The sequence below is a fragment of the Hamadaea sp. NPDC051192 genome, from assembly GCF_040682475.1.
Classification (GTDB): domain Bacteria; phylum Actinomycetota; class Actinomycetes; order Mycobacteriales; family Micromonosporaceae; genus Hamadaea; species Hamadaea flava.
The window spans coordinates 1-55,257 of record NZ_JBFBAZ010000035.1; the positions used below are offsets into that span (position 1 = coordinate 1).

Below are 55,257 nucleotides of genomic sequence, written 5' to 3' on the forward strand. Positions count from 1 at the left end.
GTCGACGGCGTCGCCGAACGCCTCGGGTCGTTCGGTGACGATGCCCGGAAAGCAGCTGGTCGTCAAGCTGTCGAATCTTGGCCCAAGATCCGACCTAGAACCCTGATCCAGCGCGAAAGCGTCCAGCGCGAAAGCGTCCAGCGCGAAAGCGTCCAGCGCGAAAGCGTCCAGCACGAAAGCGTCCGGCGCGAATGAAGCAGGCCGGCTAGGTCCGGCGGCGTACTTTTTTGGGGCCGATCATCAGGGCCACGATCAGGATGACCAGGCCGAGCAGCACCATGCCGACCCCGAGCAACAGGTAGGGCCGCAGCACGAACCCGGTCGCGGCGAGCGCCAGGTCCAGGTCGTGCTGGTCGACGTCACCGTCGTCGTCGAGGTCCTTCGGCCCGTCGCTGTTCGCCGGCCAAGTGTCCGGGTCGATCTCGACCTTCGGCTTCGACACCGCGGTCACCGCGCGCGCGGCGGTGGTGCGTACCAGGGTGACTTCGTGGTCCTCGACTTCGCCGCCGTCGACCCAGCCGCCCGGCGTCGGCCCGGCCTCGGTGCGACCGGCGCTGGTACGCCCGGCGGCCTCGGTCCGGCCTGCCTCGTAGATACGCAGCCGCAGGAACGACTTCGCCGACGCGCTCGGCAGCGAGAACGCCTTCCAGGTGAGCGTCGCGCTCGTCGCCGAGGCGCTGAGCGGGACCATGGCCCGTTCGGCGTCGTCGAACTTGCCGTTCCGATTGCTGTCCAGCCAGCCGGCGAGCACGGCCGCGAGCCCGGTCGTGTTCGTGATCTTCACCGTCAGCTTCGGCTTGGTCGAGGTGAACTTCGTCCCGGCCGGTACGCCGTCCTCGTCGTTCATGCCGGGGACGTTGTCGTCGTCGACCTTGGCGTCCGCGTCGCTGAACCCGTCCAGGTCGGCGTCGATGTTCGCCCCGATCCGCAGCTTCTTGCCGTGGTGCAGGTACGACGACAGCACGTGCGCCGGACCGCCGGAGTCGTCGAGCGTGCCGTACGAGTCGGGCGCGTCGCCGAAGTCCGTCGCGAGCAGGCAGTCCGCGCCGTCGTTGACGCGCAGCGCCGCGCCCTTCCCGTACGCCGTGGTCAGCGCCGGCGTGAGCCCGGTACGCAGCATGAAGGTCTGGCTCTGGCCGGTCGGCGTACCGCCGGAGATCACGTTGTTGGCGCCGACGTAGAAGTTGCCGCTGCCGTCCTCCATGAAGGCCGCGCCGTAGTTGGCGCTGTCGGGCAGGTCGGCGGTCACGGTCGCCGCGTCGGTCACCTGACCCGTCGCCGGGTCGATCTTGACCAGCTTGCGGAAGTCGCTGTCCAGCTCGACGGCGTACAGGAGGCTGTCCTGGTCGTAGACGTCCCAGTCGCCGACGTTGAGATAGCTCCGCCCCGGCGACGTACGCGACAGCGCCACATCCGTCTTCACCTGGCCGAACGTCGAGCTGGCCGGGTCGATGTCGATCGTCATCAGGTGGTTCGCCGGCGTACGCGTATGCGCGATGTAGGTGTTCCCGTCGACCGTGCCGGCCAGCGCCTCGAACTCCGTCAGCGGAGTGCCGGACGAGTCCTCCGGTACGCCCACCTCGACGAGGTCGCCCTGCGAGCCGAACCGGACGAGGGTGTCGGGCTCGTTGTCGACCGAGTGCACGCCCCACACCAGGTTCTGCGTCTTGGAGTAGCCGATCGCGTTCACCACGAAATCGAACTGCTTGATCGGGACCAGTGACGCCGTACCGATGTCGTAGCGGTTGAAGGTCGACCGTCCGCTGCCCTCCGGCAACGTCACCATGTACGCGTAGTTCGGGCAGGTCGCCCACGCGTCCGTCGCGGCCGGCGGAACGGGCAGCGCCCGCGGTCCGGCGACTGGTGCGGCGTGCGCCGCCGCGGAGGATCCGGCCGCCAGAAGAGCGGATGATCCGCCCGCCATAAGAAGAGCGGCGACGGGCACACCCCATCGCCGCGTTTTTAGCAAAACGCCCATATTGGACGTAACGACCACCCTGACCTGCTGTAACGACCTACAGCTCGCAGTTGATCAGCACCGGTTCCGGGCGCAGGGTCACGCCGAATCGCGCGTGCACGCCGTCGCGTACCTCGCGCGCCAGCTCCAGCAGATCCTCGGTCCGGCCGCCTCGGTTGGTCAGCGCCAGCGTGTGCTTGCCCGAGATCGCCGCGCCGCCGCGCGCGTACCCCTTGCGGAATCCGGCGTTCTCGATCAGCCAGGCCGCGCTCACCTTCACCTTGCCGTCGGCCTCCGGCCACGTCGAAGGCGCATTTCCGTCCGCCTTCGCCATGAACATCTGGTACGCCGAAGCCGAGAGCACCGGATTCATGAAGAAGGAGCCCACCGAGCGGGTATCGGGATCCTCCGGATCCAGCACCATGCCCTTGCCCCGGCGAAGGGCGAGCACCGCCTCGCGAACCTGCCCCAGATTCACGTGGTCGCCGGGTTCCACGCCGAGGCGTCGCGCCAGTTCCGCGTACCGGATGGGCGTGGAGAGCGGCGATCGGACCAGGCGCATGGCCACGGACAGGACCACCCACCGGTCGTTGTGTTTGAACCGGCTGCCGCGGTACGCGAACTCGCACTCGGCCGCGGACAGTTCCACGACCTCGTCGGCGAGCCGGTCGAGGACCGTCACCGCGGTGATCACCTCGGACACGTCCTGGCCGTAGGCGCCGACGTTCTGGATCGGCGTGGCGCCCGTCGACCCCGGTACGCCGGACAGGCACTCGACTCCGGCCAGCCCTTCGGCGACCGTGTACGCGACGAAGCCGTCCCAGTCCTGACCGGCCTGAACCACCAGGTCAACGGTGCCGCCGTCGTCGGCGGTCACCGTCCAGCCGGCCGACCGCACGAGCACGACGACACCGGGGAAGCCGTCGTCGCCGACGACGACATTGCTCCCGCCCGCCAGGATCAACGCGGGGCGGTCGGCGGCGGACCGTACACTTTGCACGATCTCATCGACGCTGTTCGCGACGATCATCCGCTGGGCGGGACCGCCCAGGCCAAGGGTGGTCCAGCGAGCGAGCGACACATCAGGGCTGACCTCAGGCACGCACTCACCCTAAGCTGTGCTCGGGACGACGGTACGCGGGAGGACCGGATGAGCAGGACGCACGGCAGCAAGGAGTTCTGGCTGGCCGCTCTGCGGCCCGAGATCTCGGCCTTCCGATCGGCGGCGGCCGAGGCGCTCGAGGCCGACCCGGACATCGAGGTTCCCTCATGCCCGGGGTGGACCATCCTCGATCTGGTTCAGCACCTCGCCTATGTCTATGAACGGCACCTGTCGCACCTCAGTCGCGGGCTGAGCACCGACCCGCAGCTGCCCCCGATCAACGACGGCACCCCCGCCGACCAGCGTCCCCCGGCCGCCGAGGCCATCGGGGTCTTCGACGAACGGGCCGCGCGGCTGCTCGCCACGCTGGACGCGCTCGACCCCGACATGCCCGCCTGGAACTGGGCGCCGCAGGCGAAGAAGGTCGCGTTCTGGGATCGCCGCCTCGCGTTGGAGACCGCGGTGCACCGCTGGGACGCCCAGATGGCGATCGCCCGTGCCGAACCGATCGAGGACAAGCTGGCCGCCGACGGCGTCAGCGAGGTGCTCGACACCTGGCTCCCGGCGGGCGGGACGCGCCGCAAGGGGCCGGTCGACAAGATCGGGGTGGTGCACCTGCTCGCCGCCGACACCGACGAGGAGTGGTTCCTGCGGCTGCGCGGCCCGGGGGTCGCCCTGCTGGACACCGACACCATCCTCGACAGCGAGGAGCCCGACCCGCGCGTCTCCGCGTCCGGGACCGCCTCCGACCTGCTCCTGGCGATGTACGGCCGCGTCGGCTTCGACGTGCTGGAGCTGGCCGGGGACGAGTCCCTCCTCGATGCGCTCCGAGTCGGCTGACCCCACCCCCACCCCGTTGATCATGGAGTTAACTGTGGTCTCGACGGTGTGTCGGGGGTGAAAAGTCCATGATCAACGCGGCGATGCGGGGTGAGAAGATGACCGGCCGACCAACGTTGGAGCAGGTGGCCGAGCGTGCAGGGGTGTCCCGGGCGACCGTCTCCCGCGTCGTCAACGGCTCCCCCACCGTCACCCCGGCGATCCGCGAGACGGTCCAGCGGGCCATCGCCGAACTCGGCTACGTGCCGAACCAGGCCGCCCGCAGCCTGGTCACGCAGCGTACGGACTCGATCGCGCTGATCCTCCCGGAAAGCGAGTTCCGAGTCTTCTCCGAGGACCAGGCCATCCCCGGCTTCATCCGGGGCGTGTCGCAGGAACTCGAAGCGGCCGACAAACAGCTCGTCCTCATGGTCGGCGGCTCGCCGTCGGCCCACGACCGCATCGAGCGGTACGCGCTGGCCCGCCACGTCGACGGGGTCATCATCGCCTCGATGCACGGAGCGGATCCGCTGCCCAACTCGCTGCACCGGATGGGCATCCCCGTGGTCTGCGGCGGCCGCCCGCTCGGGCGCAGCACCGTGCCGTATGTCGAGGTCGACAGCGTCGGCGGGGCCCGGCTGGCCGTACGCCACCTGCTGGAGCGCGGCCGGACCCGGATCGCGACCGTCGCCGGCCCGCAGGACATGGTCGCGGGCATCGACCGGCTCGCCGGCTACCGGCGCGAACTCCAGGACTCCGATCGGCGCTCGATCGTCGCCGTCGGCGACTTCACCCGCGAATCCGGTGCGGTCGCGATGCGCCAGCTGCTCGCGGACGACCCCCATCTCGACGCGGTCTTCGTGGCGTCGGACCTGATGGCGTTCGGCGCGTTGACGGCGCTCCGCGAGGCCGGTCGGCGAGTGCCGGACGATGTGGCCCTGGTCGGCTTCGACGACGTCGAACAAGCCCGGTACGCCGAACCTCCACTCACGACGGTGCGGCAGCCGATCATCGGCCAGGGCCGGGAGATGGCCCGGCAGCTGCTCCGGCTCGTCGCCGGGGAGGACATCCCCGCGTCGGTGGTGCTGCCGACTGAACTCGTCGTCCGCTCCTCCGCCTGACCCACTCCGCTCTCCGTTAGGCGCTGGCCTGCTCTCCGTCAGGCGCTGGCCTGCTCTCCGTCAGGCGCTGGCCTGCTCTCCGTCAGGCGCTGGATCAGGGTTCTAGGTCGAATCTTGGTCCAAGATTCGACCTAGAACCCTGATCCGCCGCGAACGTGCGGCCGCCGCGAACGGGGGCCGCCGCGAACGGGGGCCGCCGCGAACGGGGGGCCGCCGCTATCGCGGGGGCAGCGGCGAACGGTCAGGTGGTGAGGTCGAGGACGAACTGCGGCATGAAGCCGACCACGACCGCGGCCAGCGTCACGACGGCGAGCACGATCGCGACAGCGATCGAGGCGCGCGGCGCGGGCGTACCCTCCCCGTCGCGGTAGAGCGGCAGAACCGCACGCAGGTAGACGGCGAGCCCGACGACGGCGGCGATCGCGGCGGCGGCCACCACGAACCACGCCTTGGCGTCGACCAGCGCCCGGATCACGAAGACCTTCGCGAACAGGCCGGCGAGCGCGGGCGGCAGCCCGGCGAGCCCCACCACCGCGAACGCGTACACCGCCGAACGCACCGGCGCGGTCCGGCCCAGTCCGGCGTACTCGTCGAGGGTGCCGCCGTCGGCTCCGGCCGGACGCAACGAGATCACTCCGGCGAACGCGCCCAGTTCGACGGTCACATAGATCACGGCGTACGCCAAGGTGGCGGTGACCAGCGGGCCGGCCTCGACGACGTGCAGAGCGGCCAACGGGGCGAGCATGAAGCCGGCCTGCGCCACCGACGACCACGCGAGCAGGCGCACCATCCGCTGCTGGCGCAGGGCGACGAGCGTACCCACGAGCAGCGTGGCGACGGCGATGATGCCGAGCACCGGGCCGGTGACCCGGGTCCACGCCGGTCCGACTAGGACGGCGGCGTAGACGATGGCGACCAGGCCGCCGAGTTTCGAAGCGGTCGACAGGTACGCCGCGATCGGCAGCGGACCACCGTCGTAGGTGGTCGGCGCCCAGGCGTGCGCGGGGACCGCGGCGACCTTGAAGGCCAGCCCGACCAGCAGCAGGACCAGGCCCGCCCCGGCCAGCGGCCGCCCGGGTCCGGTCACGTCCAGCGCGGTGGACAGCGCCCGGAAGTGCACCTGACCGGTGGCGGCGTACATGAGCGCCGCGCCGAGCAGGGTCACCGCGGTCGCGGCGACGCTGGTCAGCAGGAACGTGACCGCCGCCTGCGCGGACTCGGCGGACTTGCGGCGCAACCCGACCAGCGCGTAGAGCGGCAGGGTCAGCGTTTCGAGCGCCACGATGAGCGTGATCAGATCCTGGGCCCCGCCCAGCGCCACACCGCCCGTCATGGAGGCGGCCAGCAGGAAGGCGTACTCGCCGGTGGGCAGGTCGCCACGCATGAGCGTGGGTGCGGAGAGCAGCAGGACCAGCGCGGCGATCGCCGCCACCGCGACCGCGAGGAGGGCGGCCGTGTCGCCGAAGACCCACGAGCAGCCACTGTCCACACAGAACGAAGTGCGGTCGTGACCCGAGCCGACGATCGCCGAGCCGACCGCGGTGGCGAGCGCGCCGAGCACGCCCGCGCCGAGCGTGACCGCGACCCGGCCGACCAGCAGGTCCGCGACGAGGACGAGGACCGCGGTGCCGGCCGCGAGGTAGAGCGGCAATAGTCCGATGTGGTCGATCATCGCGCCACCGCCTCGACCAGACCCGGCATCGACTCCAGCACGTACCCGTTGACCAGCGCGGGCACCAGGCCGATGAGCAGCGCGAGCAGCACCAGCGGCGCCCAGGCCAGGCCCTCGGCCATGGTCACCGCGGGAATCCCGGTCACCGCGGGCGCCGCCGGGCCGTGGGTCACCCGCCTCAACAATCTCAACAGGTACGCCGCTGTCAGCGCTCCGCCGACGGCGGCGATGACGGCCAGCCAGAGCCAGCCGCCACCCTGTTGAACGGCGGCGACGACGGCGAACGCCTCGCCCCAGAAGCCGGCCAGGCCGGGCAGTCCGAGGCTGGCGAGGGCGGCGAAGCCGAGGATCCCGGCGAGGGCGGGTGAGGTCTCCCGCAACCCGCCGAGATCGTGCAGGTCACCGGTGTGCGTGCGGTCCTTGATCGCGCCCGCGAGGAAGAACAGCAGGCCGGTGATGATGCCGTGGGCGATGTTGCCGAGCAGCGCCGCCTGAACCCCGGTGGACTGGGCCAGCCCGCCGCTCGCCGCCCCGGCGGCGATGCCAAGCAGGACGAAGCCCATGTGCCCGACGCTGGAGTACGCGATCAGCCGCTTGAGTTCGCGCTGGGCCAGACACACCAGCGAGCCGATGATGACGGCGGCGACGGCCAGCACGCCGAGCACGCCGGCGACCGCCTTCGCGCCCTCCGGCAGGACGCCCAGCCCGACCCGGATCAGCCCGTACGTGCCCATCTTCAGCAGCACGCCGGCGAGGATCACGCTGCCGACCGTCGGCGCCTCGGTGTGCGCGTCGGGCAGCCAGGTGTGCAGCGGCCACAACGGCGCCTTCACCGCGAACGCGATCGCGAGCACCACGAACAGGCCGATCTGCGTATTGCGGGAGAGGGTGGGGTCGGCGGTCAGGGCGGCGATGTCGAAGGTGCCCGCCGAGGTTCCGATGCCCAGGACGCCCACCAGGAGCAGCACCGAGCCGAACAGCGTGTACAGCGCGAACTTCCGGGCGGCGCGGCGGCGGTCCGGCCCGCCCCAGCCGGCGATCACGGCGTACATCGGGAGCAGCACGACCTCGAACGAGATGAAGAACAGCACCAGGTCGAGCGAGGTGAAGACGCCGATCAAGCCGACTTCGATGGCGAGCAGCAACGCGGCGAGCTTGCCGCCGGACGGCCGGTCCGCCGGAGCCCGCCACACCGTGTACGCGCAGCAGAGCAGCGTCAACAGGGTCGTCAGCACGATCAGCGGGTAGGAGATCCCGTCGACGCCGAGGGCGAAGCGGATCCCCAAGCCTTTCACCCAGTCGTAGCCGACCTGATGCCAGAGCCCGTCGCCCCGATCGGCGGCCAACGGCAGGGACGCGACGAAGGTGAGCGCCGCGGCGGCCGTGGCCACGATCCGCCCGGCCCGATCCGGCAGCAGCCCGGCGGCGATCGCACCGGCCAGCGGCACGGCGAGCAGCAGAATCAGCAGCGCGCTCATCTCAGCAGTCCATTCAGGGCGAAGACCACGACGGAGGCCGCGGCGATCATCAGCACGCCGGCCAGCGCCCGGGGGATGCCCGACCGATGCCAGCGGCTGAGCGAGCCGCCGAGGGCGAGCGTGCCCACCCCGACGCCGGTCACCACGCCGTCCACGCCGGACTCGTCGGCCGTACGCGTGAGCCGGGCCAGCCCGCGTACCGGGGCGACGACCAGCGCGTTCTGGACGGCGTCGAGACCGAAGGCCGACGCCACGAAGCCGCGCGCCCCGCCGAGCACGCTCGCCGGATCCCCGGTACGCCGCCAGCCCCACCAGGCGGCGACGATCCCGGCGACCACCAGCACGATCGGCAGCAGCGCCAGCGCGTCCAGTTCGGTCAGCTCCTGATCGACGGCGTACGCCCCCAGCCCCAGTCCGGCCGACGGAACCGCCAGGACCAGCACCGGAGCCTGCATCACCCAGCTCGGCACGTGCACGTGGTCGTTGTAGCCCGGTCCGAAGAACACGCGCAGCCACAGGCGGGTCGCGTACCAGGCGGTGACGAAGGTGCCGAGCAGACCCGCGAGGTAGACGGCCAGCGCCGTCCCGCCCGCTCCGTGCTCGGCGGCGGCGAGGATCGCCTCCTTGCTCCAGAACCCGGCCATCGGCGGGATGCCCGCGAGCGCGGCGAGCCCGATCGTCATCGACCAGAAGGTCACCGGCAGCACCTTGCGCAGGCCGCCCATCCGGGACATCAGGTTCGTCCCGACGGCGTGGATCACGCAGCCCGCCGCTAGGAACAGCAGCGACTTGAAGGCGGCGTGGGTGAGCAGGTGGAAGATCGCCGCATCGGGCGCTCCGACGGCGAGCGCGCCGGTCATGTAACCGAGCTGGCTGACCGTCGACCACGCCAGTACGCGTTTGATGTCGTCCTGCGCGGTCGCGGCGAACGCACCCAGCAACAGCGTGATGGCGGCCATCACGCCGAGGACGGTCAACGCGCCGGGAGCCTGTTCGAAGACCGGGTAGAGCCGCGCCACGAAGTAGACCCCGGCGGCGACCATCGTGGCGGCGTGGATCAACGCCGAGATCGGCGTCGGACCGGCCATCGCGTCGGGCAACCAGGTGTGCAGCGGGAACTGCGCGCTCTTGCCCGCCACCCCGGCGAGCAACAGGATCGCGGCGGCGGTGAGCGTACCGGGGCTCATCTGGGGCAGCGCCGGGATGACCTCGGCGATCCGGAAGCTGTGCGCGTTCACCCCGAGCAGGGCGATGCCCAGCAGGAAGCCGACGTCGCCGAACCGGGTCACGAGGAACGCCTTCATCGCCGCGGCCGGCGCCTCGGGCAGGCTCCGATCGTGCGCGATCAGCAGGTACGAGCAGGCGCCCATCACTTCCCAGCCGACGAGCACCAGGATCAGGTCGCCGCCGACGACCACCGCCAGCATCGCCGCGGTGAAGATACTGATCTGCGCCGCGTACGGGCCATAGCGGTCGTCACCAGCTAGATAGCCGATGGAGTAGACCTGCACCGCCAGGGCCACGATCGCGACGGCGAGCGCGACCAACAGGGCTCGCAGGTCGATGGCGACGCCGAGGGTGACCCGGAAGCTCCCCAAGGTCACCCAGTCCCGGGTGGTCTCGAACCCGGCGCGCGCGGTGCTGTTCGCCAGCAGCGCGATCACGATCAACAGCGACACGGCCGCGCCGGTGACGCCGAGCGCCGCCCCGATCCTCCGGCTGCCCCGCGGAGTCAGCAGGCCGGCCAGGCCGAGCGCGGCGGGAACGGCGGGCAGCAGCGGGCCGAGGGTGTCAGGCGACATCCGTCACCCCCGTCTTCTCAGCGGAAACAGCGGTGTCGGCCGTCGCACCGGCCGCACCGGCACCATCGGCGTCGTCGTCGCCCGCCACCGCCAGCGGGATCTCGTCGACGTTGATCGTCGCCTTCAGCCGGAACAGCTGCAGCACGACGGCCAGGCCCACGCCGATCTCGGCGGCGGCGAGGACGATCACGAACAAGGTGAAGATCTGGCCGGTCGGCGCCGCCTTGGGCAGCGTGGCGTCGGCGGTGACGAAGATCAGGTTCACCGCGTTCAGCATCAGCTCGACCGACATGAGCAGCAGAATCGCGTTCCGCCGCCGCAGCACGCCGAGGACGCCGAGGCCGAAGAGTGCGCTGGCGACGGCGTACGGGATGAAGGGGTGCATTATTTGGCCCCCCGGCTCACCACGACGGCCCCGATCAGGGCACCCAGCAGCAGAACGGAGACGACCTCGAAGGGCAGTGCCCAGGTGGTGAAGATCGGCCCGCCGACCGTCTCGGCGTTGCCGTGCTGGGCGGGCAGCTCATACCGCGTCCACCCGTACGCCACCGCGAACAGCGTGCCGAGGCTCAGCCCGACGCCGACACCGATGACGCTCGCCGGGCCGATCCGGCGGTCCAAGTCCTGGCTCGGCCCGATCGGGGCCCGCGTCAGCATCACCGCGAACAGCAGCAGCACGACGACGGCGCCGAGGTAGATCAGCACCTGCGTCCAGGCCACCAACTCGGCCCCGAGCAGCAGGAACTCCACCGCCAGAGCACCCAGGCAGACCACCAGCCAGAGCCCCGCGCGTACCACCTGGTTGGTGGCGACCACCGCCCAACCGGCGCCGACCGCGAGTAGACCGACCCCCGCGAGCAGCAGGTCGAGACCCGTCATGACGAAGCCTGTTGCTTCTTCGTGGCGGCCTGTTCCTCCTTGGCCGGCTCGCCCATCGGATCGTGCGCCGGCGGCGGCGGAACCGTGGGCATCCACGCGCCCAGGTGCTCCTTCTCGTGGAGGAGATCGCGGATGTCGTACTCGGCGTACTCGAACTCGGGCGTCCAGTAGAGCGCGTCGAACGGGCACGCCTCGATGCAGATCCCGCAGTACATGCAGAGCGAGAAGTCGATCGCGAACCGGTCCAGCATGTTGCGCTGCCGGGGCCGGGCCGCGCCCGGCACCAGGACTTCTTCCTTGTGCGAGTCGATGTAGATGCACCAGTCGGGACACTCGCGCGAGCAGAGCATGCACACGGTGCAGTTCTCCTCCAGCAGCGCGATCACCCCCCGGGACCGCGGCGGAAGATCCGGCGCGACATCCGGATACTGCTGGGTGTGCGACCGGCGGGTCATCGTCTTGAGCGTGACCGCCAGCCCCTTCGCCAGGCCCGCTCCCGGGAAACCGCCCTCACTCATGCGCACATCATTCCCTGTACAGCCGACACGCGCGAGCACCGGGTCATACCAGAGGTGGAACTCGGCCGATCCACCGATTGATCATCAGATCGGACGAGCGGTAGCTTCCTAGGGCTTTTCAGCAATCGCTTAGCTCACGGGGAGGTACGGCGAATGCGCCGGACTGCTGCGATCGCAACATTCACTTTGCTGGCCGGGCTCCTGACCGGGCCATCCGTGGCCGCCGCGGCGGCCCCTGCCAAGCCGGTCACGACCGCGAAGACCACGAACGCCGCCGCGACCGCGACGCAGACGGCCACGACGCAGTCCAGCGGTGTCCTCCAGGGAACCGTCAGGGACGCGACGACCGGGCAGCCGCTGCCCGGCGCGTGCGTCGACGTCGTGACAGCCGAGTGGCTGTTCTTCGAACACGAATGTGCCGATCAGGCCGGGCACTACCGCATCGAGAATTACCAGGCGGGAAGTTTCCACCTGCAGGCCAGCGCGGCAGGGTACGCCCCCGTCTGGTGGACGAAGAGCGCGACCTGGCTCGATTCGCCGATCATCAGCTTCGATTCCGGCACCAAGATTGCCGACTTCGTGCTCACGCCGGTTGCCTCGACGGGAACGGTCAGCGGCCGGATCACCCGCCAAGACGGTTCGGCTGCGGGCCTGGCGACCGTTCGCCTCTCCGGCTCGACCGGCACCACTGCCTCGGTGACGACGCGGCTCGACGGGGGCTACGCGGTCGCGGGCCTTCCCACCGGCGAATACTCGGTCAGCATCGGCGGCTCTGGTTACCCCGAGCAGTGGGTGCCCGGTACGCGGACTCCGGCCGACGCCGTGCGGGTGAAGGTCGACGCCGGTGTCGTCACGACAGTCGACGAGCAGTTCCTGACGTTGTCACCGGCACCGGCCCTGACGCTCGGAACGCTTGCCGGCACGGTGCGGGATCGATCGGGATCACCGATCGCCGGCGCCACGGTCACCGGCCGCGTCAGGGGCGGCGTCATCGCCGAGACCGCGACTGACGCCGAGGGCAAGTACGAGATCCGCGACGTGCCCGTCTCGATGCCGATCTACCTGCGCGCCTCCGCAGCCGACCGCGCCACGGCGTGGTTTCCCGGGGCGAGCCCGGTGCCGACGGCCGCAGTCTCGGCCGGAACGAGCACTGTCATCACCGACGTGATCCTCCGTTCCGGTTCAGGGGCGATCCAGGGGAACCGTCCAGGACTACGACGGATCGGTCCCGGAGTTCGTCAGCCGGGTGACCATCTCCAGCCTGGACTTCTCCTGGTCGTACAGCCGGACGCTCTGGTTCGACGGGCATTACGAGATCCCGAGCCTTCCCGCAGGTCGCTACCGCTTGATGGTGACTCCCGTCGGTCGTCTGGTGCAGTGGGTGCCCCAGTCGCTGACCGAGGGTCAAGGTGCAGTCATCACCATCACGGACGGCGTCACGACCAGGGTCGACGAAACTCTGATCACGCCCGGATTCATCAAGGTCGCACTGCTGGACGACGTGACAGGCCAGCCAGTGACCGGAGCCTGCGTATACAGCAGCTCTGGGGCGTGCACCACGGAGACCGCCGACGGCGTTTACACCTTCGGCCCGTTCATCGCGGTCACGACCCTTGAACTCTGGGCGAGCCACTATCCGAACCATTTCCCGGTCACGATCGGGAGTGCCGGCGTCTCGTTCGGCCAGATCCAGTCGCTGACGGTCCGGATGACCCCCGGTGCGGTGGTCGAGGTGCCCCTCACCGCTCCGAGCGGAGTGGCCCTGCCTGACCAGATCTGCGTGGCAGCTGTCCGAAACGGATCGCTGTCGCGGCTCGCGTACGAGTCCCAGTGCGCCAAGCCGGTCGACGGCCGTCTGCTGGCCGGTCCCTTCAATGCCGGTCCGGCGCAGTTCTTCCTCAGGGAGCCGAGCTTCGGATACCTCGGCTCGCAATGGGCGACGGCGACTGGCGGAAGCGGTGACGACCGCGAGGCGCCCGCGTACGCCTTGTCGGTGGGCACCGTGACGACGATCCCGACCCAGCATCTTGGCCAGGCCGGCACGATCTGGGGCCAGGTGACAGGCGCGGACGGCATGACGCTCAAGCAGTTCTGCGCTGTTGCGTCACTCTTGGTGACGACCTGCTCCGAGGGCGCAGGTAGTTACATCCTCTCGGGCCTCGGGCCGTACAAGTGGCGAGTCCGCGTGGACAGCCGCGGAACCCGGGATGTCCTCGGATGGTCCGGCGGAGCGGAGAACAGTCGCGACGCAACGCTCGTCCAGGTGGTCGGCGGGCGAGGCGTTAGGGCGGACATCGACCTGCCCACGCTCAAGACGGTTGTCGTCTCCGTCGCCGGAGCCCCGCAGCAGACGCTCCAGGTGGACGCCTTCGACGCCACGACCGGCGACTGGGAATCGGGCGACGGCGGGGGCTACGCCTTGGACACCGGCCTGACGCTCAACGGGCCCGTCCTCATCCGGGTCCAGTCGCCGGTGCTCGCTCAACCTTGCTGGTACGACCCGCGGCGGTTCACCACTCAGCCGTACTACACGGGCAAAGCCCAGCTCAACTGGTTGACCCTCACACCCGGGGTCAACTGCACGGCCGACCGGCCGCCGTTGATCTCAGACCGTCCCGCACTGCCTCGCCGGTGATGCGATAGAGGCCCGCTCAGCTGCTGAGCGGGCCTCTACGCGGACAAGATGTGCCTAGCGGCGTGGCATTTGAACGAACGGCGACGCCGCGCAGTTGACGCGAGTGTCGAGGTTGAGCGTCGTGACCGCGCCTGCCGTCACCGCTACTGCGGCGGCCGTGACCTTCCGGCCCGCCCCGACGGCCGGGCCGTACCAGCAGCCCTTTCCTTCCGCGCCGAAGTAGAGGTAGACCTTCTGGGTGTTCAGTAGTCGGACGAGATACGTACCAGTCTCGTAGTTGTCCGGAGCCTGAACCGAATACACCACGTCGCCGGTCGCGGCGTCGTACGCGAAGACCCAGGCGCCACTCCAGCTACCGGTGGGGCCTCGCAGCGTACCCGTGAGCTTTCCCTCGTCGGCGATCGTGGCGTTCATCGTCGCGGTGCCGTTCGCGGAGACTTGGACGAGCGTCGCCGCGTACCGGTTGGCGACGTTGCCCGACCACGTGGTGCCGGAGCCGTAGGCCGAGAACTTGACCGGCCATTTGTACGGCCCGAGATCGTTGATCGTGTACTGGCCTTGGCCGTTGGTGCACCGCCCGGCCGGCAGGCCGAGGATGCCGGCGAAGAACGACCACGGGTAGCTGCAAACCCCGGCGACCGGACTGCCCGCCGCGTTCTTGACGACTCCGGTGATCGACCCGGGAGGGTCCATGAGGACGTTCGGAAGCGACACGATGGTCTTCGCCGGGATCGTGACCATGGTGGCCAGGCGCTGATCGCCCGTACCGCCGGTGGGCGTCACCCACTGGTCGCCGTACAGCTTGACCGGCGGGTTGTACGGGTTGCGCGACTGCCAGGCGTAGAGCTGGAACTTCGCCGAGCCGTCGAACGGACCGATCTGGATCGAGCCGTCGGGGTTCGAGCAGTACGTGCCGACCCGGCTCTGCACTCCGTCGGTGACCACCGTGATGGTGTAAAGGCAGATGCTGCTGAGCGGGGTGTTCGTCGCCCGGTCCACGACCTTGACCAGCACAGCGGCGCCACGCCGGAGGGCCGCGGTGACCTTGGTCGTCCGGCCCCGGTCCACATGGACGTACGGCTCGCCCTCCTGGGCGAAGTGCGTGCCCCCGCCGTCGAGGTGGTATTTCCAGTCGCCGGGGATGAGGTCCGGCACGACGACCTTGCCGTTGGCGCCGCAGATGTTGACGCTCGCGTTCGTCGGAACGTCGATATAGACGCATGGCTTCGGAACCGGGGCGCCGGTCTCGTCGTCCAGGACGGTGAACTCGACCGTTCCGAGCGGCAGCCACTGCTCGTCCACGACGACCTCGACGCCGGCGACCACCGTGACGACGTTGCCCGCGTCGAACGTCTCCTGCTGATGCACCCACTGGTACCCACGCGTGTTGTCCGAGATGGAGACCTTGTAGTCGCCCGGCGGGACGTTCTCCACCCGGTACGCGCCGAGGGTGCCGGAGTCCCATGTGTACGCCGTGGTCGACCAGGACCGGTCGACCTTCGTGACGGTGATCGTCGCGTCGATCGGCGCACCCTTGTCGTCGGTGATCTGGCCCTTGATCACGCCGGGGTCCGCTGCGGCCACGATCCCCGTCCGACCGGGGCCAGCTGTGGCCGGAGCGGCGAGCAGCGATGCCGTCACGGCCGCCACCCCCACCAAAGCACTGAACCTGAGCCGGTTTCGTGTGCGTGTCATGCGCGCACGATAGCGGTGCCGCACCACGGCCGGGGGGCAGCGATTCGTCGATCAAGAACCAGCCCGATCCGGCGATCGACCCCTGATCATGGCCGCAATAGCGTTCTACGCGCTTCTGCTGACGCGGACACCGCTGCCGCGACGGGCGGCCGGCTGAGGGATCACCCCAGTACGCGTACCACCGCGGTCAGCACGAGCTGCGCCAACGCCACCGGGACCAGGACCAGCCAGCACAACCGCTGCAGCTGGTCCTCCCGGAGGCGGGGGTAGGAGACCCGGATCCAGATCACGACGAACGCCACGGCGAAGGTCTTGATCAGCATCCAGAGCCAGCCGAGGCTGTCCGGGCCGGGACCGTGCCAGCCGCCGAGGAACAGCACCGAGGTCAACGCCGAGATGACCACGATGCCGACGTACTCCGCGAGCAGGAAGAACGCGAAGCGGAGTCCGGTGTACTCGGTCATGTAGCCGAAGACCAGCTCGGAGTCGGCGACCGGCATGTCGAACGGCGGACGCCGGATCTCCGCCAGGCCGGCGATGAAGAAGATGATCGCCGCGGGCAGCTGCCAGGCGAGCCACCACGGCCGCCAGGCTTCCACGATGCCGCTGAGCGACAGGGTCCCGGCCGCCATGGCGACACTGGCCGCCGACAGCACCAGCGGCAACTCGTACGCCATCAGCTGTGCCGCCGCCCGCAAAGCGCCCAGCAGCGAATACTTGTTCGCCGAGGCCCAGCCGGACATGAGCACGGCGACCACGCCGATGCCGAGGACCGCGAGGACGAAGAACAGGCCGATGTCGAGGGACTGCCCGACCAGGTCGCCGGGTCCGAGCGGGATCACCAGCAGGGCCAGCATGTACGGGAGCAACGCGATGATCGGCGCGAACTTGAACACCGGCCGGTCGGCCGCCCGGGGCGTGACGTCCTCCTTCTGCGCGAACTTCACACCGTCGGCGACGAGCTGCGCCCAGCCGTGGAAGGCGCCGGCGTACATCGGGCCGAGCCGGCCCTGCATGTGCGCCATCACCTTGTGCTCGGTCTGCCCGACGATCAGGGGCAGGACGAGGAAGGCGACCATGACGCCACCCACCCGCAGGGCCAACTCCAGCCAGACCGGCATCAGGCGTCTCCTCTTCCGGCGGCCGGTCCCCATTCGCCGGGAGCCGGTACGCCGGGCGGCCGGACCGCCTGCCGGCGTGGCGCGTCGCCGTGGCCCTCGCCGGGCTCCTTCGCTCCGGGCCACGGCTTGGCGACCCGGCTCGCCAGGACGAAGTCCTTGCGCAGCGGGTGGCCTTCGAACTCCGGGGTGAGCAGCAGGCGCGGCAGGTCGCCGGGGAAGCCGATGCCGAACATCTCGTTGGTCTCGCGTTCGTGCCACGAAGCACCCGGGTAGACCTCGACGATCGAGGCGAGGCTGGCGTCTTCCCGGGGCAGCCGCGTACGCAGCAGCAGCCCGAATCGCTCGCGGATGGACCAGAGATGCGCCACCACGGTGAAGCCCTCGTCCAGTTCGTCAACGGCCGACAGCCAGTCGAAGAAGTCCAGGCCGAGCCCGTCCCGGGCGGTACGCGCGGCCGCGACCCACTGGGCGGACGGCACGTCGGCCACGGCTCGGGCGTGTGCGCCGCCGCCGGAGACGCCGACCTCGGCCGCGTCCAGCCCGGCGGAGGCCAGCCGGCCGGTCAGCCGGGCGCCGACCTCTTCGGGAGTCATGCGCCGATCCTAAACCGCTGCTGGGAATCGGGAGCTACGCGGATGCGGCCCGTTTGTACACTCAGGTTCCTCTCGGCGGCTCGGCCGCCGGTGTCCCCTCGGGAGGCGACGTGCCGGAGCCCCGCGACTTCGCGGAGTTCTACGCGAGCACGTTCTCCTCGCTGACCACGCAGGTCTACCTGCATACCGGGGATCTGGCCGAGGCGCAGGACGTCGCGCAGGAGGCGTTCTGCCGGGCCCTGATCCGCTGGCGTGAGGTCGGCGGATACGACGATCCGATGGCCTGGGTGCGCCGGGTGGCCTGGAACCTGGCGACCAGCCGGTGGCGGCGGATGCGGCGCGGGATGGAGCTGATGCACCAGCACCGGGTCGAGGGGGAGACGCCGGGTCCCACGCCGGACCGGGTCGCGCTGCATCGCGCCCTGCGGTTGCTGCCCGACCGCCATCGCCAGGCCGTGATCCTGTTCTACCTGGAGGATCTGACGATCGCCGAGATCGCTTCGCTGACCGGCGCGGCCGAGGGGACGGTCAAGTCCTGGCTGCACCGGGCCCGCGCCACCCTCGCCGAACACCTCCTGCCCGAACGGGCGGTGGATCATGTCGGATGACCAGTTCCGCGCGCTGCTGAGGCACGCGGAGGCCGAGCTCCGCGCGCACGTCACGGTCCCGCCGCTCGCTCACGTGCATCAACGGGTACGCCGAAGGAGACTCGCCCGCTCCGCGGCTGCCGGGGCGGCCGTCGCCCTGACCGTCACAGGCCTGTTCCTCGCCCCGCACGTACGCGGCCCCGAGCGGGTGCCGCTGGCGGTGACGCCGCCGCCCACCCCGTCGGCCGACCCGCCCGAGCCGCCCAGCATCGCCGGCGGCGGTCGCGATGACGATCGCCGGCCGATCAGCTCCCCGGCGCGGGCCCTGCCCCGGTTGCAGGTCCAGCCGCTGGCGGTGACCGCGCTGCTCACCGAGGCCGAGGTCGCCGCCCACATCGTGGTGCGGACCAGCGGGTTCGGGTCGGTGCGCGTGACGGTCCAGTTCGCCTATCCGACCGGGAAGTTCGCGTACGCGACCGAGGAGGAGACCTTCGTGGTCACCGGGACGGGGCGGAACGAGTTCGTCGAGGTCATCGGGCTGAGCCTCGACCAGGCGTGTGCCACCGCGGCCACCCAGACCGGCGACTTCGTGCGAGTGACGGCTCGTTACGAGGCGACCGGACGCCCCGACGAGAACCTCACCGGCTACGCCTCCATCCAATGCCCCTGACGGGTCACTGGGCGGGTGGCGGCACGACGGGGGCGGTGAGCGCGAGCGGATCGGGCCGGTCGACGCCGCCGATGCCCGGGTCCTCGGCCGCGATCTTCTCCTGCAGGCGCAGGATGCCGTGCAGCAGCGCCTCGGGGCGGGGCGGGCAGCCGGGCACGTAGACGTCGACCGGAATGATCTGGTCCACACCCTTGGTCACCGAGTAGCTGTCCCAGTAGGGGCCGCCGCAGTTGCTGCACGCGCCGAACGAGATGACGTACTTCGGCTCGGGCATCTGGTCGTAGAGCCGCTTGATCGCCGGGGCCATCTTGTCGGTGACCGTCCCGCTGACCACCATCAGGTCGGCCTGCCGGGGGCCGTGCGCGAACGGGATCACGCCCATCCGCATGAAGTCGTGCCGGCCCATGCTGGACGCGATGAACTCGATGGCGCAGCAGGCCAAGCCGAAGTTGAACACCCACAGCGAATAGCGGCGACCCCAGTTCAGCACGAACTTGATGGGGTGGCCGAGGACCGCGGGCAGCTGCGCCATGAGTCCAGCCTAATCCGTACGGCCCTCACGTGGCCGCCGGGACGACCTCCGTGGTGAATCCGCGCAGGAAGAGCAGCGCCACCCCGACGATGACGGCTGGGACGAGGGTGAAGCCGAGCAGCACGCCCAGCTCGGCGTGCGAGGTCTGGACGGCGGAGACGCCGGTGGTGCTGGAGACGTAGCCGAAGAGCTGGAGGACCTGTCCGAAGATCCCGGGGCCGAGGGCCAGCCCCAGCGTCTCCCCGGCGGTCCACACCCCAGTGAACACGCCTGCCTGCCGCTTGCCGGTCCGGGCCGTGTCGTACGCGATGCAGTCGGGCAGCAACGCCAAGCCGAACAGCTGCTGACCGGCGTACCCGAAACCGATTACCGCGATCATCGCGTACACGAGGAAATGCGGGACGAGCGGCGCGGTGACCAGGGCGAGCGTGGCCGCGGTCAGGGTGGCGGAGGCCAGGATGTAGCCGCGGACCTTGCCCAGCCGCTCGCCGATCCGGCGCCACAACGGTGTCACGACCAGCGCCGGGGAGACCACGGTGAGGAAGAGCAACGGTGTCGCGCCGTGATCGTGCAGGACGTGGTCGGCGAAGTACTGGACGCCGGCGAGCATGGCGGCGACCCCGGTGGCCTGGACGACGAAACACGCCACCAGTACGCGGAACGGCCGGTTGGCCGCGACCACCTTGAGCTGGGCGCGCAGCGAGGGTTCGGAGGCCTGGACGGCGCCGATCGGGGCGGTGGCGGTGCCGTAGAAGGCGCAGAGCGTGCCGATGACCATGAGCGCCGCCACGAACAGGCCCATCAGCCGGTGGCCGACGATGCCGCCGCCGGTGGTGTCCACGATCCATGGCGCGACCGCGCCGGAGACGAGGATGGCGGTGGCGAGGAGCCCGACCCGCCAGGTCATCATCCGCGTACGCTCGGCGGCGCTGTCGGTCATCTCCGCCGGCATCGAGACGTAGGGCACCTGGAAGAACGCGAACGCCGTCGCGGTGAGCAGGAAGGCGACCGCCACATAACTCACGGCGAGGACGGGGCTGCCGCCCGGTGGGACGGGCCCGAACGGCGCGGCGAAGAGGGCGACGAAGAGCACCGCGAGGGTCAGCCCGGCCCCGAGGAGGTACGGCCGCCGTGCGCCCCAGCGCGTATGCGTGCGATCGGAGACCCGGCCGACGAGCGGGTTGGCGACGACGTCCCAGGCCTTGGGAGCGAGGACCAAAAGCCCCGCGAGACCAGCGGAAACGCCTAGAGTATCGGTCAAATAGGGCAGCAGGAGCAGCCCGGGAACAGTGCCGAACGCTCCCGTCACCAACGAACCGAGCGAGTACCCGATGCGGACGCGCGGGGACAGAAGTTCGCTGTCGGCGGGAGCGACAGCCACACTGTTCTGCATGGGCACCGCCTCCATGGGCACAGAGCGTACGGGAGTGAGAATCAGTCGCGTACCGGCTGGGGTCGCCGCGGGACATCCCGCGACGGTCGACGCCGGCCTGCGCGTCCTCGCCGAGGGCGGAAACGCCGTCGACGCCGCGATCGCCGCGACCTTCGCCTCCTGCGCCGCCGAGACCATCCTGTGCGGACTTGGCGGTGGCGGGTTCGCCACCGTCTTCTCGGCCAACTCCGGCAGCGTCGCCGTCGTCGACTTCTTCTGCGCCATGCCGGGACTGTCCGGCCAGACGCCGGGACCGATGGTACCGATCGAGATCGACTTCGGCGGGGTCCCGATTCCCTACTCCATCGGCGGCGCTTCCGTCGCCGTGCCGGGCGTCGCGGCCGGGTGTGCCGAACTGCACCGGCGCTTCGGTCATCTGCCCTGGCTGGAGATCGTGCAACCGGCGTACGACATCGCGCACACGGGTGTTCCGATCCCACCGCCGCAGGCGGAGGCGCTGCGGTCGATCGCCCCCGCGATGATCCTCGACCAAGGCGGTCCGGCGTACGCCCCGGCCGGCCGGCTGCTCGAAGGCGGCGACACGTTGCAGCACCGCGGGCTCGACGACGCGTTCGCGCTGCTCGCCTCGGGCTACGACGAGTTCGCCGACTACACCTCGGGCCTCATGGTCGAGGTGGTCCAGGCCGGCGGCGGCAGCCTGAGCCGCAAGGACGTCGAGGCGTACCAGCCGATCTCCCGGCCGGTCCGGTCCGCGACGCTGGGCGGCCGCCACGTGTGCGGGCGGCTGGACCTCAACCGGACGCTCCCCACGATCGCCGCCCTGCCGCGGCTGGACCCGCTCGACGGCCCGGACCGGGCCGTCGCGCTCGCTCACGCGCTTCAGGAGAACGCGCACCGGCCGGAAGGGCTGGGCGAGACCACCAACATCTCGGTGGTCGACGGCAAGGGCAACGCCTGCGTCGTCACGCACACCCTCGGGCTCGGCTCCGGCGTCTGGCTGCCCGGCCTCGGCATCCACCTCAACTCGATGCTGGGCGAGGGCGAACTGCTCGCCGGGCACATCCACCCCGGCGACCGGGTGCACTCGATGATGAGCCCGCTAGTGGTGCTGACCCCCGAGGGCGACCTCGACCTCGCCGTCGGCTCGGCGGGCGCGTCCCGGATCCGGTCGGCGCTGCTCAGCACCCTGATCGCGTACCTGGTCGAGGGGCGCTCGGTGCCCGACTCGGTGGCCGCGCCCCGGCTGCACGTCGCCGGGCAGATCGCCCATCTCGAACCAAGCTATCCGGCCGACGGCGCCGACGCGCTGGCCGACGCCGGGTTCGTCGTCCAGCAGTGGGAGCAGACCAACCACTACTTCGGCGGGGTCAGCGCGGTGGGGCGTACCGGAGCGGCCGGGGATCCTCGCCGGGGCGGGCACGCCCACGTCCTCTAGCGGACGTGGCCGGCCCCCGTCACGACGTACTTGGTGGAGGTCAGCTCGGGCAGCCCCATCGGCCCCCGGGCGTGCAGCTTCTGGGTGGAGATCCCGATCTCGGCGCCGAAGCCGAACTCGCCGCCGTCGACGAACCGGGTCGAGGCGTTGACCAGCACCGCCGCCGCGTCGACTCGGGCGGTGAACTCGTTCGCCGCGCTCAAAGAGCCGGTCACGATCGCCTCGCTGTGCCCGGTGCCGTACCGCGTGATGTGGTCGATCGCCGCGTCCAGCGAGTCCACGACGTCCACCGAGATCTCCAGCGCGAGGTACTCGGTCGCGAAGTCCTCGTCGGTCGCGGGGACGACCTCCCCGAAGCGGGCCACCGGCGCGGTGCCGTGCACGACCACACCGGCGGCACGCAGCGCGTCGAGCGCCCGGGGCAGGAAGGTGTCGGCCACCGCCGAGTGGACCAGCAGCGACTCCGCCGCGTTGCAGACCGACGGCCGCGACGTCTTGGCGTTGATCAGGATCGACAGCGCCATGTCCAGGTCGGCGGTCTCGTCGACGTAGATGTGGCAGTTGCCCACGCCGGTCTCGATCACCGGCACCGTCGAATCCTCGACCACACTGCGGATCAGGCCCGCTCCCCCACGCGGAATCAGCACGTCGACCAGGCCACGGGCCCGCATCAGGTCCCGTACGGTCTCGCGGGAGGACGGATCGACCAACTGCACCGCGTCGGCGGGCAGGCCGGTCTTCGCGATCGCCTCGCGGAGGACGTCGACGATGGCGGCGTTCGAGTTCGCCGCGCTCGACGAGCCCCGCAGCAGCACCGCGTTGCCCGACTTCAGGGTCAGCCCGGCCGCGTCGGCGGTCACGTTCGGCCGCGCCTCATAGATGATGCCGACCACGCCGAACGGCACGCGTACCTGCCGCAGTTGCAGTCCGTTGGGCAGCGTCGAGCCGCGCACCACCTCGCCGACCGGGTCGGCCAGCGCGGCCATCTGCCGCAGGCCGTCGGCGATCGCCGCCAGCCGCCCGGAGGTCAGCGCCAGCCGGTCGACGATCGACTCGCTGGTGCCCGCCTCCCGCGCCGTGGCGACATCCACGCCGTTCGCCCGCAGAATCTCGTCGGTACGCGTGACGAGCGCGTCCGCCATGGCGATCAGAGCGTCGTCCTTGACGGCGCGGGTGGCGGTGGCCAGCGCCCGGGCGGCGATCCGGGCGCGCTGCGCCAGTTCGGTGACCGACATCTTCATCCCTCTCAGAGCAGCACCAGGTCGTCGCGGTGCACGACTTCACGCTCGTACGCCGGGCCGAGCGACGCGGCGAGTTCGACCGTCGACCGGCCGAGCAGGCCGGGCAGTTCCAGGGCGTCGTAGTTGACCAGCCCACGGGCCACCGGCTTGCCGGCCTCGTCGACGAGATCCACCGGATCGCCGGCGGAGAAGGCCCCGTCCACCCCCGTGATCCCGGCCGGCAACAGGGACTTCCGCCGATCGACGACGGCCGCGACCGCGCCCGGATCCAGGAAGAGCCGCCCACGCGCCTCGGTGGCATGGGCCAACCAGAACAGGCGCGCCGATGCGCGTACCACTTGGGCCGTGAAAAGAGTGCCCACCTCGGCGCCGGAGAGGGCCGCGGGGGCCTGGGGCGCGGAGGTCAGGACGACGTGGATGCCGGCGCCGTTGGCGATGCGCGCGGCCTGGACCTTCGTTACCATCCCGCCGGTGCCGAGGCCCGCCTTGCCGGTGCTGCCGATGGCCACGCCGTCGAGGTCGTCCTCGCCGCGGACCAGGTCGATCCGGGTCGAGCCCGGCAGCGCGGGGTCACCGGTGTACAGGCCGTCCACGTCGGAGAGCAGGATCAGCAGGTCGGCCTCGACGAGCGCGGCGACCAGGGCGGCGAGCCGGTCGTTGTCGCCGAACCGGATCTCGCTCGTGGCCACCGTGTCGTTCTCGTTGACGATCGGGACCACGCCCAGGTCGAGCAGGCGCTGGAGAGTACGCCGAGCGTTGCGGTAGTGCGAGCGGCGCGTGACGTCGTCGACGGTGAGCAGAACCTGCCCGACCGTACGCCCATGGGCGGCGAACGCGGCGGTGTACGCGTGCATGAGCAGCCCCTGGCCGACGCTGGCCGCGGCCTGTTGCGTGGCCAGGTCCCGCGGTCGGCGCGGCAGGCTGAGCGGGGCGAGGCCGGCCGCGATCGCGCCCGACGAGACCAGGATGATCTGCTTGCCCGCTGCCCCGGCTTGGGAGTCGGGCATGGATGCACTGCCGGCCGCGGTGAGCGCCTCGACCAGCGCACCCAGCCGGGCCGCGTCGAGGCCGCCGGACGCGGTGGTCAGCGAGGAGGACCCCACCTTGACCACGATGCGCCGCGCGTTCGTGACTGTCTGCCGCACCGGACCATTCTGACCTGCGTGAATCCGCAGATGTCGGGTGGATCCCATAGTGTGGCGCGATGTGAGCCCTGAGGAGTATCGCGAGCAGGTCCTGCAGCTCGTCGAGCGGATCCCGGCCGGCCGGGTGATGAGCTACGGCGCGATCGCCGAATACCTCGCCGACGTCTCCGGCCGCTGCTCGTCCCGTCAGGTCGGCACGATCATGGCCCGCTACGGCGGCGGGGTCCCGTGGCATCGTGTCGTCAATTCGTCAGGACGGCTCCCGCCGGGGCACGAACAGCGGGCCGCACAGCTCCTGGCGGCGGAAGGCGTGCAGCTTAGGGCCGGTCGGGTGATCATGCAGACCACCTCCTGGTACCCCGAAGATCACACGTCCGGCCGTTGAGGGTGCGCTCGGTGAACGTCTAGCCTTTCTCCGTGATCGACATGGACGCGGCCATCGGCTTCGTGGTGGCCAAGGGCGACCAGGTCGACCGTGCCCGCCTTTCGTACCTGAGGACCGGGGCCGCGCCGTCCGAAGAGATCCGCGACAAGGCCGAGGCGGGCCAGAGCCGCGACGGCGGCTGGCCGGCGTACTGGGCCGACGGGGTCGCCTCCGTCGACGCCACCTGCTTCCGGCTGGCCGAACTCGACGACCTCGGCGCGCTCGGCCGGCAGCCGGCCCGCCGCGCCCTCGACTGGCTGACCACCCGCCAGCACGCCGACGGCAGCTGGGAGGAAGACGCCAGCCTCGCCGACATCGCCCCGCCGTGGGCGGTCCCCGGCGATCCCGAGGCTCGGCTCTACATCACGGCCAACGCCGCCTTCTGGCTCACGGTCGCCGGGCAGGACGCCCGCTCCGCCGGCCCCCTCGACGACCGGCCCGGTGGGGCGTACGCGGGCGTCGTGGTGAAGGCGGCCGAAGCGCTGCGGACCGAAGTGCAACCCGACGGGACGATGCCGACCTTCCTGGTCGCGACCTGGCTGTCCGCCGCCGTCCTCTACCGGCACGACATGTTCTACGAGTCCGTACGCCTCCAGCAGCGCTTGATCGAACGGCTGCCCGAGCTGACCGCTGCCGACGCCGCCTGGCTCGCGGCCGCCAACCGGCGGGTCGGCGTACGCGACGACGACCCGCTGATCATCAACGCGATGCTCCGCCTCCGCCAACTCCAACGCAGCGACGGCGGCTTCACCAGCGACGACGGCGACGCCTTCGACGTCCACACCACCCTCGTCGCCATTAGGGCATGCCGTTAGCACGCCGTCATTCGGCCCCTGGCGGCGTTGCTCGCCACCTCGTTGCCCCCAGGCAACGTCGGCGTCGTGCGCCTTGCCAGGAACCAAATGACAGCGCGACCAGCCTCAGAGCAAAAGCAAACCCACAAGCAGCAGCCGGCTCCCCCAACGCCGTTCAACTATGCGAACGCCGTCCAGCCCCAGTCGCCGCAACCACCCACGGCCAGGCACCAAAAAGAGCCGGAAATGAGTAACCCGCGGAGGGATCAAGCCTGACCGCCCGGAGCGGGTTACTCATTTCCGGCTAAAAGCCCTAGTACACGGGAAGCGAAGGATCAATCTGCTTGATCCACGCCAACACGCCCCCCTGAACATGCACAGCGTTAGAGAACCCAGCAGCCTTCAGCGCCGCCAACGCCTCAGCAGACCGAACGCCAGACTTGCAGTGCAGAACGATCTGCCGATCCTGCGGCAGCTGCGCGAGCGCCTGCCCCGAGAGGATGTCCCCCTTCGGGATCAGCGTCGACCCCGGGATCCGCACGATCTCGTATTCGGCCGGCTCGCGTACGTCGACCAGGAAGATGTCCTTCCCGGCGTCCTGCCAGTCCTTCAGCTCCGACGCCGTGATCGTCGAGTTCTCGGTCGCGGCCTGAGCTTCGACCGACACCGCGCCGCAGAAGTCGTCGTAGTCTTCGAGCAGCTCGGTCTGGGTCGCGTTCTCGCCGCACAGGACGCAGTTCGGGTCCTTGCGTACCTTGATCTTGCGGTAGGTCATCTCCAGGGCGTCGTACACCTGGAGCGATCCGACCAGCGGCTCGCCGATCCCGGCCAGGAGCTTGATCGCCTCGGTGACCTGGATGGCGCCGATGCTGGCGCACAGTACGCCGAGGACGCCGCCCTCGGCGCAGCTCGGCACCATGCCGGGCGGCGGGGGTTCGGGGTAGAGGCAGCGGTAGCAGGGGCCGTGTTCGGCCCAGAAGACGCTGGCCTGTCCGTCGAAGCGGTAGATCGAGCCCCAGACGTAGGGCTTGCCGAGGAGGACGGCGGCGTCGTTGACCAGGTATCGGGTGGCGAAGTTGTCCGTGCCGTCCACGATCAGGTCGTACTGCCGGAAGATGTCGAAGACGTTCTCCCGGTCCACCGCGGTGTTGTGGATCTCGACCTGGACGTACGGGTTGATCTCGCGGATCGACGCGGCGGCCGATTCGGCCTTGGACCGGCCGACGTCGGACTGGCCGTGGATGATCTGGCGCTGGAGGTTCGACTCGTCCACGACGTCGAACTCCACGATGCCGAGGGTGCCTACACCCGCCGCGGCCAGGTACATCAGGGCCGGTGAGCCCAGGCCGCCCGCGCCCACACAGAGGACTCGGGCGTTCTTGAGCCGCTTCTGCCCCTCGACCCCGACGTCGGGGATGATCAGGTGGCGCGAGTAGCGGCGGATCTCATCGACCGAGAGCGACTCGGCCGGCTCGACCAGCGGCGGCAAAGACACGTTCTGCTCCTGCCTGCGATGCGTGATGTAGCGGCGACTTGGCCATTCTTGCTCGCGCCTGTGAATTCTGGCCATGACGTCTACCACGTGGGACGCGGGAATATATTCGCCCCCGGCGATCAACGCCTCGTCGTCACGGGATCGGCGGGCCGGCGTACCGCTTGCCGTCGATGTAGGGCCACGAGTTCGCGACGCAGCCCTTCAGCCCATACGTCTGCTGCTGCATGACCGGCGCGGTCTGTCCCCGGCCCGGGCACGCCTCGTGGTAGAGCCCCAGTTGGTGACCGACTTCATGGTTGATCGCGTACGCCTGGTAGACGTCGAGCGGCGCGTTGTAGTCCGGGATCGCGGTCAGCCACCGAGCGAGATTGATGATCACCTGGCCGCTGATCCGGCACGAGGTGAAGCGCTCGGTGTGCAGGCCACCGGCGGCGCACATCTTCTCCGAGGTCGCCGGGGTGGCCAGGTAGATCACGAATTCGTGGCTGGAGCCCTTGGGGACGCGCTGGAACTTGGTCTTGCCGCCGGCGATCCAGCTCCGGGAGTCGCCGAGGATCTTCTCGACCGCCGTGGCGAAGGCGGCCGCGTCCTGCCCGCTCTCGTCCTCGACGGCGATCTGATACTTCCGCAGCGTCCCGGCGGTGCCCAGCACCTTGCCGGTGCCTCCGGCGTACGCGAACGTGCCCGGACCGGTCTCGGGGACGCCGGTCGACTCGACAGTGGCGGTCGTGGCAGAGCCGGACGGGTCGGAGGCGGCGGCTGCCTTCGCCGAGACCGACGAGGACGGAGCCGGTCCCGGCGCCGACGGGCCCGCAGCGGTCTCGGTCGGTGACGAGGGGCTGCGCAGGAGCAACCCGGCGACCGAGCCGACCAGGATGACCAGGACCGCCAGCGCCAGAACGCGACGGCGACGCATCTGGGCGCGACGACGGGCGGCCCGGCGCTGCGCCCGGGGTCCGGGCTGGCGGGACGCCGTCTCCCGATACGGACCGCCGTCCCGAGGAGAAGAACCGTCCCGAGGAGGGCCCCCGTCGAACTGCGGGGCGTACGCGTCCGAGGAGCGGGAAGCCGGCCGCTCGCGCAGGCCGGTACGCCGTGACCGGGCGGACTCCTGGCGAGGGTAGTACTGCTCCGGCTCGGTGGGCGGGTGCCGGCGATCGTGGCTCATGACGCGCTCCAGACTGCCATAGATCTGAGGAGATCAGGCGCATCGGGCTCGAACACACGAAGATTCGCACTCGTCGTGACCGCTCGCGTACCCAACGCCGCCCGCGAGACCACAGCGCAGCACGCCAACCCAGTGCCACAACCCAGCGCCACAAAGCAAAGCACCCCAGCGCGACACAGCAAAGCACCGCAGCGCGACACAGCAGAACAGCCCGACGAGAGGTCGGATCATCCAGGGTGGCGCGACAACCCGGCATGCCCGAGTGAGACCGAGTCGAGCAGCCCGAGGATCGCGCGAGCGACCACTCTCGGGACCTCCATCTGGGCGACGTGCCCGACCTCGGGCAGCAGCAACAGCCGGGTGTCCGGAATGGTCCGAGCCACTCGGGAGACCACGCGGACGTCGACGAGCCGGTCGCGCAGTCCGGCGATGACCAGCGTCGGCACGGTGATCCGCCGAGCCATCGCCCACAGTGATCCGGCGCCGGGCAGCTGCGCCCGCAGGAACGACAGGACGAGTCCCCGCATCGTCCCCGTGTACGCGCTCGCGAAATGCTGCACCTCGGACCGCCGACGCGCCTCCTCGACGGCTTCGGCGAGCCGTTGCGGCGGGACGGCGTCCGGATCCGCGAAGCAGGCCTTGAGCACTTCGGCGGCGAGCTGCTCAGGCGGGATCGCCGCCATCTGCCGGGCGGCCAGCCGGTCCACCCGGGGCAGGGCGAGGAACGGCACGACGCGGCCTTGCAGGGACCGTCGCGGATCGAGGAACGGCATCGCCGGGGAGATGAGGGTGAGCGTGCGGACGAGATCGGGCCGCAACGCCGCCACGCGTACGCTCACCGAACCGCCGAGGGAGTTCCCGATCAGGTGCACCGGACCACGGTCGGTCTGTTCGATCAGGGCGATGACGCAGTCGGCCAGCGCGCGCTGGGAGTATCGCCGGGCCGGATCGCTGTACCCGAAGCCGGGCAGGTCCACCGCGAGCCCGTCGACGCGCGGTGTGAGCAGCCCGGCGAGGTCGGTCCAGTTCTGCGAGGAGCCGCCGAGCCCGTGGACGTAGAGCGCCGGTTCGGCGCCGGGCGACGGAGTCGAGCGGACGAAGACCGACCGGCCGTCGAGCTGGACGGCGTGACCAGGCCAGGGCGGTACGGGCGGGCCGCCGGGAGGCAGCTCGTCGTCCTCGGCGAGGACGGCGCGTTTCATGGCAGCAGGGCGCTCAATCGTCGGTTGACCGCCGCCAGCGTCGCGCGTACGACCGCCTGCCGGGGGTCGCCGGAGACCAGGGCGGACCCGGCCAGCTGCTCGACCCAGCCGTCGCAGACCAACAGCACCACCACGACGGCGACCTCACAGCTGCCCATCGGGAGGATGGCCGCCTGCTCGACGTAGCAGTGCCCGCGGGTCTGCCCGTCGGCGGACTCGCTGAGCAGCTCGTCGACCGCGTTGGCGGCGGCCGCCGCACACAGCCGCAGGACGTAGCCGTCGACCGCCGGGCCGTTGGAGACGCCGAGCGCCACCCGCTCCCCGGCGACGAGGCGTACCTCGACGGTGGCGTCCAGGCCGAACGTGCTGACCTGCACGTGGTCGAGGACCACCCGGGACGCCTCGGCGGGCGGGGTGAGGGCCGGCGAGCGGCCGGGTTCGGGCTGTTCGTCGGGCCGGCCGAACCGGTCTCCGCCGGGGCGGAGCTGATCCGGATAGCGGCCCCGCATGGTCACCGGGTGGCGGCGTCGCGGCTCCCGAGGCGCCGCGCTCGCCGGGATCAGTCCTGGTGGCAGCGGCGGGTTCGTCCCGCGCTGGGAGGGCGGGATCGGCGTCCGCTCGATCGGTCCGGCGTGCTGCGCGGGCACCGGCCGGCGCGGCGACTCCTCAGTCGCGGGCGGCGCGGGCTCCGGCGTAGGCATCGGAGTCCGTGCCGCAGACGCGGGTGGGCCCGAAGCCGGTGGGCCTGAAGCTGGTGGGCCCGAAGCCGGTCGGGCGGAAGCCGGTAGGCCTGAAGCTGGTGGGCCCGAAGCCGGTCGGGCGGAAGCCGGTGGGTCCGAAGCCGGCGGTGCGGTCGGAGCCGGCCGCGCGGGCGGCTCGGCGACCAGGCCCATCCGCTCGTTCAGCATCCGCGCGACCACCCGGCTGACATAGGCCGGGTCGGACCCGTCGGCGAGGTCGAGTCGCAGCGTGTGGCCGCCGGTCGCGGTCGCGCGCAGCTGGGCGTCCCGGACCCCGGGCACGTCCCGGACGGCGGACAGCACGGTCGCCACGTCGAACCCGTCCGGCCGATCGGACGGCGGCAGGTCGTCGCGGCGCAGGCCGGACGCGATGCGCGACAGGGCTGGAGCGGGCGCGGGCGGTTCGGTGTTCGGCTCGGGAATGCGCGGCACGTCCGGTTCGGACGGAACCCGCTGCGGCAGGCCGTGGCCGACCTCGCCCCGATCGCGCGCCACCGGGGACGGCGGCGGGTCGGCCGGGGTCCGGTGGTCCGGCTGACCTGGCTGACCCGGCTGCTCGTACGGCGGTTGCGGCCGTGGGTGGTTCGCCAGCGGCTGCGGTTCGCGCTGCGGCAGGTCCCGCGGCGGCGTCGGACGCATGGGCAGATCACGCGGCGAAAGGTCACGCGGTGGAACATCCCGCGGCGGCGCGTCCCGCGATGGTCCTATGTGGTCGGTCGGCTCGCCCGGCGGCAGGTAGGCGGCCGGAGCCGGCACTCGCAGTCCCGGGGGCGCCGCCGGCCGGAGGTCGCCCGGATCCAGTCGCTCGGCCTGGCCGCGGGGCGGCTCCGGGTCCATCGGCACGATCGGCTCCGCCCGGTGGTACGCGGGCAGCAGGATCCCCGTCGGCGATGGCTGCGCGACCTCACTGGCCGAGACCTGCGCCCGATCCTGGGCGTACGCCTCCGCCCCCGGATGCCCCGGGCTGAGCGCGGCCGGGCGGGCGACCGGGTCAGGGACCGGCGCGGGCGCCACGACCGGCTCCAGCGTCGGCGGCGCAGCCGAGGGCGGCGGAGCAGGCGGCAGCGGGTTCGAGGCGGCGGGCGGATACGTCGACGCACGAGGGGCCGGTGGCGCGGACGGCACCGAGGGGACCTCCAGCAGGCGGGCGAACGGACTGGGCGTCCCTGGGGACGGGGTCGACCCGTTCAGGGCGGGACCGGCCGCGACGTGCGGTACGCCGTCGGCCGGGGACGGCTCCGCGAACAACGGCGGGTCCGGGAACTGCGCTGTTTCTGTGTACTGCGGTGGCTCCGCGTACTGCGGTGGCTCTGTGTACCGCGGTGGCTCCGGGTACTGCGGGGCTTCTGCGTACTGCGGTGTCTCGGCGTACTGCGGTGGCTCCGGATAGCTCGGCGGCTCCGCGTAACGCGGTGGTTCGGGATAGCTCGGCTGCTCCGCACGCTGCGGCTGGGGGTAGTCGGAGTCGGCGTAGCGCGATGGCGGTGCCAGTGGCTGGATCATTCCGTCGTCGGCGGGGAATCCGGCGAACTCGCCGTTCCGGGAAGGCATCGGTCCGTCCAGCGCGTCTTCGTCCTCGGGCAGTTCGACCTGGTGCGGCGGGCGTACGCCGGCCTCGGCGAGAAGTTCGGCATAGCGGGGCGGGGTCTGCGCTCGGGCGTGGTTCAACGCGTCCATGCCCCGCCGCCAGGCGGGCACGACGGAATCAGCCTCCGGTTCCAGCGCGGAGCCCGCGCCGGACCAGCCTTCGCCCCAGCCCTCGGCGGGAAGCTCGCCATGTCCGTTCACATGGCCGTTCCCAGTGCCGTTGGCGGGTGCGCTGCTGCCCGATTGTCCTGTTACGTCCACCGTGCGCTCCTCGGTAGCCCATGGGTGAGGCTACCTTGTTAGGGGAAGCGCGATAAGTTGCAACGGCGGGAGAATTTCCGCCGACGAAGCTGACGACACGCGCGGGGCGAGCGTGTACGGAGAGGACGGGATCTATGGCACCGGCGACGAGTGGCACGCGGGCCGCGGGCCGACCGACCCGGATGCCGAGGTCCGCCCGGCGTTCGCAACTGCTGGCGGCGGCGCAGGACGTCTTCGTCGCCCAGGGGTATCACGCCGCCGCGATGGACGACATCGCGGAGCGGGCCGGCGTCTCGAAACCCGTGCTATACCAGCACTTTCCCGGAAAACTCGAACTTTATCTGGCCTTGTTGGACACCCATTGCGACGCGATCATCGCCAAGATCCAGTCGGCGATGCAGGCGACCACGGACAACAAGGAGCGCGTCCGGGGCGCGACGCACGCGTACTTCGACTTCGTCTCCCACGAGTCCGAAGCGTTCCGCCTGGTCTTCGAATCAGATCTGCGCAACGACCCGGCGGTTCGTGAGCGTGTCGAGCGTGTCGAACAGGCCTCGGTCGAGGCGATCACCGCGACGATCATGGCCGACACCTCCGTCGACCGGGCGCGGGCGGAGATCCTGGCGGCCGGCCTGACCGGGATCTCGCAGGTCGCCGCCCGCTACTGGCTGACCGGCGGCCGGGAGATCGCGCAGGAGGAGGCCGAGCGGCTGATCTCCGCGTTGTCCTGGCGCGGCATCGCCAGCTTCCCGCTCAGCGGTGACCACGCCGGCGACCACGGCGAGGATTCCGTCTGAGGAATCCCGGCCGCGGAATCCGCCTCCGGCGAACACGGTGTCACGGAGCCGAATCCGGCTGACATCCCGCGATAGTGTTTCGACAAACGGCGGCCGATGGCCGTCGCGCGCAACCGAGGAGGGACCCGTCCGTGGAGGTCAAGATCGGAGTGCAGTTCGCGGCCCGCGAGCTCGTGCTGGAGAGCACCCAGTCGCCGGCGGAGGTGGAGCAGCTGGTGACCGAGGCGCTCGCGTCCGACTCGGGCGTGCTGGCCCTGACCGATGACAAGGGGCGCAAGGTCATCGTGCCGGTAGCGAAGCTGGCGTACATCGAGATCGCCGAGGCGCAGACGCGCCCGGTCGGCTTCACCCCGCGCTGACCCATCTGTCCAACTGAGCCCGCGCCGGGAAGCCGACGCGGGCTCAGTTGTTGAGCCCGACAGCGGCCATCCGTTGGGCGTGCGCCTGCTTGAGCCGGGTGAACAACTGCTCCCCCACCTCCGCGTCGCCGAGCAGCGCGACAAGATCGCCGTGTTCGGCCGCGACTCGGGCGGCCTGGGACAGCGCCTCGCCCACCAGCCGCCGGGCCCACATCGAGAGCCGATTGGCGATCTTGGGATCGGCCGCGATCGCGCTGCGAATCTCGCTCGCCGCGAACTCGTCGTACGCGTCGTCGTGCAACACCCGCAGGACGAGGTCCCGGTCGGGCTCGTCGAGGTGTTCGGCGATCTCCCGGAAGAAGTCGTCGGCGATCCCGTCCCCGATGTACGCCTTGGTCAGCGCCTCGAGCCAGTCGGTCGGCTCGGTCGCCTCGTGGTAGGAGGCCAGCGCGCCGAGGAAGGGGCTCATCGCCTCGGCGGGGTCGATCCCGGCCGACGCGAGCCGGTCGGCGATCCGCCGATGGTTGGCGATCTCGACCGCCGCCATCTCGCAGAGAACCGCCCGTCGGTGCAGGTCGGGGGCGAGCCGGGCGTCGGCCGCCATCCGGTCGAAGGCCAGCAGTTCGGCGTACGCGAGCATGCCGAGGAGGTCCCGGCAGCCGGAGGGGAGTGTGTTCTCGGACACGTTTGGCACCCTACAGCGCGAACGGCGTCTTGTGATCACGTGACTACCCAGTGCGCGGAACGCCCTGTTCGGCGTACGATATAGATGTTGTCGCAGGCCGCTCCGGCCTGCGACCCGCATGCGGCCCCCGGGCCTGCCGGTTGATTGATCAGCCTGGCGCACGGGTGCGGCCCACGCGAACCGCAGGCGCAGACCTGACCGCGCCGAATACACAGCGCGCCCCATACCAGAAGTGCTTTGCAGCAGGGGCGCAATAGAGAGGGCACCCCACAACTCCATGAGCACCACTTCTACCTTTGCTGACCTGGGCGTCCGCCCGGAGACCGTTGCCGCGCTCAGTGAGATCGGCATCACTCACGCGTTCGCCATCCAGGAGTACGCGCTGCCCATCGCGCAGCGCGGCGCCGACCTGATCGGGCAGGCCCCGACGGGTACCGGCAAGACGTTCGGCTTCGGCCTGCCGCTGGTGGACCGGGTCGTCAGCCCCGAGGAGGGCGGCGACGGAGCACCGCAGGCGCTGGTGGTCGTCCCGACCCGGGAACTCGGTCTCCAGGTCGCCAAGGACCTGGCCGCCGCCGGCAAGCTCCGCGGCGTCCGCGTCCTGCCGATCTACGGCGGCGTCGCGTACGAGCCGCAGATCGACGCGCTGAAGAAGGGCGTCGAGATCCTCGTCGCCACCCCGGGCCGGTTGCTCGACCTGATCAAGCAGAAGCACCTCAAGCTCAACAGCGTCTTCGCGATCGTGCTCGACGAGGCCGACCGCATGCTGGACCTGGGCTTCCTCGAGGACGTCGAGAAGATCCTCTCGATGCTGCCCGAGCAGCGCCAGACCATGCTCTTCTCGGCGACCATGCCGGACGCGATCGTGGCCTTGTCCCGCCGCTTCCTGCACTCGCCCATCACGGTGCACGCCGGTCACTCCGAGGAGCCGGGCGTCAGCCCGCAGACGAAGCAGTTCGTCTACCGCACGCACTCGCTGAACAAGCTCGAGATGCTGGCCCGCATCCTCCAGGCCAAGGACCGTGGCCTCACCATGGTCTTCAGCCGGACCAAGCGCAACTGCGACCGGGTCACCGAGGACCTCGACTTCCGCGGGTTCGCCGCGGCGGCCGTCCACGGCGACCTCAACCAGGGCGCTCGGGAGCGGGCTCTGCGCGCGTTCCGCGCCGGCAAGATCGACGTCCTCGTCGCGACCGACGTCGCGGCCCGCGGCATCGACATCGCCGCGGTCACCCACGTGATCAACTTCGACTGCCCCGAGGACCCCGAGACCTACGTCCACCGCATCGGGCGGACCGGTCGCGCGGGCGCCACCGGCGTCGCGGTCACGTTCGTGGACTGGGAGGACATGCCGCGCTGGCGGATCATCGACAAGACGCTCGAGATCGGCGAGCCCGAGCCGCGCGAGACCTACCACACCTCCGAGTGGCTCTACTCCGACCTCGACATCCCGGCTGACGCCGCCGCCACCCTGCCGTCCGCGCAGCGGTCGCGGGTCGGCCTGGCCGCCGAGAAGGAGGAGGACCTCGGGGGCGGCCGCCGCGGTCAGCGTCCGGTCCGTGGCCGGTCCCGCCGCTCCGCCACTGGTACGCGAGACGCAGCGCCCGTCGAGGCCCCGGTGGCCGACGGCGAGCCCGACGAGCGCGAACCGCGCCAGCGTCGCCGTCGCCGCAACGGCGAGGTGGTCAAGGGCGACGCGACCCAGATCCTGTTCTCCGACCCGTCTGGCCCGTCCGCACCGGACCCCGTCGCGGCTGCTACCGGCTCCGCCGACGGCCCGGCCAAGGCTCGCCGCCGTCGCCGTAGCCCGCGCAAGCCGGGTTCGGCCGCCACCACCACCGACTGACACCAGGCAGGCCGCCGACCGGCGGCACCGACACGGAATCCGTTACACATTGGAAGATGTGTAACGGATTCTCTTTGTCAGCCGGGTACTGCCTCGACAGCCGTCGACCCTTCCACTGTCTTCGATCCGACACTCACATAGGACAGTCGGGCGGATAGTCTGGACGGCTTTACTCGATTTCGGGACGGAGGCAACAATGGCGCCGCACACCAGCGATATCATCGGCCGCTCGCTGAACTTCGGCTATCTGATCCGGCATGATCCGCTGCTCGCGTACGACGGCGCCAGTGCCGAGTCCTACATCTTCGAGGACCCCGACAGCTCCCTGATCCGGTCCCGGCGTTTCGCGGACCGCCTCGCGCAGATCGTTGCCGGGGCGCTCCGGGTAAGTCTGCCCAGACCAGCCACCTTGAGCCGGAAGATCGAGGCGCTCCAGGAGGCGAAGGCCATTTCTGGTGCCGTACTCCGTGCTTTCGAGCGCGTTCGCGACACCGGCACGGATGCGGCGCACGACCGGGCCGGCGACGCCTATGTGGCGCTCCGTCGCGTGCACGACTGCTTCGAACTCGGACTCTGGTACCACAACCTGGCGACCGGCCAGAACATCGGCCGCGCGTTCGTGCCCCCGCGTACGCCGGATTCGCCGGCGGCGCCCGTCGACGATCCACGGCTGACCGAGATCCAGATGATGCTCGCCGCGTTCGGACGCCGCATCGTGGCGGTGGAACTGCGAACGTCGGCGGACGCACTGGAACGAGCCGAAGCCCTGGCGGCGGCGTTGACCACCGCGCAGACGACCCTCGCGGGCGAGTTGTCGGCGAGTCGCGGGGACGTCGACAAGGTGACGAGTCGCCTTGAGGAAGGGTTCGAAGAACGGCTTGCGGCCCGCAGGCACGCCACCGCCGGCCGTCGCGCTGAGCTGGAATCGAATATCGCCGAAGCGGGCGCCATCGCCGAGCGCGACTACCAGGACCTCGACGCCGTCCTTCACCGGCTGTCCGCGCCGAAATCGCCGGTGGGCGTGGGAAACTTCCAGCGTGGAGACGGTTCACGGGGTCCTGATCGCGCTCGCTGAGCGGTATTCGTTCGCCGACGTCGCCGCGCTCGTCGCGCAGCGGGCCGACCCCGAGCTGAGCACTCGGGAGATCGCTCAGGTGCAGCAGCTGTGCGTCTTCGGCCAGCGTCTGCTGGATCTGGACGCGGAGGACTTCGGCGAGGAACACGTCCCGGCCGATCTGCGTACGCGGGCATTGGCGTGCCGGATGCCGCAGGCACCCGGCGAGGCCGACCGGGGGGCGCTGGCCTCGCTGCGTCCGGCGTACGCCCTGCTGCTGGAGGTCATCGCGGCCCGCTGGGAGCGCCGGGAGATGACCGGGGTGGTGGCCGCCGTCCACATCGTCAGCGAGTACGCCCCGCTGCTGGTGTGGGAGCAGGTCTTGGGGCACGCGGGCGACCCGGCGCGCCTGCCGCCGGACGTACGCGGGGAGCACAGCCTCTGGGGTGAGGACACGCGCGAGTGCCCGCAGACGAAGGCGGAGAAGTCGGCGGCGCTGCGGTCGCTGAAGGTGGCGCATGAGCCGCCGAGCGGTTGGCGGGCGTACCTTGATCGACTGCATTCGATCACGTCGCACGCGTTCGGCGTCTGCGCCGCGGCGTGTCCCCGGCCTTGTTCGGTGCTGCTCCGGCACAGCCGGGCCGAGATCGAACTGCTCGGCAACGGCTGCAAGCTGGCGACCACGCTCACCGATTCCGGCCTGGTACGCCTCCGGCACGCGGCACCGGTCGGCCACGGATTCGGGGTGCCGTCCCGGGACGAGGTGCTGACGGCGTGGGAGCGGGGCCGGCCGGCGTTGGCCAGGCACGCCCCGGCGGTCGCCGAGCCCGACGGCTATCCGCTGCCGGGGTTCACCGCCTTGATCAGTGCCTTGGCCGGTACGCCGATCCACCCGTCGACGCTGCTCGCCGACACCGCCCGCGAACTGGCCCTCGCCCTCAAGTAGCGAAGGCCGCCCTCAACTGGGCCACCGTCCGTCGGCCTGGGCGGCGTCGACCTCGGCCTGGCCGGGCGGCCGCATGCGGCCTTCGGCGGTCAGCTTCGCAACGAGGTCCTTGTTGACCTGCGACCACGGGCTCCGGGGTCGCCGCCGCGAATACCGCTGGAGGAAGAAGTCCTGGTCGAGCGGCTTGCGGTGGCTGCTGATCCAGCCGTAGCAGAGCCCGACCTCGACCGCGTCCATGTTCGACAACGTGCGGTGCGCCGAGCCTTTCTTGGCGATCTTCAGCCAGATCGCCTCCGCCTCGGCGTGGTGCTCGTCGAGCCAGCCGGCGAACGCGTCCGCGTCGACGAAGATCAGCGGATTCACGCCGCACCGCCCATGGACGACAGGATCTCGACGTAGTGCTTGTTCGACATGACGCCAAGGATGTTGCCGAACGGGTCGACGACCGACGCCGTGACGAAGCCCGGACCCCACTCGCGTACGCCTTGGTATTCGGTCGCGCCCATGGCCAGCAGCCGGGCGAAGACTCCGTCGAGGTCGTCGACGTGCCAGTACGCGATCACGCCGCTCGGCGTACCGGCGGGCGGGCCGAAGCGCCTGTCGATGATGCCCAGCTCGTGCTGGTAGTCGCCGATGCGGAACTCCCGGTAGCCGTCCCGCGAGAAGTAGGGCTCCACGCCGAGCAGGTCGGCGTACCACTGGGCGGCGGCGTCGAGGTCGTCGGCGAAGAGGCTGATGGTGGCGAGTCCGCGAAGTGTGCTCATGGATACCAGGTTAGAAGGCCTTGTGGAACGTATGATTCCTCAATGCTGGAGACTTCGGTCCGACTTCTGCGGTTGCTGGCCCTGCTGCAATCGCGCCGCGACTGGTCCGGCGCGGAGCTGTCCGCCCGCCTGGAGGTCACCGGCCGGACCGTACGCAACGACGTCGAGCGGCTGCGCATCCTCGGCTATGAGATCCACTCCAGCACCGGGATCACCGGCGGCTACCGGCTCAGCCCCGGCAAGACCGTGCCGCCGCTGCTGCTGGACGACGAGGAGGCGGTGGCCGTCGCGGTCGGGCTCAGCGCCGCCGCCGCGGGTTCGGTCGCGGGGATCGAGGAGCCGTCGGTACGCGCCCTGGCGAAGCTTCAGCAGACCCTGCCGACCCGGCTGCGCGGCCGGGTCGACGCCGTACGCCGGGCGACCGTGTTCGCGGCGGGCGGCGGACCGGCGGTGGACCCGCAGAACCTGACGATCGTCGCCGCCGCGATCCGCGACCATGAGCGGCTGCGGTTCGACTACACCGGGCACTCCGGCGACACCACCCGGACCGTGGAGCCGCAGCGGCTCGTCTACACCGGACAGCGGTGGTACCTGCTGGCCTGGGACCTCGACCGGGACGACTGGCGTACCTTCCGGGCGGATCGGATCACGCCCCGGCCACCGGCCGGTCCCCGGTTCACGCCGCGCGAGCTGACCGACGAGGAGGCGACCGACCGCGTACGCCGTGGGGTGGGGTCGCTGGCCTGGCCGTATCAGGCGGAGGTGCGACTGCACGCGCCGGCGGCGGCGCTGGCCGGCCGGATACCGCCGGAGGCAGGCCTCCTCGTCCCGATCGACGAGCAGACCTGCCTCTTCCAGACCGGCACGGGTTCGCTGCTCGGCCTGGTCACCTTCGTCACGAAGCTCGGGGTCGGGTTCACCGCGGTCAACCCGCCCGAGCTTCGCGAGCTGCTGAGCAGCCTGGCGACGACTTACGCGGCGGCCGCCGAGCCGCCCCGCGAGTAGCCGCGGCTGTCACTCTTGAACCGGAACAGGCGCAGGCTGTTCAGCACCACGAAGATGCTGCTGAAGGCCATCGCCAGCCCGGCCAGCACCGGCGTCACCAGGCCGAGGGCGGCCAGCGGGATCAACACCAGGTTGTACGCGAACGCCCAGAACAGGTTCTGCTTGATGTTGCGCAGGGTCGCCCGCGACAGCCGGATCGCGTCCACGGTGGCCGTGAGGTCGCCCCGGACCAGCGTCAGGTCGGCCGCCTCGATCGCGGCGTCGGTGCCGGTGCCCATCGCGAGGCCGAGGTCGGCCGCGGCCAGGGCGGCGGCGTCGTTGACCCCGTCGCCGACCATCGCGACGACGGCGCCACGCTGCTGGAGTTCCCGGACCGCGTCGACCTTCCCCGCCGGCAGTACGCCCGCCACCACATCCTCGGCGGGGATGCCGACCTGCTCGGCGACGAGGCGAGCCGGACCGGCCGCGTCGCCCGTGAGCAGCACTGGACGCAGGCCTTCCTGGCGCAGCGCCGCGATCGCGGCGGCCGAGGTCGGCTTGACCGTGTCGGCGACGTAGACCCAACCCGCGAAGATCCCGTCGACGGCGACGGCGACCGAGGTCATGTCCTCGCGCGCGCCCCCTTCGGGCACCGTCACGCCGTTGTCGGACAACAGCGCGGCCCGGCCGACGAGGACCGTCCGGCCGTCGACCACACCCGACGCCCCGAGCCCGGGCAACGCCGTGAAGTCGGCCACTCCGGACAGGTCCGGGGTCGCTGCCGCGACGGCTCGCGCGATGGGGTGCTCACTGGCCTGTTCCAGGCTTCCGGCGTACCAGAGGAGCTTCTCGGCGGTGAACCCCTCGGCGGGCGAGAGGCCGGCGAGGGCCATGACACCCGTGGTGACCGTGCCGGTCTTGTCGAGCAGGATCGTGTCGACGCGGCGGGTGGATTCGAGGACCTCCGGCCCGCGGATCAGTACGCCGAGCTGCGCGCCGCGCCCGGTGCCGACGAGCAGCGCGGTCGGCGTGGCCAGGCCGAGCGCGCACGGGCAGGCGACGATCAGGACGGCGACCGCCGCGGTGAACGCGGCCGTGACGTTGCCGGTGACCGCGAGCCAGCCGACGAACGTGCCGAGCGCGATGAGGATGACGGCCGGGACGAAGACGGCGCTGATCCGGTCGGCGAGCCGCTGGACCGGTGCCTTGCCCGACTGGGCCTCGGTGACCAGCTTGGCGATCTGGGCGAGCTGGGTGTCGGCGCCGACCCGCGTGGCCCGGACGATGAGCCGCCCGCCCGCGTTGACGGTCGCGCCGACCACGTCGGACCCCGGCCCGACCTCGACCGGGACGCTCTCGCCGGTGAGCATGCTGGCGTCGACCGCGCTGGCGCCCTCGACGACGACGCCGTCGGTGGCGATCTTCTCGCCGGGCCGGACGACGAAGACGTCGCCGACCTTGAGCTGGGCGGCCGGGACCGTCCGCTCCTTGCCGTCGACCAGCAGGGTGGCCTGCTTCGCGCCGAGGTGGAGCAGGGCACGCAACGCCGAACCGGCAGTACGCTTCGCCCGGTGCTCGAACCAGCGCCCGGCCAGCAGGAACGTGGTCAGCGCGGCGCCGACCTCAAGGTAGAGGTGCTGTTCGGTGACGGACCCGGCGAACAAGTCGAGCCGCATCCTCATCCCGGTCATCCCCGCGTCGCCGACGAAGAGCGCGTAGAGGCTCCACAGGAAGGACGCGGCGACACCGAGGCTGATCAGGGTGTCCATGGTGGCCGTGGCGTGGCGCGCGTTGAGCAGCGCCGCGCGGTGGAACGGCCAGGCGCCCCAGGTCACGACGGGGGCGGCCAGGGTGAGCGCGGCCCACTGCCAGTTGGGGAACTGGAGGGCCGGGATCATCGAGAGCAGCACGACCGGGATCGACAGCGCGATGCTGCCGACGAGTCGCTGGAACAGCGGGTCGTGCTCGGGCGTCTCGGCGGTGTCGGCCGGTTCGGCGACCTCGGGCTCCGGCGGCGTCGCCGTGTATCCGGTCGCCACGACCGTCGCGACCAGGTCGTCCACGGTCACCGCCGGCTCGTACGAGACGTGCGCGGTCTCGGTCGCGAAGTTCACCGACGCGGTCACGCCGGGCAGCTTGTTGAGCTTCTTCTCGACGCGGCCGGCGCAGGTGGCGCAGGTCATCCCGCCGATGCTCAGCTCGATGACACTGAGGTCGTTGACGCTGCGGGCAGCGTTCCGCGGTTGCATGGTGTCCTCCCAATCCGGTCGGTTTGGGCGGACGACGGTCAGTTCCCGAAGTCCAGCGTGAACGCGGCGGTGTGAACCTTGCCGCTCACCTGGAAGTCGAAGAACATCCGGTACGTCCCGGTGCTGGGCACGGCTGCCCAAAATTTCACCGCACCACCCTGGAGCTGTGTCTCCGGATGGGTGTGCACGTACGCGAGGTCCAGCTCGCGCAGGAAGACGAGGTGGCCGTAGCTGCCGAGGTAGGGGTCGACCGTGACGGGCTTGCCGTCGGCGTACACCCGGAACAGCAGCGGCGCGGTCGCGCCGATCTGCATCGTCCCCTCGTACGCCACGGTGTAGCCGTCGACGGCCACCTGCCGCGCCACCGCTGGAACGGCGGTCGGCTGGTAGGAACCGGCCACGGTGAGGTCGGTGCCGAGCGTGATCGCGGTCTGCGCCCCGGCCGCGCCGATCGCCGTGAAGTCGGCGATCGCCCGCCAGATCCCGGGCTGGGCCAGGTTCAGCTGGACCGACCAGGTTCCGTCCGGCGCCATCGTCGGATGGAGATGCTGGTAGCCGGACAGGTCCCGGCGCGCCAGCACGAAGTGCAACGGCCGGTCGTGGACGACCGCGAAGGTCGACACGGGCTTGCGATCCGGTCCGGTCACGAGGAACCGGAAGTCCTGTACGCCCACCTTGAACGCGGTCTGCTTCGGCACGAGCGTGTAGCCGGCCGCGTTGATCGACAGTCCGCCGACCTCGCTGCCGGTCATGCCCGTCACCGCGTGCGTATGCGGACTGGCTTCGTTGAAGGTCGGCGTCGCTCCGGCCGGAGTGCCGCCGGAGGCCGACGACGAATCCATCGCCTTGCCGAGGGCGAACCCGGCGATCAAGGCGACGACCAGGCCGCCGACGATGACGCCCACCCGCAGGCCACCGGCGTCGGCGGTCCGCGGGCGGGCCTTGTTCACCCGGGTCTGGGTGTCAGCCATCGATCCCGACCAGCTCGTAGCCGGCCTCGTCGACGGCGGTACGCACCTCGTCCAGGGCCAGCGGCGCGTCGCTGTTCACCTTGGCGACGCCGCCCGGCACGTCGACCTCGACGGTGCGTACGCCCGGCAGCAGGGTCAGCTCGCCGGTCACCGCCTGGGCGCAGTGGCCGCAGGTCATGCCCTTGATCTGATAGGTCGTCTCGACAGACATGGTGGCTCTCCTCGTTGCGGAAGCGCTGTCGCGCTAGCGGACCAGGCGGGCGATCGCGTCGCTCGCCTCCTTGACCTTGGCCGTCGGATCACCGTCACGGGCGGCCTGCACGACGCAGTGCCCGAGGTGGTCCTCCAGAAGGCCGACCGCGACCGCCTGCAGCGCTTTCGTGGCTGCCGAGATCTGGGTCAGCACGTCGATGCAGTAGGTGTCCTGCTCGACCATGCGCTGAATGCCGCGCACCTGGCCTTCGACCCGACGCAGCCGGCTGAGCAGGGCCTGCTTGTCCTCGGCCGCGCTGTAGCTGTGCCCGTGGTTGTCGAGGGCAGTTGTTTCCGTCATGCCTCGACCATACCCCCCTAGGGTATCTGGTGCAACAGCTCCGCGAGGTGAGGGCGCACACCCCATTCGGACACCAACGCCTGATAGTCGCTTCCCGCGCTTTCGGGGTTCCCGCGTACCGCCTTCAGCAGAAGGTTCCGCGGCGTGTGCGCGGAGTCGACGAACTCCACGACGTCGACGGCGTACCCGTGCTCGCGGAGGATCGACGACCGCAGGGCGTCGGTCAGCACGTCGGCGAAGCGCTCGCGCAGGATCCCGGATCGGGTCAGCGCAGTGGCCTCGGGCCTGGTCGGCTGGTGCTCGCGGAGTTGGCGGGAGATGTCCTTGTGGCAACAAGGCGCGGCCAGAATCCAGCGCGCGTCCCACTCGACCGCCCGTGCCAGGGCCTCATCAGTGGCGGTGTCACAGGCGTGCAGCGCCAGCACCACGTCCACCGGCCCGCCGACCTGCGCGTCCAGGATCGTGCCCGCGACGAAGTCGATATCGGCGAAGCCCAGCTCCCGGGCCAGCCGCGTGTTGCGCTCCCGCTGGTCCTCCCGCACGTCCACACCGGTCAGGTGCACGTCCAGGCCGCGTCCGGTCAGATAGCGGTACGCCGCGAAGGTGAGGTACGCGTTGCCGCAGCCGAGATCCACCACCCGAAGCTTGTCGGGCACCTCGGCCGGCAGAGTGGCGTCGAGCGCCCGGAGAAAGGCGTCGACCTGCCGTCGCTTGCGAGCGTCGCCGCCGATCACGTCGAACAGCGGGTCACCCGGATCGAGCAGATGCCGCTTCTCCCGATCATGGCCGGCGCGCTCCGGAACCACCGCCGGCGGGGCGCCATGGGAGAGCAGCACCCGGCCCTTCTTGCTGATCTGCACCTTCACGGTCTGCCGGGCCGTCTCGACATGCCAGTTCCGGTAGCGCTCGTCGAGGATCGGCTCGACGGAGTCCGTGGTGACCGGGACCGTCTTGGTCGTCGGGCGTACGCCGTCCTCGATGACGATCTGGAGAGCCGGACCGGATTTGACCGTGATCGGCCGCACGGTCAGCCGCTGCGAACCAGTGTTCGCGACCGCCCGGATCAGATCCTCGCTTAGGAGCGCGTCCCGCAGCTCAGCGGCGGCCTCTTCCCACGTCATCCCCCTAATCTACGGTCTGCCGGAGACTAGGTGACGTGGCCGTAGCCGCGTACCGGGAGATCGTCGAAGAAGTCGATGCGGACCTTCTCCCCCGGGGTCGGCGCGTGCACCATCCGGTCGCCGCCGATGTAGATCCCGACATGGTGCAGGTCACGGTAGAAGAAGATCAGGTCGCCCGGCTCCAGCTGATCCCGCTTGATCTTGCGGACCACGTCGTACTGCCGGGCCGAGTTGTGCGGCAGCTCCTTGCCGACCCGCTTGTACGCCGCGAGCACCAGCCCGGAGCAGTCGAACCCGTCCGGCCCCGAGCCGGCCCACCGGTACGCCTTCCCCAGCTGCCCCAACGCGAAGTTCAGGATCCTCGCGGGGATGCCGGTCACCTCCGGCTTCACCCAGCCGACCCGGGCATTGGCGTGCGGCGGCGACCCCGATGGGCCGAAGGCGTGCGTACGCCATCGCTGGAGGGTCGCCAGATCCGATTCGATCTTGGCGCGACTGGTGGCGAGATCCTTCTGCTGCACCCTGCCCTGCGTGATCAGGGTTCGCAGCGTCTCCTGAGCCGCCATGTACTCCTGCCGCAACCGCGTCAGCGAAGTGATCTCGCGGCGCTGGTCGTCCGCCAGCAGCTGGATCACCATCAGCTGGTCGAGCACGTCGCGCGTGGAGTCGGCGTGCAACAACACGGCGAACGAGGTCGACCCCGCCGTCGTGTACGCCGCGCTCGCGATCACGCCGACCTTCGCCTGACGATCGGCGACCTGCCGTTCCAGCGGCCCGATCTGCCGCTTGAGCACGTTGATCTGGGCGACCGTCGTCTGCAGGTCGGAGCGCAGTTGGTTGTACCGCTCGATCACGCCTTCGAGCTGGCCGGACGCCCGATTGATGCGCTCGATCAGCTGCTCTCGGGTGAGTCCGGCCGGCGGACCGGGCGGGCTGCCCGGCTTGGCGAGCGCACTCCCGGGACTCAGCGTCCCGGGGCTCAGCGCCAGACCGGCGAGAACCGTGACAACGCCCAATGACCGAACAAACCGGCCAAACCATGCAAAACGGGGGAGCATCGCCACGTCCCAGTCAACGACCGTATAGCGAAGGCGACACTAGTTGATGGTTCAACTATCTGCTACTCTGATCGCATGCCAGCCATCACCGTTGACAATGTGCTCGTTCTGCCCCGAGTGGCAGACCCCGGTCCCGCCGCGGAAGAGCGCTCGGTCGTCTCCGTGACGACGGCCCCGAGCGGTTTCGAGGGCGAGGGCTTCCCCGTACGCCGGGCTTTCGCGGGTGTGGACCTCAAGCACCTCGACCCCTTCATCCACATGGACCAGATGGGCGAGGTGGAGTACGCCCCGGGCGAGCCGAAGGGCACCCCGTGGCACCCCCACCGCGGCTTCGAGACGGTCACCTACCTCCTCGACGGCACCTTCCGTCACCAGGACTCGAACGGCGGCGGCGGCCTGATCACCAACGGCGACACCCAGTGGATGACAGCCGGTTCCGGCCTGCTGCACATCGAGGCGCCGCCGGAGGAGCTGGTCGCCTCGGGCGGTCTCTTCCACGGCTTCCAGCTCTGGGTGAACCTGCCGCGCAGCCTCAAGATGGCCGACCCGCGCTACCAGGACATCCGCGCCGGGCAGGTCTCGCTGCTCACCTCGCCGGACGGTGGTTCGCTCATCCGGGTCATCGCCGGTGACCTCGACGGGGAGGCCTCGGCCGAGACGCCAGGAGTGCAGTCGGTCGGGCACCCCGGGCCGGGCGTCACGCATACGCCGATCTCGCTGATCCACGCCACCCTGGAGCCCGGCGCGCAGCTGCGGCTGCCCTGGCCGGAGGACTTCAACGCGCTCGTCTACACGCTCGCCGGCTCCGGCTTCGTGGGCGCGAAGAAGCAGCCGGTACGCCTCGGTCAGCTGGCCGTCTTCGGCGCCGGCGGAGCGCTGACCATCGAGGCGGCGCCTCGGCAGGAGTCGCGCAGCCCGAAGCTGGACGTCCTGATCCTGGGCGGCCGGCCGATCCGGGAGCCGATCGCGGCGTACGGGCCGTTCGTCATGAACACCAAGGCCGAGCTGATGCAGGCGTTCGAGGACTTCCAGGCCGGCCGCCTCGGCAGCATCCCGGCCGGCCACGGCCCCGGTCTGTAGCGGTCACATTCCCAGCAGATCAGGGATCTGCCTGCGATCTTGGGCCAAGATCGCAGGCAGATCCCTGATCCAGTGCTCACGGGAAGCGTCGACGAGTCAGCGGGGAGCGGTTGCGGGGCGGCGTAGGGCCGTCCGGAGGGCGGTCAGGCGGAGTTGGGCGATGCCGCCGGGGAAGAAGTACACGGCGAGGATGAAGATCACGCCGAGCACGAACAGCGGCTGCTTCAACGGTCCGGGCAGCCCGCCCGCGACGTGGGTGAGCCGATAGTCCAGATAGGTGTAGAGCACGCCGCCCAGGAGCGGGCCGTAGCGCGTACCAGGGCCGCCGAGGACCACCATGACGAGCAGCGACAACGTCAGCTCACTGCCGGCGATCTTGGGATCGGCCCCCTGCACGAGCAGCAGATGCACCACGCCGCCCGCAGCGGCCAGCGCGCCCGCGAGGACGAAGGCGAAAAGCTTGAAGACGTAGGGGTTCAGGCCCAGCACGCCCACTCGCCGCTCGTCGTCCCGTAGGCCCGCGAGCACCCGGCCGGTCGGCGAGGACACGGTCCGCCGCACCACGATCATCACGATCACCAGGTACGCCAGGCTCACCCAGTAGAGCTTGTAGGTGTTGACGACGCCGACTAGTCCCGAGGGCAACCCGGAGACGTCCAGCGCCAGTCCCTCGTCGCCGCCGGTGAGCCCCCACGCGTCCCGGGCCGCCAGAATGGCACCGACCTGGGCGAAGGCGAGTGTCACCATGGCGAAGGCGATGCCGGTGACCCGCAACGCGATCGCGCCGACGGCCGCGGCGACCGTGGTGCCGAGCAGGATCGCGGCCGGAGCGGCGACCGCCAGCGGCAGTCCCGCCTTGCCGATCAGCACGTCGGCCCCGTACGCCCCGAGCGCCACGAACAACGCGTGCCCGAAACTGAGCAGCCCCGTACGCCCGAAGAGCAGGTCGTATCCGGTCGCCAGCCCGCCGAAGAGCAGGCACAACGCCAGCAATTGCAGCGTTCCCGGGCTGTTCAGCGGACCGTCGAAGACGCCGGGGACGCTGATTCCGGCGTACGGGAGGAACGCCAGGACGGCGACCGCGCCGATCGGCCAGTATCTCCGCAGATAGATCATGCTTGCCTCGTTTGCCGCCGGGCGAGGAGGACGATCGCGAGCAGCGCCACGGCGCAGACGTCGCCCGCCCCGGCTGAGCCGTAGTAGTTCACGAACTGCTGGAGCAGGCCGACGGCGACTGCCGCGACCGCCGAGCCGGTGATGGAGCCCATGCCGCCGATCACCACCACGATGAAGGCGAAGATCAGCAGTGAGGCCCCGCCCGTGGGGGTCACGGACTCGAAGTAGACGCCGCTGAGCGCCCCGGCCAGCCCGGCCGCCGCGCCGCCGATCGCGAAGACCAGGGTGAACGCCTTGCGGACGTCGATGCCCAGCGCGGTCACCATCTCCCGGTTCTCCACGCCGGCCCGGATGATCAGGCCGTACCGGGTCCACCGCAGGAAGGCGAGCAGCGCCGCGAGCACCACGACCGCGCCCGCGATCAGCAGCAGCGACTTGACCGGGACCCGGGCGCCGAGGAGGTCCACGACCTGCTGCGTCCATTTCGGACTCGGGAAGGTACGCGCGTCCGGGCTGAACAACGCCTGGAACAACGCCACCCCGGCGAGGGACAGCCCGACGGTGACGAGCACCTGGGCGATCGTGCGCTGGTAGAGGGGCCGGATCATGACCAACTCGACGAGGGCGGCGACCACCGCACCGGCCAGTACGCCCGCCACCACTCCCCCGGCGAAGCCCACCTTCGGCGTCGCCCAATAGGCGGCGTACGCCCCGACGGTGAGGAACCAGCCGTGCGCGAAGTTGAGGACGTCGGCCAACCCGAAGACGAGCGACAGGCCCGAGGCGATGAGGAAGTACAGCGCCGACAGACCCAGTCCGGTCACCGCGAGCAGAACAATGGTGCTCATGCGTGACTCCCCGTTGCGCCCACACCCAGTAGGGACTTGGTGAGGTCGTGATCGCCGAGCAACTCTGACGCGCTGCCGGTCCAGGCGACCTGGCCCGCGGCGAGGACCACGGCGTCACCGGCCAGCCGGCGTACCACCGCGAGATTCTGCTCGACCAGCAGGATCGGGACGCGGACCGCGACCCGCGCGAGCGCGTCCGCCACTTCCGTGACCACCTTGGGGGCCAGGCCTTTCGTGGGTTCGTCGACCAGCAGCAGACGGTTCTCGGTGAGCAGGACCCGGCCGAGCGCCAGCATCTGCTGCTGTCCGCCCGACAGCGAGCCGGCCTTCTGGCTCGCGCGCTTCTTCAGCTCCGGGAACAGCTCGAAGACCAAGTCGTACGCCGAAGTCTTGGTGCGTTCGGCCAGCCGCAGATTCTCCGCGACCGTCAACCCCGCGAAGACGCAGCGGTCCTCGGGCACATAGCCGAGTCCTTTCTGGACCAACTCGTGGGTGCGCCGCCCCACGATCTCGTCGCCGTCGAAGGTGAGCGAGCCGGTGGCGGGCGCGAGGCCGAGGATCGCGCGAAGCGTGGTGGTCTTACCGACGCCGTTGCGGCCGAGCAGCACGGTGACCCCGGTGTCCGCGACGTCGAAGGAGACCCCTTGCAGGATGCTCAACCCCGACAGGACGACCGCTAGATCGCTGACCTTGAGCAGACTCACAGCTCCTCCCCCAGGTACGCCTCCTGCACGACGGGATTCGCCATGACCACGTCCGGGGTGTCGCAGGCCAGCAGCGCGCCGTGATGCATCACCGCGAGCCGGTCGGCGAGCCCGAGGATGACCTCCATGTGGTGTTCCACCATGAGGACGGCCCCTCCGATGTGGCCGGTCAGGCCGCGGATGACTTCGACCAGGTCGGGAACGTCCTCGGCGGCGACCCCGGCCATCGGCTCGTCCAGCAGCATCACCCGGGGCGATCCGGCCAGTAGCAACGCGATCTCCAGCTTCCGCTTCTCGCCGTGGGCCAGCGTGCCGGCGACGGCTTCGCCCCGGCTGGACAGGCCGACCGCGGCCAGGCACTCGTCCGCCCGCTCGGCGACCGCCCGGAACCCCTTCGTGCTGCGCCACGCGTGCAGGGAACCCCCGTGCTGCGCTTGGGCCGCCAGTCGCGCGTTCTCGCGTACCGACAGGGAACCGAAGACGGACGAGGCTTGGAACGTGCGGCCGAGCCCGCGCCGCGCGCGGCGATGGGGAGCGAGCCGGGTGACGTCGTGGCCGAGGAGTTCGACGGTGCCCGCCGTGGCCGCGCGCAGCCCGCTGATCAAGTTGAAGAGCGATGTCTTGCCCGCGCCGTTCGGCCCGATCACGCCCAGGAACTCTCCCGCGCGCAGGTCGAGGCTCACGCCGTCGACGATCGTGGCGTTGCCGATGCGCCAGGTGAGCCCGGCGGTCGCGAGGACCGCCGGGCCGGTACCGACGTGGTCGGACATCAGGACTTCATCGCGGCGGCGGGCGGCGCGCAGTCCTGCGGGTCCACGGCCTTGATCAGCTCCGGCTGGCCGCCCGAGCCGAACTTGACCTGGAACATCGGCTGCAGCAGCGCGTGGTCCTCGGCACGGACGGTGAGCTTGCCCTTGACGCCGTCGAAGCTGTAGCCCTCCAGGGCCTTGATCTGCTTCTCGACGTCGTCGCCGCCCTCGCTGAGCGCCCGCACGATCAGCTGTGCGGCGGTGAAGCCGTCCGGGTGGAACAGGTCGAGCGGGCCGCCGACCTTCTCCCGGGCCGCCTTCGCGACCGCGTTGTCCGCGGCACCGTCGAAGTAGTGCGAGAGGAACGAGATCTTGCCGCCCGCGGCGCCGAAGGTCGGCCAGGTCGACTTCTGGTCCAGGCCGGTGACGACCTGCGTCGCGCCGAGGACGCCCTGCTGGTCCAGCGACTGCCACATCGCGCCCGCGGTCGTCCCCGCCCAGGCCACGAAGACCAGGTCGGCCTTCGCGTTCTTCGCCTGCACGGCGGCCGGGGTGAAGTCCGTCGCGGTGGCCGGGACGAGAATGCTGCTCACCGTCGCGCCCGCACCGCCGATGACCGCCTTGACGGCCGCCTCGTTGGCCTTGCCGAACGCGCTGTCCTGAGCGAAGACCAGCACCTTCTTGCCGCTCGCGTCGCCGATGAAGGACTTCGCGGTCAGCACGTCCTGGTACGACTGCCGGCCCGAGCGGAACGTGTATCGGTTGACCCCGGTGACCCCGTCGGTGGCGGCCGGTCCGGAGACGAAAAGCACCTTGTTCTGCGCCGCGATCGGCGCGACCTGCAACGCGACGCCGGACGCCGTCGAACCGGCCAGGATCTTGACGCCCTTGCCGATCATGTCCTTGGCAGCCGACACCGCCTTGTTCGGGTCGCCGGCGTCGTCGGCCTCGGAGACCTCGACGGCCCGCCCGTTGACCTTGCCGGTTCCGTTGGTCGCGTACGCCAGACCGGCGGCGAAGCCGGCCTTGTATTGCTGGCCGTAGCTGGCCAGCGCGCCGGACTGGGAGTAGACCAAGCCGACCTTGAACGGGGCGTTCTGGTCGCCCGAAGCGGCGTCCTGCGGGCTGGAGCAGCCCACCGCCGCGGCGGCGACGGCCAGCACCGCGGCCGCGGTCAGCGACCGCCGCGTATAAGTAGCGCTCATCAGCGTCTCCACTGTTACGGGGATGTTGCCCGGAGACGTTAGGTGGGCGGCGGCGGCCTCACTATGTGGGCCGCCGACATAACTCAGTACATGGAGAGGTGGACGTGATTCTGATGCTCGGCCGCCGCCCCACAGCACCCGCTGTAGTTGTGCCAGCCGGCGCCGGGCGTCCAGATCATCCGGTACCAGATCACGTAGAGGACGCCCAGCGCCCTCGCGTTCTGGATGAAGAACGCCGCCAGCTTGTCGCCGTAGATGCGTTCGGAGGAATTGGGCACGCCTTCGAACCCGCCCACACTGACCGAGTAGTCACAGGCCCGGCCCTTGGGATGCTCGCCCCAGCTCTGCGTACGCCAGCACTTGGTGAACCGGGTGAAACCGACGCGCTTCGCCTCGTCGAGGGCGTGCTTCGTCCGCGGCGTGATCTTGCCACCGGTCCCGGTCGGGTCCTTGACGTTGGCGCTCTCCGACGGAAGGCTGCCGTCGGCGTTGCGCTTGGTCGGGATCGCCTTCGGCGCCGGGATCTTGAGCCAGCCGGTCGCGGCCTTACGTCCGCCGGACTTCGACAGCGTCAGCTCCAGCGCGTCGAGCCGCTTCTTCATCTCGGCCTTCTGCGCCTTCTGGATCGCCGCCTCGGCGTCGATGGCCTCCTTGTCGGCCTTCGCCTTCGACTCCAGCCGCGTCAACTTACGCAGCGAGTCGTCCTCGCGATAGTTCATCTCCTCCAGCATCGTCGCCCGTTCCAGGAACGAGTCGGAGCTGGAAGCCGACAGCATCGCGCCGATCGTGGTGAGCCGCCCGTTGGTGTACGCCTCGACCGCGATCGCGGCGACCTCCTTGCGCAGCGGCGTCAGCTCGGCGTTGACCTGGACCAGCTCCTTCTGCAGCGCCGCCTGCTTGTACTGGGACGCCTCCAGCCCGTCCTGCGCTTCGAGGTAGCCACGCGACGCCGCTTCGATGTTCTGGATCAGCTGCGTCGCGTTGCCGCCCTCATCGGGTTCGGCGTACGCGCCCGAAGGCGTGACGAACAACGTCACGGCCACGACGAGCGCCAGCACCGGCGCCAGCCATCGACGTGGAAGTGCCGCCAGAGTCACGGTCGGTTCCTTTCATCACCGCAGGTGGGGGGTCACCTGTCGGGGAAACCGCCGGACAGCGTACCTGACCGCGCTGGGCGCCTGGCAGTCCCAGATCGCTCGTCAGGCGGTCACCCAATGTGACGGTAGCCCGTCGACAAGTGCCTCCCGCAGCAGCTCGAAGCTCAGTTGATCGCGAGCGGCGAGCAGACCCGTCCGGCCGTCGCCGACGACATAATCCGTGCCGTCGAAGCGACGTGCGACACCACCGGCCTCACGGACGATCAATGCGCCGGCGGCGTGGTCCCACGGAAGGCTACGCCAGAAGAACGCGAACTCCTCGCCACCGGTGACGATCTCGCGGTATTCGTGGGCGGCGCAGTGGAAGCCGGGCAGCGCGGCGCCCAACCCGGACACCCCGGCCTCGACCCGCTCGCGTACGCCGTCGGGGAGGAATCGGGTCAGAATGCCACCCCGCAGCTCCCCGAGCGTGAGCGGTTCCGTGCCCATGCGCGTACGCACGCCATCCACATAGGTTCCCGAGCCCTCTTCGGCGACGGTCATCGCACCCGGGACGGGCTCGTAGATCACGCCGAGCACCGGTCGGCCCGATCGGACCAGGGCGACCATGATCCCGAAAGGCTCCCGGCCGGCTGCGAAGTTGCTGGTCCCGTCGACCGGGTCGATCAACCACACCGGTCGGTCCCCGGCCAGCCGATCGAGTACGCCCGGGTCCGCCGCGACCGCTTCCTCACCGACGATCTGGGCCTCCGGCAGCAGTGCGGAAAGCCGCTTCGCGAGCAACACCTCGCTCGCACGGTCGGCCACGGTCACCAGCTCACCGGGCGACTTCTCCTCGATCTCACCGGCGGTCAGCGACCGGAACTTCGGCAGCACGACCTCCTCGGCGACCTCGCGAACGATCGTTTCGACCTGCTCCAGCATGCTTTCGCACCCCTCCCACCGTTTCGCCGAATATGATCGCAGACATGATCGCATCGCTGCGGCGCGGTTCTCGCTGGACGGCTGCCGCCCTGCTCACCCTGGGCCTAGCCGGTCCCGCGACGCTCGCCGGATGCTCGGCCGAGAACGCGTCGGCGAACTGCCCCAGCACATCCGAGTGCACGATCACCTTCGATCGCAGCGCCGACAACGCCAAGATAAACGTGCTCGGCGTCGAGATCTCGGTGGTCAGCGCCGACGACGACTCCGTCACGCTCAAGGTCGGCGGTCAACAGGTCACCGTGCAGCGCGACGCCTCGGCGAGCATCGGCGGGCTCACCGTCAACCTCACCTCGATCACCGATTCGGAGATCGTCGTCAAAGTCACCCGCTCCTGATCTCCGGGCGCTCGCGCTTCCGCGCGTCCCCGCCATTTCTGCACGATCATGAACTAGCGTGCGTGATCAACCGGCGCGTCACGTGCACGTATCCAGGCTCGATCACCCCCATACATGATCGATTCCCCAAAACATGAACTCTGGCGGCGTGGCGGGTGTGCGGATGTGCGCCCACCGCGTACCGTGTCCAAGGAAGCGTCGGCGCCATCTCCCCGCCGACGTCGGTCCGCTCAGGGACGGAGGCAAGCGATGCGGCCAGTTCGGTTCGTCGCCCTCTCCGAGGACGGCCAAGCTCTTGTTCTCGCAGACGAGGTCGGCCGTCTCCTGGCGCTGCCCATCGACGATCGGGTCACCGGCGCGGTGCAGGCAGAGCGTACCGGTCCGACCGCGACGCTGACCGTCGCGGCTGGACAGATCGACGGGAGTGCCGCGCTGTCGCCGCGGGACATCCAGGCGCGCATTCGCGGTGGCGAGAGCGCCGACGACGTCGCCCGGGTGGCCGGAGTCCCGGTCGACCGCGTACTGCGGTACGCCGGTCCCGTCCTCCAGGAGCGGGCGATGCTCGCCCAGCACGCGCGGCGTACCAAGCTGAAGACGGCCGACCGCGGTCTGTCCGGCTCGCTCGCCGAGGTCGTCGACGCTCGGCTGGCCCAGCACGGGGTCGACGCCGAGAAGATCTCCTGGGACGCGTACCGGCGGGAGGACGGCACCTGGCGTGTCGTCGCGACCTGGCCGAGTGGCAAGGCCACCGCGCAGGCGATCTGGGAGCTGGACAAGACTCGCCAGTCCGTCACGCCCTACGACGACATGGCGCAGTACCTGTGCGCCGACCGGACGTCGGCGCCGGACGCGCCGCCCACCCGGGGCGAGACCTCGCGTGGCGGCCACGGCCTGCCCGCCGCGGCCGACGCCGGTCGCCGGCCCAGCCGCGACCCGATCCGGGCCGGGCGGGACGCCCTGGTGGCCGCGCTCGACCGGCCGGGTTCGCCGGGCCGGGGCCTGGACACGCCGGGTGACCGGCGGACGGTCGTCGGCGGCGCGGCCGCGATGATCGGCGGTCAGGGCACGGCGTTCGACGACGAGCCCGACGCGCCGAAGGAGGTCCCCGCGGTTCCGTCGCTGGCGGTGCTCCGTCCGCGGCGTGCCTCCGCAGCGGCCGAGGGCACCGGCGAGAAGCCGCGCAAGCGCCTGCCGAGCTGGGACGACGTGCTGTTCGGCGGAGCGCCCGCCGCACGTGAGTCCTCCTGACGCCGGCCCGCTTTCGCACTGGACCGTCGCAACGGTAAGGACCGGGGATAGGGTCGGTCCATGGAGTACACGAAACTCGGCCGGACCGGCCTGAGTGTGAGCCGGCTCTGCCTCGGCACCATGAACTTCGGTCCCAAGACCACCGAACCCGACAGCTACACGATCATGGATCGTGCGCTGGAGCTGGGACTCAACTTCTTCGACACGGCGGACGTGTACGGCTGGAAGACCGGCGAGGGCGTCACCGAGCAGATCATCGGACGCTGGTTCGCCACCGGAGGCGGCCGCCGGGACAAGGTCGTCCTGGCCACCAAGGTCTTCGGGAAGATGAGCGACTGGCCCAACGACTCGGGCCTGTCCGCCCGGCACATCGTCAAGGCCTGCGACGACTCGTTGCGGCGCCTCCAGACCGACCACATCGACCTCTACCAGATGCAT

Annotated in this window: 55 protein-coding genes (1 of these 55 only partly in view); 20 read left to right on the top strand and 35 right to left on the bottom strand. The window is 70.4% G+C overall.

Annotation, left to right across the window (positions count from 1 at the left end; all coding sequences use genetic code 11):
• The coding region (locus AB0M47_RS17205; protein ID WP_363414140.1) for a hypothetical protein at window positions 1-195 on the top strand (195 nt) is incomplete at its 5' end.
• Window positions 196-205: 10 nt separating this feature from the next.
• Here the strand turns inward: AB0M47_RS17205 and AB0M47_RS17210 are convergent.
• Window positions 206-1,945 carry a GEVED domain-containing protein gene (locus tag AB0M47_RS17210; RefSeq protein ID WP_363414143.1) on the bottom strand — a complete coding sequence of 580 codons (1,740 nt, stop codon included), beginning with the start codon at window positions 1,943-1,945 and terminating at the stop codon, window positions 206-208.
• Window positions 1,946-2,015: 70 nt separating this feature from the next.
• The gene (locus AB0M47_RS17215) at window positions 2,016-3,059 is read right to left on the bottom strand and encodes a UDP-N-acetylmuramate dehydrogenase (RefSeq protein WP_363414146.1); all 1,044 of its coding nucleotides are present in this window, start codon (window positions 3,057-3,059) and stop codon (window positions 2,016-2,018) included.
• A gap of 48 nt (window positions 3,060-3,107) precedes the next feature.
• Between AB0M47_RS17215 and AB0M47_RS17220 the strand changes: the two genes are divergently transcribed.
• The gene (locus tag AB0M47_RS17220) at window positions 3,108-3,899 is read left to right on the top strand and encodes a maleylpyruvate isomerase family mycothiol-dependent enzyme (protein ID WP_363414149.1); all 792 of its coding nucleotides are present in this window, start codon (window positions 3,108-3,110) and stop codon (window positions 3,897-3,899) included.
• A gap of 98 nt (window positions 3,900-3,997) precedes the next feature.
• The gene (locus AB0M47_RS17225) at window positions 3,998-4,999 is read left to right on the top strand and encodes a LacI family DNA-binding transcriptional regulator (protein WP_363414152.1); all 1,002 of its coding nucleotides are present in this window, start codon (window positions 3,998-4,000) and stop codon (window positions 4,997-4,999) included.
• A 241-nt stretch (window positions 5,000-5,240) separates the two neighbouring features.
• On the opposite strand, the gene AB0M47_RS17230 is transcribed toward AB0M47_RS17225, so the two are convergent.
• The 6 genes from AB0M47_RS17230 to AB0M47_RS17255 are packed head-to-tail and all read right to left on the bottom strand — an operon-like array spanning window position 5,241 to window position 11,348.
• Window positions 5,241-6,671, bottom strand: a complete 1,431-nt coding sequence (locus AB0M47_RS17230; protein ID WP_363414155.1) for a proton-conducting transporter membrane subunit — start codon at window positions 6,669-6,671, stop codon at window positions 5,241-5,243.
• Window positions 6,668-8,149 (bottom strand): NADH-quinone oxidoreductase subunit M, encoded by a 1,482-nt coding sequence (locus AB0M47_RS17235; RefSeq protein WP_363414158.1) that lies wholly within the window; start codon window positions 8,147-8,149, stop codon window positions 6,668-6,670. The genes AB0M47_RS17230 and AB0M47_RS17235 overlap by 4 nt, the downstream gene beginning before the upstream one ends.
• The gene (locus AB0M47_RS17240; protein WP_363414161.1) at window positions 8,146-9,951 is read right to left on the bottom strand and encodes an NADH-quinone oxidoreductase subunit L; all 1,806 of its coding nucleotides are present in this window, start codon (window positions 9,949-9,951) and stop codon (window positions 8,146-8,148) included. Before AB0M47_RS17240 ends, AB0M47_RS17235 begins: the two co-directional genes overlap by 4 nt.
• Window positions 9,941-10,336, bottom strand: coding sequence for an NADH-quinone oxidoreductase subunit NuoK (nuoK, locus tag AB0M47_RS17245; protein ID WP_363414163.1), 396 nt, complete (start codon window positions 10,334-10,336; stop codon window positions 9,941-9,943). Before nuoK ends, AB0M47_RS17240 begins: the two co-directional genes overlap by 11 nt.
• Window positions 10,336-10,830, bottom strand: a complete 495-nt coding sequence (locus AB0M47_RS17250; protein ID WP_363414166.1) for an NADH-quinone oxidoreductase subunit J — start codon at window positions 10,828-10,830, stop codon at window positions 10,336-10,338. Before AB0M47_RS17250 ends, nuoK begins: the two co-directional genes overlap by 1 nt.
• Complete coding sequence (locus tag AB0M47_RS17255) at window positions 10,827-11,348, bottom strand: NADH-quinone oxidoreductase subunit I (RefSeq protein WP_363414169.1); 522 nt, start codon at window positions 11,346-11,348, stop codon at window positions 10,827-10,829. The genes AB0M47_RS17250 and AB0M47_RS17255 overlap by 4 nt, the downstream gene beginning before the upstream one ends.
• Before the next feature lie 153 nt (window positions 11,349-11,501).
• Here AB0M47_RS17255 and AB0M47_RS17260 point away from each other — a divergent pair, with 153 nt between their 5' ends.
• Together AB0M47_RS17260 and AB0M47_RS17265 are read left to right on the top strand one after the other, a co-directional pair.
• Entirely contained in the window at window positions 11,502-12,965 is a 1,464-nt protein-coding gene (locus AB0M47_RS17260; protein ID WP_363414172.1) for a carboxypeptidase regulatory-like domain-containing protein, read from the top strand.
• On the top strand, window positions 12,850-13,983 hold the full coding sequence (locus tag AB0M47_RS17265; protein ID WP_363414175.1) for a hypothetical protein: 1,134 nt from the start codon (window positions 12,850-12,852) through the stop codon (window positions 13,981-13,983). The genes AB0M47_RS17260 and AB0M47_RS17265 overlap by 116 nt, the downstream gene beginning before the upstream one ends.
• Window positions 13,984-14,037: 54 nt before the next feature.
• Here the strand turns inward: AB0M47_RS17265 and AB0M47_RS17270 are convergent, their stop codons facing one another.
• The 3 genes from AB0M47_RS17270 to AB0M47_RS17280 all read right to left on the bottom strand — a co-directional run bounded on the left by AB0M47_RS17270 (window position 14,038) and on the right by AB0M47_RS17280 (window position 17,392).
• On the bottom strand, window positions 14,038-15,678 hold the full coding sequence (locus tag AB0M47_RS17270; RefSeq protein ID WP_363414178.1) for a carboxypeptidase-like regulatory domain-containing protein: 1,641 nt from the start codon (window positions 15,676-15,678) through the stop codon (window positions 14,038-14,040).
• Between the two features lie 161 nt (window positions 15,679-15,839).
• Complete coding sequence (gene nuoH, locus AB0M47_RS17275; RefSeq protein ID WP_363414181.1) at window positions 15,840-16,799, bottom strand: NADH-quinone oxidoreductase subunit NuoH; 960 nt, start codon at window positions 16,797-16,799, stop codon at window positions 15,840-15,842.
• The gene (locus tag AB0M47_RS17280) at window positions 16,799-17,392 is read right to left on the bottom strand and encodes an NADH-quinone oxidoreductase subunit C (protein WP_363414184.1); all 594 of its coding nucleotides are present in this window, start codon (window positions 17,390-17,392) and stop codon (window positions 16,799-16,801) included. Before AB0M47_RS17280 ends, nuoH begins: the two co-directional genes overlap by 1 nt.
• Window positions 17,393-17,502: 110 nt before the next feature.
• Here AB0M47_RS17280 and AB0M47_RS17285 point away from each other — a divergent pair, with 110 nt between their 5' ends.
• Together AB0M47_RS17285 and AB0M47_RS17290 are read left to right on the top strand one after the other, a co-directional pair.
• A complete protein-coding gene (locus tag AB0M47_RS17285; RefSeq protein ID WP_363414186.1) occupies window positions 17,503-18,000 on the top strand; it encodes a SigE family RNA polymerase sigma factor in 498 nt (165 codons plus the stop codon).
• The gene (locus AB0M47_RS17290; RefSeq protein WP_363414189.1) at window positions 17,990-18,649 is read left to right on the top strand and encodes a hypothetical protein; all 660 of its coding nucleotides are present in this window, start codon (window positions 17,990-17,992) and stop codon (window positions 18,647-18,649) included. Before AB0M47_RS17285 ends, AB0M47_RS17290 begins: the two co-directional genes overlap by 11 nt.
• A gap of 4 nt (window positions 18,650-18,653) precedes the next feature.
• Here AB0M47_RS17290 and AB0M47_RS17295 read toward each other — a convergent pair whose 3' ends face one another.
• Complete coding sequence (locus AB0M47_RS17295) at window positions 18,654-19,181, bottom strand: NADH-quinone oxidoreductase subunit B (RefSeq protein WP_253759818.1); 528 nt, start codon at window positions 19,179-19,181, stop codon at window positions 18,654-18,656.
• Window positions 19,182-19,206: 25 nt separating this feature from the next.
• On the bottom strand, window positions 19,207-20,574 hold the full coding sequence (locus AB0M47_RS17300) for an MFS transporter (RefSeq protein WP_363414317.1): 1,368 nt from the start codon (window positions 20,572-20,574) through the stop codon (window positions 19,207-19,209).
• Here AB0M47_RS17300 and AB0M47_RS17305 point away from each other — a divergent pair.
• Window positions 20,573-22,009: a gamma-glutamyltransferase gene (locus tag AB0M47_RS17305; RefSeq protein ID WP_363414192.1), complete on the top strand. Its 1,437-nt coding sequence runs from the start codon at window positions 20,573-20,575 to the stop codon at window positions 22,007-22,009. The genes AB0M47_RS17300 and AB0M47_RS17305 overlap by 2 nt on opposite strands.
• On the opposite strand, the gene AB0M47_RS17310 is transcribed toward AB0M47_RS17305, so the two are convergent.
• Window positions 22,006-23,244 (bottom strand): glutamate-5-semialdehyde dehydrogenase, encoded by a 1,239-nt coding sequence (locus AB0M47_RS17310; protein ID WP_363414320.1) that lies wholly within the window; start codon window positions 23,242-23,244, stop codon window positions 22,006-22,008. The two genes, AB0M47_RS17305 and AB0M47_RS17310, sit on opposite strands and share 4 nt — an antisense overlap.
• Window positions 23,245-23,255: 11 nt before the next feature.
• The gene (proB, locus tag AB0M47_RS17315; protein WP_363414195.1) at window positions 23,256-24,395 is read right to left on the bottom strand and encodes a glutamate 5-kinase; all 1,140 of its coding nucleotides are present in this window, start codon (window positions 24,393-24,395) and stop codon (window positions 23,256-23,258) included.
• A gap of 61 nt (window positions 24,396-24,456) precedes the next feature.
• Here proB and AB0M47_RS17320 point away from each other — a divergent pair, with 61 nt between their 5' ends.
• Window positions 24,457-24,780 carry an MGMT family protein gene (locus tag AB0M47_RS17320; protein WP_363414198.1) on the top strand — a complete coding sequence of 108 codons (324 nt, stop codon included), beginning with the start codon at window positions 24,457-24,459 and terminating at the stop codon, window positions 24,778-24,780.
• 41 nt (window positions 24,781-24,821) lie between these two features.
• Window positions 24,822-25,634: a prenyltransferase/squalene oxidase repeat-containing protein gene (locus tag AB0M47_RS17325; RefSeq protein WP_363414323.1), complete on the top strand. Its 813-nt coding sequence runs from the start codon at window positions 24,822-24,824 to the stop codon at window positions 25,632-25,634.
• Between the two features lie 292 nt (window positions 25,635-25,926).
• Here the strand turns inward: AB0M47_RS17325 and moeZ are convergent, their stop codons facing one another.
• The 4 genes from moeZ to AB0M47_RS17345 form a co-directional block, all read right to left on the bottom strand.
• Window positions 25,927-27,108, bottom strand: coding sequence for an adenylyltransferase/sulfurtransferase MoeZ (moeZ, locus tag AB0M47_RS17330; protein ID WP_253759806.1), 1,182 nt, complete (start codon window positions 27,106-27,108; stop codon window positions 25,927-25,929).
• A 133-nt stretch (window positions 27,109-27,241) separates the two neighbouring features.
• Window positions 27,242-28,276, bottom strand: a complete 1,035-nt coding sequence (locus tag AB0M47_RS17335) for a DUF3152 domain-containing protein (protein ID WP_363414202.1) — start codon at window positions 28,274-28,276, stop codon at window positions 27,242-27,244.
• A gap of 227 nt (window positions 28,277-28,503) precedes the next feature.
• Window positions 28,504-29,478: an alpha/beta hydrolase gene (locus AB0M47_RS17340; RefSeq protein WP_363414205.1), complete on the bottom strand. Its 975-nt coding sequence runs from the start codon at window positions 29,476-29,478 to the stop codon at window positions 28,504-28,506.
• Window positions 29,475-32,066 (bottom strand): hypothetical protein, encoded by a 2,592-nt coding sequence (locus AB0M47_RS17345; RefSeq protein WP_363414208.1) that lies wholly within the window; start codon window positions 32,064-32,066, stop codon window positions 29,475-29,477. The genes AB0M47_RS17340 and AB0M47_RS17345 overlap by 4 nt, the downstream gene beginning before the upstream one ends.
• 134 nt (window positions 32,067-32,200) lie before the next feature.
• Between AB0M47_RS17345 and AB0M47_RS17350 the strand changes: the two genes are divergently transcribed.
• Window positions 32,201-32,863 carry a TetR/AcrR family transcriptional regulator gene (locus AB0M47_RS17350; RefSeq protein ID WP_363414211.1) on the top strand — a complete coding sequence of 221 codons (663 nt, stop codon included), beginning with the start codon at window positions 32,201-32,203 and terminating at the stop codon, window positions 32,861-32,863.
• 131 nt (window positions 32,864-32,994) lie between these two features.
• Complete coding sequence (locus tag AB0M47_RS17355) at window positions 32,995-33,222, top strand: DUF3107 domain-containing protein (RefSeq protein ID WP_253759798.1); 228 nt, start codon at window positions 32,995-32,997, stop codon at window positions 33,220-33,222.
• 43 nt (window positions 33,223-33,265) lie between these two features.
• On the opposite strand, the gene AB0M47_RS17360 is transcribed toward AB0M47_RS17355, so the two are convergent.
• Window positions 33,266-33,907: a ferritin-like fold-containing protein gene (locus tag AB0M47_RS17360; protein WP_363414214.1), complete on the bottom strand. Its 642-nt coding sequence runs from the start codon at window positions 33,905-33,907 to the stop codon at window positions 33,266-33,268.
• A gap of 277 nt (window positions 33,908-34,184) precedes the next feature.
• Here AB0M47_RS17360 and AB0M47_RS17365 point away from each other — a divergent pair, with 277 nt between their 5' ends.
• The 3 genes from AB0M47_RS17365 (at window position 34,185) to AB0M47_RS17375 (ending at window position 37,753) form a co-directional block, all read left to right on the top strand.
• The gene (locus tag AB0M47_RS17365; protein ID WP_363414217.1) at window positions 34,185-35,753 is read left to right on the top strand and encodes a DEAD/DEAH box helicase; all 1,569 of its coding nucleotides are present in this window, start codon (window positions 34,185-34,187) and stop codon (window positions 35,751-35,753) included.
• Between the two features lie 196 nt (window positions 35,754-35,949).
• Entirely contained in the window at window positions 35,950-36,828 is an 879-nt protein-coding gene (locus tag AB0M47_RS17370; RefSeq protein WP_363414220.1) for a DUF4145 domain-containing protein, read from the top strand.
• The gene (locus AB0M47_RS17375; protein ID WP_363414223.1) at window positions 36,791-37,753 is read left to right on the top strand and encodes a hypothetical protein; all 963 of its coding nucleotides are present in this window, start codon (window positions 36,791-36,793) and stop codon (window positions 37,751-37,753) included. The genes AB0M47_RS17370 and AB0M47_RS17375 overlap by 38 nt, the downstream gene beginning before the upstream one ends.
• 12 nt (window positions 37,754-37,765) lie before the next feature.
• Here the strand turns inward: AB0M47_RS17375 and AB0M47_RS17380 are convergent, their stop codons facing one another.
• The gene (locus AB0M47_RS17380; protein WP_363414226.1) at window positions 37,766-38,116 is read right to left on the bottom strand and encodes a hypothetical protein; all 351 of its coding nucleotides are present in this window, start codon (window positions 38,114-38,116) and stop codon (window positions 37,766-37,768) included.
• A complete protein-coding gene (locus AB0M47_RS17385) occupies window positions 38,113-38,517 on the bottom strand; it encodes a VOC family protein (protein ID WP_363414228.1) in 405 nt (134 codons plus the stop codon). The genes AB0M47_RS17380 and AB0M47_RS17385 overlap by 4 nt, the downstream gene beginning before the upstream one ends.
• A gap of 42 nt (window positions 38,518-38,559) precedes the next feature.
• Here AB0M47_RS17385 and AB0M47_RS17390 point away from each other — a divergent pair, with 42 nt between their 5' ends.
• Entirely contained in the window at window positions 38,560-39,522 is a 963-nt protein-coding gene (locus tag AB0M47_RS17390) for a WYL domain-containing protein (protein WP_363414231.1), read from the top strand.
• On the opposite strand, the gene AB0M47_RS17395 is transcribed toward AB0M47_RS17390, so the two are convergent.
• Genes AB0M47_RS17395 through AB0M47_RS17420 form a run of 6 tightly spaced genes read right to left on the bottom strand, consistent with a single transcriptional unit; the run spans window position 39,489 to window position 45,411 of the window.
• The gene (locus tag AB0M47_RS17395; protein WP_363414234.1) at window positions 39,489-41,750 is read right to left on the bottom strand and encodes a heavy metal translocating P-type ATPase; all 2,262 of its coding nucleotides are present in this window, start codon (window positions 41,748-41,750) and stop codon (window positions 39,489-39,491) included. The two genes, AB0M47_RS17390 and AB0M47_RS17395, sit on opposite strands and share 34 nt — an antisense overlap.
• Before the next feature lie 38 nt (window positions 41,751-41,788).
• Window positions 41,789-42,721, bottom strand: a complete 933-nt coding sequence (locus tag AB0M47_RS17400; protein ID WP_363414237.1) for a hypothetical protein — start codon at window positions 42,719-42,721, stop codon at window positions 41,789-41,791.
• Window positions 42,714-42,932 (bottom strand): heavy-metal-associated domain-containing protein, encoded by a 219-nt coding sequence (locus AB0M47_RS17405; protein WP_253759778.1) that lies wholly within the window; start codon window positions 42,930-42,932, stop codon window positions 42,714-42,716. Before AB0M47_RS17405 ends, AB0M47_RS17400 begins: the two co-directional genes overlap by 8 nt.
• A gap of 33 nt (window positions 42,933-42,965) precedes the next feature.
• The gene (locus AB0M47_RS17410; protein ID WP_253759776.1) at window positions 42,966-43,274 is read right to left on the bottom strand and encodes a metal-sensitive transcriptional regulator; all 309 of its coding nucleotides are present in this window, start codon (window positions 43,272-43,274) and stop codon (window positions 42,966-42,968) included.
• A gap of 17 nt (window positions 43,275-43,291) precedes the next feature.
• Window positions 43,292-44,395 (bottom strand): SAM-dependent methyltransferase, encoded by a 1,104-nt coding sequence (locus AB0M47_RS17415; RefSeq protein ID WP_363414242.1) that lies wholly within the window; start codon window positions 44,393-44,395, stop codon window positions 43,292-43,294.
• Window positions 44,396-44,421: 26 nt separating this feature from the next.
• The gene (locus AB0M47_RS17420) at window positions 44,422-45,411 is read right to left on the bottom strand and encodes an NlpC/P60 family protein (protein ID WP_363414245.1); all 990 of its coding nucleotides are present in this window, start codon (window positions 45,409-45,411) and stop codon (window positions 44,422-44,424) included.
• A gap of 117 nt (window positions 45,412-45,528) precedes the next feature.
• Between AB0M47_RS17420 and AB0M47_RS17425 the strand changes: the two genes are divergently transcribed.
• Window positions 45,529-46,533: a pirin family protein gene (locus tag AB0M47_RS17425; protein ID WP_363414248.1), complete on the top strand. Its 1,005-nt coding sequence runs from the start codon at window positions 45,529-45,531 to the stop codon at window positions 46,531-46,533.
• 96 nt (window positions 46,534-46,629) lie between these two features.
• On the opposite strand, the gene AB0M47_RS17430 is transcribed toward AB0M47_RS17425, so the two are convergent.
• The 7 genes from AB0M47_RS17430 to AB0M47_RS17460 form a co-directional block, all read right to left on the bottom strand.
• Complete coding sequence (locus AB0M47_RS17430) at window positions 46,630-47,649, bottom strand: branched-chain amino acid ABC transporter permease (protein ID WP_363414251.1); 1,020 nt, start codon at window positions 47,647-47,649, stop codon at window positions 46,630-46,632.
• Window positions 47,646-48,497, bottom strand: coding sequence for a branched-chain amino acid ABC transporter permease (locus tag AB0M47_RS17435; protein ID WP_363414254.1), 852 nt, complete (start codon window positions 48,495-48,497; stop codon window positions 47,646-47,648). Before AB0M47_RS17435 ends, AB0M47_RS17430 begins: the two co-directional genes overlap by 4 nt.
• The gene (locus AB0M47_RS17440; RefSeq protein ID WP_363414257.1) at window positions 48,494-49,201 is read right to left on the bottom strand and encodes an ABC transporter ATP-binding protein; all 708 of its coding nucleotides are present in this window, start codon (window positions 49,199-49,201) and stop codon (window positions 48,494-48,496) included. The genes AB0M47_RS17435 and AB0M47_RS17440 overlap by 4 nt, the downstream gene beginning before the upstream one ends.
• The gene (locus AB0M47_RS17445; protein WP_363414260.1) at window positions 49,198-49,971 is read right to left on the bottom strand and encodes an ABC transporter ATP-binding protein; all 774 of its coding nucleotides are present in this window, start codon (window positions 49,969-49,971) and stop codon (window positions 49,198-49,200) included. The genes AB0M47_RS17440 and AB0M47_RS17445 overlap by 4 nt, the downstream gene beginning before the upstream one ends.
• Window positions 49,971-51,155: a substrate-binding domain-containing protein gene (locus AB0M47_RS17450; RefSeq protein WP_363414263.1), complete on the bottom strand. Its 1,185-nt coding sequence runs from the start codon at window positions 51,153-51,155 to the stop codon at window positions 49,971-49,973. The genes AB0M47_RS17445 and AB0M47_RS17450 overlap by 1 nt, the downstream gene beginning before the upstream one ends.
• Window positions 51,156-51,238: 83 nt before the next feature.
• Window positions 51,239-52,252, bottom strand: coding sequence for a hypothetical protein (locus tag AB0M47_RS17455; RefSeq protein ID WP_363414266.1), 1,014 nt, complete (start codon window positions 52,250-52,252; stop codon window positions 51,239-51,241).
• Window positions 52,253-52,354: 102 nt separating this feature from the next.
• On the bottom strand, window positions 52,355-53,176 hold the full coding sequence (locus AB0M47_RS17460) for an inositol monophosphatase family protein (protein ID WP_363414268.1): 822 nt from the start codon (window positions 53,174-53,176) through the stop codon (window positions 52,355-52,357).
• Window positions 53,177-53,220: 44 nt separating this feature from the next.
• Here AB0M47_RS17460 and AB0M47_RS17465 point away from each other — a divergent pair, with 44 nt between their 5' ends.
• From AB0M47_RS17465 to AB0M47_RS17475, 3 genes are all read left to right on the top strand, one after another.
• Entirely contained in the window at window positions 53,221-53,571 is a 351-nt protein-coding gene (locus tag AB0M47_RS17465; RefSeq protein ID WP_363414271.1) for a hypothetical protein, read from the top strand.
• Between the two features lie 249 nt (window positions 53,572-53,820).
• Window positions 53,821-54,819 carry a septation protein SepH gene (gene sepH / locus AB0M47_RS17470; protein ID WP_363414274.1) on the top strand — a complete coding sequence of 333 codons (999 nt, stop codon included), beginning with the start codon at window positions 53,821-53,823 and terminating at the stop codon, window positions 54,817-54,819.
• 60 nt (window positions 54,820-54,879) lie between these two features.
• Window positions 54,880-55,257, top strand: the beginning of a protein-coding gene (locus tag AB0M47_RS17475; protein WP_363414277.1) for an aldo/keto reductase. 609 nt of this gene lie beyond the right edge of the window; the window shows 378 of its 987 coding nt (coding positions 1-378); it begins with the start codon at window positions 54,880-54,882; its stop codon lies off the right edge, out of view.

Excerpts from the sequence above, each read along its gene's own strand:
- AB0M47_RS17220 (WP_363414149.1), top strand. The coding sequence starts at position 3,108 with ATGAGCAGGACGCACGGCAGCAAGGAGTTCTGGCTGGCCGCTCTGCGG.
- AB0M47_RS17225 (WP_363414152.1), top strand. The coding sequence starts at position 3,998 with ATGACCGGCCGACCAACGTTGGAGCAGGTGGCCGAGCGTGCAGGGGTG.
- AB0M47_RS17230 (WP_363414155.1), bottom strand. The coding sequence starts at position 6,671 with ATGATCGACCACATCGGACTATTGCCGCTCTACCTCGCGGCCGGCACC.
- AB0M47_RS17235 (WP_363414158.1), bottom strand. The coding sequence starts at position 8,149 with ATGAGCGCGCTGCTGATTCTGCTGCTCGCCGTGCCGCTGGCCGGTGCG.
- AB0M47_RS17240 (WP_363414161.1), bottom strand. The coding sequence starts at position 9,951 with ATGTCGCCTGACACCCTCGGCCCGCTGCTGCCCGCCGTTCCCGCCGCG.
- nuoK (WP_363414163.1), bottom strand. The coding sequence starts at position 10,336 with ATGCACCCCTTCATCCCGTACGCCGTCGCCAGCGCACTCTTCGGCCTC.
- AB0M47_RS17250 (WP_363414166.1), bottom strand. The coding sequence starts at position 10,830 with ATGACGGGTCTCGACCTGCTGCTCGCGGGGGTCGGTCTACTCGCGGTC.
- AB0M47_RS17255 (WP_363414169.1), bottom strand. The coding sequence starts at position 11,348 with ATGAGTGAGGGCGGTTTCCCGGGAGCGGGCCTGGCGAAGGGGCTGGCG.
- AB0M47_RS17260 (WP_363414172.1), top strand. The coding sequence starts at position 11,502 with ATGCGCCGGACTGCTGCGATCGCAACATTCACTTTGCTGGCCGGGCTC.
- AB0M47_RS17270 (WP_363414178.1), bottom strand. The coding sequence starts at position 15,678 with ATGACACGCACACGAAACCGGCTCAGGTTCAGTGCTTTGGTGGGGGTG.
- nuoH (WP_363414181.1), bottom strand. The coding sequence starts at position 16,799 with ATGCCGGTCTGGCTGGAGTTGGCCCTGCGGGTGGGTGGCGTCATGGTC.
- AB0M47_RS17280 (WP_363414184.1), bottom strand. The coding sequence starts at position 17,392 with ATGACTCCCGAAGAGGTCGGCGCCCGGCTGACCGGCCGGCTGGCCTCC.
- AB0M47_RS17290 (WP_363414189.1), top strand. The coding sequence starts at position 17,990 with ATGTCGGATGACCAGTTCCGCGCGCTGCTGAGGCACGCGGAGGCCGAG.
- AB0M47_RS17295 (WP_253759818.1), bottom strand. The coding sequence starts at position 19,181 with ATGGCGCAGCTGCCCGCGGTCCTCGGCCACCCCATCAAGTTCGTGCTG.
- AB0M47_RS17305 (WP_363414192.1), top strand. The coding sequence starts at position 20,573 with ATGGGCACCGCCTCCATGGGCACAGAGCGTACGGGAGTGAGAATCAGT.
- AB0M47_RS17300 (WP_363414317.1), bottom strand. The coding sequence starts at position 20,574 with ATGCAGAACAGTGTGGCTGTCGCTCCCGCCGACAGCGAACTTCTGTCC.
- AB0M47_RS17310 (WP_363414320.1), bottom strand. The coding sequence starts at position 23,244 with ATGTCGGTCACCGAACTGGCGCAGCGCGCCCGGATCGCCGCCCGGGCG.
- AB0M47_RS17325 (WP_363414323.1), top strand. The coding sequence starts at position 24,822 with ATGGACGCGGCCATCGGCTTCGTGGTGGCCAAGGGCGACCAGGTCGAC.
- AB0M47_RS17335 (WP_363414202.1), bottom strand. The coding sequence starts at position 28,276 with ATGAGCCACGATCGCCGGCACCCGCCCACCGAGCCGGAGCAGTACTAC.
- AB0M47_RS17340 (WP_363414205.1), bottom strand. The coding sequence starts at position 29,478 with ATGAAACGCGCCGTCCTCGCCGAGGACGACGAGCTGCCTCCCGGCGGC.
- AB0M47_RS17350 (WP_363414211.1), top strand. The coding sequence starts at position 32,201 with ATGGCACCGGCGACGAGTGGCACGCGGGCCGCGGGCCGACCGACCCGG.
- AB0M47_RS17365 (WP_363414217.1), top strand. The coding sequence starts at position 34,185 with ATGAGCACCACTTCTACCTTTGCTGACCTGGGCGTCCGCCCGGAGACC.
- AB0M47_RS17370 (WP_363414220.1), top strand. The coding sequence starts at position 35,950 with ATGGCGCCGCACACCAGCGATATCATCGGCCGCTCGCTGAACTTCGGC.
- AB0M47_RS17385 (WP_363414228.1), bottom strand. The coding sequence starts at position 38,517 with ATGAGCACACTTCGCGGACTCGCCACCATCAGCCTCTTCGCCGACGAC.
- AB0M47_RS17390 (WP_363414231.1), top strand. The coding sequence starts at position 38,560 with ATGCTGGAGACTTCGGTCCGACTTCTGCGGTTGCTGGCCCTGCTGCAA.
- AB0M47_RS17395 (WP_363414234.1), bottom strand. The coding sequence starts at position 41,750 with ATGCAACCGCGGAACGCTGCCCGCAGCGTCAACGACCTCAGTGTCATC.
- AB0M47_RS17400 (WP_363414237.1), bottom strand. The coding sequence starts at position 42,721 with ATGGCTGACACCCAGACCCGGGTGAACAAGGCCCGCCCGCGGACCGCC.
- AB0M47_RS17405 (WP_253759778.1), bottom strand. The coding sequence starts at position 42,932 with ATGTCTGTCGAGACGACCTATCAGATCAAGGGCATGACCTGCGGCCAC.
- AB0M47_RS17410 (WP_253759776.1), bottom strand. The coding sequence starts at position 43,274 with ATGACGGAAACAACTGCCCTCGACAACCACGGGCACAGCTACAGCGCG.
- AB0M47_RS17415 (WP_363414242.1), bottom strand. The coding sequence starts at position 44,395 with ATGACGTGGGAAGAGGCCGCCGCTGAGCTGCGGGACGCGCTCCTAAGC.
- AB0M47_RS17425 (WP_363414248.1), top strand. The coding sequence starts at position 45,529 with ATGCCAGCCATCACCGTTGACAATGTGCTCGTTCTGCCCCGAGTGGCA.
- AB0M47_RS17430 (WP_363414251.1), bottom strand. The coding sequence starts at position 47,649 with ATGATCTATCTGCGGAGATACTGGCCGATCGGCGCGGTCGCCGTCCTG.
- AB0M47_RS17435 (WP_363414254.1), bottom strand. The coding sequence starts at position 48,497 with ATGAGCACCATTGTTCTGCTCGCGGTGACCGGACTGGGTCTGTCGGCG.
- AB0M47_RS17445 (WP_363414260.1), bottom strand. The coding sequence starts at position 49,971 with ATGTCCGACCACGTCGGTACCGGCCCGGCGGTCCTCGCGACCGCCGGG.
- AB0M47_RS17450 (WP_363414263.1), bottom strand. The coding sequence starts at position 51,155 with ATGAGCGCTACTTATACGCGGCGGTCGCTGACCGCGGCCGCGGTGCTG.
- AB0M47_RS17460 (WP_363414268.1), bottom strand. The coding sequence starts at position 53,176 with ATGCTGGAGCAGGTCGAAACGATCGTTCGCGAGGTCGCCGAGGAGGTC.
- AB0M47_RS17465 (WP_363414271.1), top strand. The coding sequence starts at position 53,221 with ATGATCGCATCGCTGCGGCGCGGTTCTCGCTGGACGGCTGCCGCCCTG.
- sepH (WP_363414274.1), top strand. The coding sequence starts at position 53,821 with ATGCGGCCAGTTCGGTTCGTCGCCCTCTCCGAGGACGGCCAAGCTCTT.